This is a genomic window from Streptomyces sp. NPDC005962, assembly GCF_040629205.1.
GTDB lineage: Bacteria > Actinomycetota > Actinomycetes > Streptomycetales > Streptomycetaceae > Streptomyces.
On the sequence record NZ_JBEXVE010000044.1, the window covers coordinates 1 to 57,671 of the forward strand.

Annotated in this window: 49 protein-coding genes (1 of these 49 running past the window's edge); 28 read left to right on the forward strand and 21 right to left on the reverse strand. The window is 69.2% G+C overall.

The window, feature by feature from the left end; all coding sequences use genetic code 11:
- From ABZ370_RS41070 to ABZ370_RS41085, 4 genes are all read right to left on the reverse strand, one after another.
- A partial coding sequence (locus ABZ370_RS41070) for a polyketide synthase (RefSeq protein ID WP_358632685.1) occupies positions 1–358 on the reverse strand: 358 nt, incomplete at its 3' end.
- Positions 355–2,325: an asparagine synthase (glutamine-hydrolyzing) gene (asnB, locus tag ABZ370_RS41075; protein ID WP_358632688.1), complete on the reverse strand. Its 1,971-nt coding sequence runs from the start codon at positions 2,323–2,325 to the stop codon at positions 355–357. The genes asnB and ABZ370_RS41070, both read right to left, overlap by 4 nt.
- 8 nt (positions 2,326–2,333) lie before the next feature.
- Complete coding sequence (locus ABZ370_RS41080) at positions 2,334–2,615, reverse strand: acyl carrier protein (RefSeq protein ID WP_358632691.1); 282 nt, start codon at positions 2,613–2,615, stop codon at positions 2,334–2,336.
- Between the two features lie 3 nt (positions 2,616–2,618).
- Positions 2,619–3,497 (reverse strand): acyltransferase domain-containing protein, encoded by an 879-nt coding sequence (locus tag ABZ370_RS41085; protein WP_358632694.1) that lies wholly within the window; start codon positions 3,495–3,497, stop codon positions 2,619–2,621.
- Positions 3,498–4,036: 539 nt separating this feature from the next.
- Here ABZ370_RS41085 and ABZ370_RS41090 point away from each other — a divergent pair.
- A complete protein-coding gene (locus ABZ370_RS41090; RefSeq protein WP_358632697.1) occupies positions 4,037–7,204 on the forward strand; it encodes a BTAD domain-containing putative transcriptional regulator in 3,168 nt (1,055 codons plus the stop codon).
- Positions 7,205–7,316: 112 nt separating this feature from the next.
- Here the strand turns inward: ABZ370_RS41090 and ABZ370_RS41095 are convergent, their stop codons facing one another.
- The gene (locus ABZ370_RS41095) at positions 7,317–8,069 is read right to left on the reverse strand and encodes an NADPH-dependent F420 reductase (RefSeq protein ID WP_358632700.1); all 753 of its coding nucleotides are present in this window, start codon (positions 8,067–8,069) and stop codon (positions 7,317–7,319) included.
- Positions 8,070–8,192: 123 nt separating this feature from the next.
- A complete protein-coding gene (locus tag ABZ370_RS41100; RefSeq protein WP_358632703.1) occupies positions 8,193–8,357 on the reverse strand; it encodes a hypothetical protein in 165 nt (54 codons plus the stop codon).
- 127 nt (positions 8,358–8,484) lie between these two features.
- Between ABZ370_RS41100 and ABZ370_RS41105 the strand changes: the two genes are divergently transcribed.
- Complete coding sequence (locus ABZ370_RS41105) at positions 8,485–9,285, forward strand: CPBP family intramembrane glutamic endopeptidase (protein ID WP_358632706.1); 801 nt, start codon at positions 8,485–8,487, stop codon at positions 9,283–9,285.
- 37 nt (positions 9,286–9,322) lie between these two features.
- Here ABZ370_RS41105 and ABZ370_RS41110 read toward each other — a convergent pair whose 3' ends face one another.
- Both ABZ370_RS41110 and ABZ370_RS41115 read right to left on the reverse strand, forming a co-directional pair.
- Positions 9,323–9,967, reverse strand: coding sequence for an endonuclease (locus tag ABZ370_RS41110; protein ID WP_358632709.1), 645 nt, complete (start codon positions 9,965–9,967; stop codon positions 9,323–9,325).
- Between the two features lie 33 nt (positions 9,968–10,000).
- Positions 10,001–11,785, reverse strand: coding sequence for a helix-turn-helix domain-containing protein (locus ABZ370_RS41115; RefSeq protein WP_358632712.1), 1,785 nt, complete (start codon positions 11,783–11,785; stop codon positions 10,001–10,003).
- A gap of 324 nt (positions 11,786–12,109) precedes the next feature.
- On the opposite strand from ABZ370_RS41115, the gene ABZ370_RS41120 reads away from it, so the two are divergent.
- The 3 genes from ABZ370_RS41120 (at position 12,110) to ABZ370_RS41130 (ending at position 15,798) form a co-directional block, all read left to right on the forward strand.
- The gene (locus ABZ370_RS41120; protein WP_358632714.1) at positions 12,110–12,373 is read left to right on the forward strand and encodes a UBP-type zinc finger domain-containing protein; all 264 of its coding nucleotides are present in this window, start codon (positions 12,110–12,112) and stop codon (positions 12,371–12,373) included.
- A gap of 41 nt (positions 12,374–12,414) precedes the next feature.
- Positions 12,415–13,236, forward strand: coding sequence for an Hsp20/alpha crystallin family protein (locus tag ABZ370_RS41125; RefSeq protein WP_358632717.1), 822 nt, complete (start codon positions 12,415–12,417; stop codon positions 13,234–13,236).
- 381 nt (positions 13,237–13,617) lie between these two features.
- Positions 13,618–15,798 (forward strand): EAL domain-containing protein, encoded by a 2,181-nt coding sequence (locus ABZ370_RS41130; protein WP_358632720.1) that lies wholly within the window; start codon positions 13,618–13,620, stop codon positions 15,796–15,798.
- Positions 15,799–15,886: 88 nt separating this feature from the next.
- Here ABZ370_RS41130 and ABZ370_RS41135 read toward each other — a convergent pair whose 3' ends face one another.
- A complete protein-coding gene (locus ABZ370_RS41135) occupies positions 15,887–16,249 on the reverse strand; it encodes a DUF779 domain-containing protein (protein ID WP_358632723.1) in 363 nt (120 codons plus the stop codon).
- A gap of 193 nt (positions 16,250–16,442) precedes the next feature.
- On the opposite strand from ABZ370_RS41135, the gene ABZ370_RS41140 reads away from it, so the two are divergent.
- Both ABZ370_RS41140 and ABZ370_RS41145 read left to right on the forward strand, forming a co-directional pair.
- Positions 16,443–18,611, forward strand: a complete 2,169-nt coding sequence (locus ABZ370_RS41140) for a hypothetical protein (protein ID WP_358632726.1) — start codon at positions 16,443–16,445, stop codon at positions 18,609–18,611.
- 5 nt (positions 18,612–18,616) lie between these two features.
- A complete protein-coding gene (locus ABZ370_RS41145) occupies positions 18,617–20,239 on the forward strand; it encodes an amino acid ABC transporter substrate-binding protein (protein ID WP_358632729.1) in 1,623 nt (540 codons plus the stop codon).
- Between the two features lie 78 nt (positions 20,240–20,317).
- Here the strand turns inward: ABZ370_RS41145 and ABZ370_RS41150 are convergent, their stop codons facing one another.
- A complete protein-coding gene (locus ABZ370_RS41150) occupies positions 20,318–20,932 on the reverse strand; it encodes a DUF3887 domain-containing protein (protein ID WP_358632732.1) in 615 nt (204 codons plus the stop codon).
- 114 nt (positions 20,933–21,046) lie between these two features.
- On the reverse strand, positions 21,047–22,657 hold the full coding sequence (locus ABZ370_RS41155) for an amidohydrolase (protein ID WP_358632735.1): 1,611 nt from the start codon (positions 22,655–22,657) through the stop codon (positions 21,047–21,049).
- 413 nt (positions 22,658–23,070) lie between these two features.
- Here ABZ370_RS41155 and ABZ370_RS41160 point away from each other — a divergent pair, with 413 nt between their 5' ends.
- Positions 23,071–23,811 (forward strand): TetR/AcrR family transcriptional regulator, encoded by a 741-nt coding sequence (locus ABZ370_RS41160; protein WP_358632738.1) that lies wholly within the window; start codon positions 23,071–23,073, stop codon positions 23,809–23,811.
- A 38-nt stretch (positions 23,812–23,849) separates the two neighbouring features.
- Here the strand turns inward: ABZ370_RS41160 and ABZ370_RS41165 are convergent, their stop codons facing one another.
- Together ABZ370_RS41165 and ABZ370_RS41170 are read right to left on the reverse strand one after the other, a co-directional pair.
- Positions 23,850–24,665 (reverse strand): class I SAM-dependent methyltransferase, encoded by an 816-nt coding sequence (locus tag ABZ370_RS41165; RefSeq protein ID WP_358632883.1) that lies wholly within the window; start codon positions 24,663–24,665, stop codon positions 23,850–23,852.
- A gap of 110 nt (positions 24,666–24,775) precedes the next feature.
- Positions 24,776–25,609 (reverse strand): PIG-L family deacetylase, encoded by an 834-nt coding sequence (locus ABZ370_RS41170; RefSeq protein ID WP_358632741.1) that lies wholly within the window; start codon positions 25,607–25,609, stop codon positions 24,776–24,778.
- A gap of 307 nt (positions 25,610–25,916) precedes the next feature.
- Between ABZ370_RS41170 and ABZ370_RS41175 the strand changes: the two genes are divergently transcribed.
- A complete protein-coding gene (locus tag ABZ370_RS41175) occupies positions 25,917–27,935 on the forward strand; it encodes a hypothetical protein (protein WP_358632744.1) in 2,019 nt (672 codons plus the stop codon).
- On the opposite strand, the gene ABZ370_RS41180 is transcribed toward ABZ370_RS41175, so the two are convergent.
- Positions 27,932–29,728, reverse strand: a complete 1,797-nt coding sequence (locus ABZ370_RS41180) for a translation initiation factor 2 (RefSeq protein WP_358632747.1) — start codon at positions 29,726–29,728, stop codon at positions 27,932–27,934. The genes ABZ370_RS41175 and ABZ370_RS41180 overlap by 4 nt on opposite strands.
- Before the next feature lie 103 nt (positions 29,729–29,831).
- On the opposite strand from ABZ370_RS41180, the gene ABZ370_RS41185 reads away from it, so the two are divergent.
- From ABZ370_RS41185 to ABZ370_RS41195, 3 genes are all read left to right on the forward strand, one after another.
- Complete coding sequence (locus ABZ370_RS41185; RefSeq protein WP_358632750.1) at positions 29,832–30,287, forward strand: hypothetical protein; 456 nt, start codon at positions 29,832–29,834, stop codon at positions 30,285–30,287.
- A 31-nt stretch (positions 30,288–30,318) separates the two neighbouring features.
- A complete protein-coding gene (locus ABZ370_RS41190) occupies positions 30,319–30,564 on the forward strand; it encodes a hypothetical protein (RefSeq protein WP_358632753.1) in 246 nt (81 codons plus the stop codon).
- A gap of 105 nt (positions 30,565–30,669) precedes the next feature.
- Positions 30,670–31,125, forward strand: a complete 456-nt coding sequence (locus tag ABZ370_RS41195) for a nuclear transport factor 2 family protein (protein ID WP_358632756.1) — start codon at positions 30,670–30,672, stop codon at positions 31,123–31,125.
- Between the two features lie 29 nt (positions 31,126–31,154).
- Here ABZ370_RS41195 and ABZ370_RS41200 read toward each other — a convergent pair whose 3' ends face one another.
- Complete coding sequence (locus tag ABZ370_RS41200) at positions 31,155–31,910, reverse strand: TetR/AcrR family transcriptional regulator (protein WP_358632759.1); 756 nt, start codon at positions 31,908–31,910, stop codon at positions 31,155–31,157.
- 248 nt (positions 31,911–32,158) lie between these two features.
- Between ABZ370_RS41200 and ABZ370_RS41205 the strand changes: the two genes are divergently transcribed.
- Positions 32,159–34,399: an MMPL family transporter gene (locus ABZ370_RS41205; protein WP_358632762.1), complete on the forward strand. Its 2,241-nt coding sequence runs from the start codon at positions 32,159–32,161 to the stop codon at positions 34,397–34,399.
- A 131-nt stretch (positions 34,400–34,530) separates the two neighbouring features.
- On the opposite strand, the gene ABZ370_RS41210 is transcribed toward ABZ370_RS41205, so the two are convergent.
- Both ABZ370_RS41210 and ABZ370_RS41215 read right to left on the reverse strand, forming a co-directional pair.
- Complete coding sequence (locus tag ABZ370_RS41210; RefSeq protein ID WP_358632765.1) at positions 34,531–34,725, reverse strand: hypothetical protein; 195 nt, start codon at positions 34,723–34,725, stop codon at positions 34,531–34,533.
- A gap of 94 nt (positions 34,726–34,819) precedes the next feature.
- Entirely contained in the window at positions 34,820–35,785 is a 966-nt protein-coding gene (locus tag ABZ370_RS41215) for an NAD(P)-dependent alcohol dehydrogenase (protein WP_358632768.1), read from the reverse strand.
- 101 nt (positions 35,786–35,886) lie between these two features.
- Between ABZ370_RS41215 and ABZ370_RS41220 the strand changes: the two genes are divergently transcribed.
- Positions 35,887–36,540 carry a helix-turn-helix domain-containing protein gene (locus ABZ370_RS41220; protein ID WP_358632771.1) on the forward strand — a complete coding sequence of 218 codons (654 nt, stop codon included), beginning with the start codon at positions 35,887–35,889 and terminating at the stop codon, positions 36,538–36,540.
- Positions 36,541–36,882: 342 nt separating this feature from the next.
- On the forward strand, positions 36,883–38,424 hold the full coding sequence (locus ABZ370_RS41225; RefSeq protein ID WP_358632774.1) for an FAD-binding oxidoreductase: 1,542 nt from the start codon (positions 36,883–36,885) through the stop codon (positions 38,422–38,424).
- A 371-nt stretch (positions 38,425–38,795) separates the two neighbouring features.
- Here ABZ370_RS41225 and ABZ370_RS41230 read toward each other — a convergent pair whose 3' ends face one another.
- Positions 38,796–39,284, reverse strand: a complete 489-nt coding sequence (locus ABZ370_RS41230; RefSeq protein WP_358632777.1) for a hypothetical protein — start codon at positions 39,282–39,284, stop codon at positions 38,796–38,798.
- Positions 39,285–39,585: 301 nt separating this feature from the next.
- On the opposite strand from ABZ370_RS41230, the gene ABZ370_RS41235 reads away from it, so the two are divergent.
- The 4 genes from ABZ370_RS41235 to ABZ370_RS41250 all read left to right on the forward strand — a co-directional run bounded on the left by ABZ370_RS41235 (position 39,586) and on the right by ABZ370_RS41250 (position 44,713).
- A complete protein-coding gene (locus tag ABZ370_RS41235) occupies positions 39,586–41,142 on the forward strand; it encodes a sulfatase (protein WP_358632780.1) in 1,557 nt (518 codons plus the stop codon).
- A gap of 34 nt (positions 41,143–41,176) precedes the next feature.
- Positions 41,177–42,379, forward strand: coding sequence for an ROK family transcriptional regulator (locus tag ABZ370_RS41240; protein ID WP_358632783.1), 1,203 nt, complete (start codon positions 41,177–41,179; stop codon positions 42,377–42,379).
- Between the two features lie 94 nt (positions 42,380–42,473).
- Positions 42,474–43,199: a response regulator transcription factor gene (locus tag ABZ370_RS41245; RefSeq protein WP_358632786.1), complete on the forward strand. Its 726-nt coding sequence runs from the start codon at positions 42,474–42,476 to the stop codon at positions 43,197–43,199.
- Positions 43,196–44,713, forward strand: coding sequence for a HAMP domain-containing sensor histidine kinase (locus ABZ370_RS41250; protein ID WP_358632789.1), 1,518 nt, complete (start codon positions 43,196–43,198; stop codon positions 44,711–44,713). Before ABZ370_RS41245 ends, ABZ370_RS41250 begins: the two co-directional genes overlap by 4 nt.
- A 147-nt stretch (positions 44,714–44,860) precedes the next feature.
- On the opposite strand, the gene ABZ370_RS41255 is transcribed toward ABZ370_RS41250, so the two are convergent.
- Together ABZ370_RS41255 and ABZ370_RS41260 are read right to left on the reverse strand one after the other, a co-directional pair.
- Positions 44,861–45,226 carry a hypothetical protein gene (locus ABZ370_RS41255; protein WP_358632889.1) on the reverse strand — a complete coding sequence of 122 codons (366 nt, stop codon included), beginning with the start codon at positions 45,224–45,226 and terminating at the stop codon, positions 44,861–44,863.
- Between the two features lie 159 nt (positions 45,227–45,385).
- A complete protein-coding gene (locus ABZ370_RS41260) occupies positions 45,386–47,347 on the reverse strand; it encodes a hypothetical protein (RefSeq protein ID WP_358632792.1) in 1,962 nt (653 codons plus the stop codon).
- 215 nt (positions 47,348–47,562) lie between these two features.
- On the opposite strand from ABZ370_RS41260, the gene ABZ370_RS41265 reads away from it, so the two are divergent.
- Together ABZ370_RS41265 and ABZ370_RS41270 are read left to right on the forward strand one after the other, a co-directional pair.
- Entirely contained in the window at positions 47,563–47,871 is a 309-nt protein-coding gene (locus tag ABZ370_RS41265) for a hypothetical protein (protein WP_358632795.1), read from the forward strand.
- A gap of 221 nt (positions 47,872–48,092) precedes the next feature.
- Positions 48,093–49,436, forward strand: coding sequence for a DUF6745 domain-containing protein (locus tag ABZ370_RS41270; protein WP_358632798.1), 1,344 nt, complete (start codon positions 48,093–48,095; stop codon positions 49,434–49,436).
- A gap of 668 nt (positions 49,437–50,104) precedes the next feature.
- Here the strand turns inward: ABZ370_RS41270 and ABZ370_RS41275 are convergent.
- The gene (locus ABZ370_RS41275) at positions 50,105–51,046 is read right to left on the reverse strand and encodes a LysR family transcriptional regulator (RefSeq protein WP_358632800.1); all 942 of its coding nucleotides are present in this window, start codon (positions 51,044–51,046) and stop codon (positions 50,105–50,107) included.
- Between the two features lie 560 nt (positions 51,047–51,606).
- On the opposite strand from ABZ370_RS41275, the gene ABZ370_RS41280 reads away from it, so the two are divergent.
- The 7 genes in view from ABZ370_RS41280 to ABZ370_RS41310 are tightly spaced (at most 59 nt apart) and all read left to right on the forward strand, a layout consistent with a single transcriptional unit that may run on beyond the window.
- A complete protein-coding gene (locus tag ABZ370_RS41280; RefSeq protein ID WP_358632803.1) occupies positions 51,607–52,551 on the forward strand; it encodes an isocyanide synthase family protein in 945 nt (314 codons plus the stop codon).
- Positions 52,552–52,567: 16 nt separating this feature from the next.
- Complete coding sequence (locus tag ABZ370_RS41285) at positions 52,568–53,374, forward strand: TauD/TfdA family dioxygenase (RefSeq protein ID WP_358632806.1); 807 nt, start codon at positions 52,568–52,570, stop codon at positions 53,372–53,374.
- A gap of 52 nt (positions 53,375–53,426) precedes the next feature.
- The gene (locus ABZ370_RS41290) at positions 53,427–54,665 is read left to right on the forward strand and encodes a styrene monooxygenase/indole monooxygenase family protein (RefSeq protein WP_358632809.1); all 1,239 of its coding nucleotides are present in this window, start codon (positions 53,427–53,429) and stop codon (positions 54,663–54,665) included.
- Positions 54,662–55,804 (forward strand): LLM class flavin-dependent oxidoreductase, encoded by a 1,143-nt coding sequence (locus ABZ370_RS41295; protein WP_358632812.1) that lies wholly within the window; start codon positions 54,662–54,664, stop codon positions 55,802–55,804. The genes ABZ370_RS41290 and ABZ370_RS41295 overlap by 4 nt, the downstream gene beginning before the upstream one ends.
- Positions 55,801–57,066, forward strand: coding sequence for a styrene monooxygenase/indole monooxygenase family protein (locus ABZ370_RS41300; protein ID WP_358632815.1), 1,266 nt, complete (start codon positions 55,801–55,803; stop codon positions 57,064–57,066). Before ABZ370_RS41295 ends, ABZ370_RS41300 begins: the two co-directional genes overlap by 4 nt.
- Positions 57,067–57,077: 11 nt before the next feature.
- Positions 57,078–57,599 (forward strand): cupin domain-containing protein, encoded by a 522-nt coding sequence (locus ABZ370_RS41305; RefSeq protein ID WP_358632818.1) that lies wholly within the window; start codon positions 57,078–57,080, stop codon positions 57,597–57,599.
- A 59-nt stretch (positions 57,600–57,658) separates the two neighbouring features.
- Positions 57,659–57,671 carry the beginning of an MFS transporter gene (locus ABZ370_RS41310; protein ID WP_358632821.1) on the forward strand. It continues 1,187 nt past the right edge of the window, so 13 of the gene's 1,200 nt are visible here — the first part of the coding sequence; the start codon lies at positions 57,659–57,661; its stop codon lies off the right edge, out of view.

Here is a 57,671-nt window from a genome sequence, read left to right on the forward strand (position 1 = left end):
TGGAGGACGGGGGATACCCCGCGTCCTCCATCGCCCGCCAGGTCAGCTCAAGTGCGAATCGCTGCTGCGGGTCCATGCTCTCCGCCTCGCGCGGAGAGATCTTGAAGAACGAGGCGTCGAAGCGGTCGGCGTCCTCTATGAAGCCGCCCCAGACGCTGTTCGTCTTCTCCGCACCGCGCCTCGGATCTCCGAACCAGCGTTCTTTCGACCAGCGTTCCGGGGGCACCTCGGAGATCAGCGACCGTCCTGCGACAAGGTGCCGGCAGAGTTCCTCAAGGGTGTTGGAGCCAGGGAACCGCAGCGACAGGCCGATGATCGCGACGTCGTCCGCGGTGTGCTCCGACCCGGCCGCGTTCATCGCTTCGCTCCCATGGAGGACAGGGACTGCCGGCGGTCGGCAGTCGTTCGCAGCTTCAGCCCGGCTTCCGACGGGGCACCCATGTAGTTCTCCTCGCCCATGACGAACTGACGGTTGAGGACGGCCGTCGAAAGCAGATAAATAAACGCCTGGTCCTCTTTGGTGCTGATCTCCGCAGTCGGGGTCTTCATGATCTTGCCGACCAGCTTCCTGGCGAAATTCTTGTCGATGCAGTCGACCTTTTCCAGCTCCGCATCGGAGAGCACCAGCTCCAGATAATCCGGTCGCTGCTCCTTGAATACGGCACTTCCCGGGGCCCGATACGGCTGCTTCGGCCGCGTGATGCTTATCTCCGGCAGCTCATCACGGAACGCGTTTTTAAGTATGGCCTTCTCGACGAATCCGTCGTCGAACCTCAGATTGACGGAAGCAGCCGCACGCACGACGGCCGGGTCGAGGAACGGGCAGCGGTTCTCGACGCCGTGCGCAAGGCCCATACGCTCCCCCTGAGTCGAGAGCAGATAGCCGGGCAGGAGTGTCTTGTACTCGATCCATTGGGCTTTCTGGGTCGGGGTGAGCCCCGCGTAGCCAGATGTGTCACGAACCAGCCCGAGCATGTCCGCGAACGGTTCGGCGCGCTCTTTCAGCAGGCGTGCGGCGAATTTCCCATTCTGGTAACGGAGTTCATGCGAGAAGAGTCCTGGAAGCTGCTCGACGGAGAACTGCTGGAAGAGCCCCGCCAAGTGCGCCCAGTGCGCGGGGCCGAAATGGTCCAGCTCCGGATGGAGACTTCCCGTCTTCGTTCGCCTCTCTTCGTCGGAGAGTTCGCTCCAGGAAGCGCGCAGGAGTGTCTCACGGAAGAGCGAGTACCCGAGAAACGCCTCGTCGGCTCCCTCACCACTCAGGATCGTCTTGATCCCGGCTTCGCGCACACGGCGCGACAGGAGGTACATCGGGACGAACGCGGTGCGGAACGCGGGCACTTCGGCGTGATAGACCGCCGACAGGAAATTCTCCGCGATATCGGCGCTCGACACCGCGATGGACGAGTGCCGGGTCCCGAGATGCGCGGCGACCACTTGCTGACTACTCGATTCGTCGAAGGTTTTGTCCTCGAACTCGACCGAGAAGGTGCGTACCTCACTGCGTGAAAGATCCGTCGCGAGTTTCGTCACGATGGACGAGTCGAGGCCGCCGCTCAGATAGACGCCGACCTCCACATCGCTCCGCAACCGCATCTCGACGCTCTCTCGCAGCACCTCGCGTACGTGAGCGACCGCGTCGGCCTCCGATCCGGTGAACGGCTCCACGTCGAGACGGAGCTCGTCGTAGGTGCGAATCCTGGAACGCCCACCGCGCAGGGTGAGGAAACTGCCCATGGGGAGCTGGCGGATGTCCGCGAACGGCGTACCGTCCGGCAGCGGCGTCCATACCGCGAAGACCGACGCCAGCTCACGGGGGTCCAGCTCGAAGCGGAAGCCCGGGAACGCCTGGAACGCCTTCATCTCCGACGCGAAGAGGAAGTCCTCTCCGCGGTCGGCATAGAAGAGCGGGCGCTTCCCGAACCGGTCACGCGCGAGATGGAGTTCGCCCGAGACCGCGTCCCGGATCGCTATCGCGAAAGCGCCGTTGAAACGCGTGAGGCACTCGGGGCCCCACTGAATCCACGACTGAAGGACCACCTCGGTGTCCGAGTGCGTGCGGAACCGCCTGCCAAGCCGTTGCAGCTCCGCGCGGAGTTCGACGTGGTTGTACAGCTCACCGTTGAACGCGATCCAGTAGCGTTCTGTAGCATCCGCCATCGGCTGCTGGCCCGACGAAAGATCAATGATCGACAGCCGCACCGATCCCATCGCGACGCCGTCGTCGAGGTAGTAGCCCGCCTCGTCCGGCCCTCGGTGCCGGATGCGGGACAACATTGCCGTCATCACTTCGGGCACGGCACCGGCGTCGAGTCCGGGCGACACGAATCCAGCTATTCCGCACATGCCGAACCTCCCCGCAGAGCATCGCTCCTGCCAGATTTCTTCTCCACGAAGGAATCGATCGCAGCGAGTGAGACAAAGACATCCAGCAGGACATCTTCGTCCGATATCTGAAGTGAAAATTCTTCCCTGAGAAACGCCAGCATCTGAATATAGCCGAACGAGTCGATGACCCCCGCCTTGAAGAGATCCGTCTCGTCAGTCAATTCGCCACCGAACTCGACGAGAAACTGCTCTTCGATGAACTGCCGGATTGTCTCTGTCCTGCCCATGTCTCAGACCATGCTTTCGCTTTGAAGGGGCGTGGCGACAGAATCCCGAATTCTGTCCACCATGCGGAGCAGAGAGCGACCGCCCATTTCCTCGCATTCTAGAGAGGAATCCAGGGCGAGTAGATGGTGCACGCTGTCCACCCATCGCACCGGCTTGACAAGTTGCTCGCTCAGTATCTTTGCGATCGTGCCCCGTTCATAGGGCAGCCCGGTGACATTGGCTATCACCGGCGTCCTCGGTTCCGAGAACGTGAATCCGAGGAGAAAATCCTCGAACTCGGTACGCGCCGACTCCATGTAGCGCGAATGGAACGGCCCACTGACTCGCAGGGGCGCGAAGCGAATACCCCTTGCCTTGAGCGACTCGTGGGCGGCGTGAAGCGTGTCCGCGGTACCGGCGATGACGAGTTGTGAGTCGGTGTTGAAACCTGCCAGATCGATACCTTCCACGCCGTCCTGTTCGAAGGCGGCGAGGAGATGGGATGCCGACAGGCCCATGACCGCCGTCATTCCGCCACCGGACGCTGCGGCCATCAGCTTCCCCCGCTTCTCGACCAGCCTGAGGCCCGTCTCGAAGTCGAAGGCCCCGGCGGCGAGGAGGGCGTTGTATTCGCCAAGGCTGTGCCCGAGGTAGTAATCGGCAGGCCGGTCCTCGCGGCGCTCGCGCTCGAACGCATGCATCGCATTGACGACATAAAGGGCAACCTGTGTATGTTCGGTTTGCGAGAGCAATCCGCCCGGATCGTCACGACACCGCTCAACCAGGTCATACCCCAGAAGGTCGCAGGCCCACCGGGTCAGCCCGGGATAGCAGTCGAACAGATCCGTGCCCATTCCCCGGAACTGTGCTCCCTGACCGGGAAAGAGAATCGCGAATGGCATTGACGCCTCTCAGGTCGATATCCGGCTTCGACTACCCGGACGACACTCGGGGGGCCACCCTTCGGCGCACCCGCAGGGGCGGGGGGTCTGTCCGCACACATGGCCTCCCATTTACCGAATATTCATCTGACGTGGCCCGATGTGTCTGCCTGACCGCACCGAAGCCCGTCGGCCGCGCCACCGCCCCACCGCGCCGTAGCTCGCCGATCCGCCCGACGCACCGGTTCCGGAACATCGTGCGCCGCCACCCTTGCGACAGGCTGGTCCGAACGCTGACGACCCCTTGCCGAATCCTTTCCTGCCGCCTGCGGTGACCCCCGTGACGCGGCTGTCGACGGATTGCTGATGGCAATCCGCTATGTTAATATTACTTTCTGTGTTATATTTATCACTCTCTGTACGATCAGGCATTGCAGTCGCAAACGCGTGAACGATTGGGATTCGACATGCCCGAAGCTCAGACGTCGAGCCCACTGCTCCTTTCAGGGCACACAGGGCAAGCCGGCTTACCGGGACCGCTGCTGAGCGTCCTGGGCCCGATGTCCGCTCAGCACGACGGACGCGACCTCCCTCTCGGCCCCCCGCGCAGGCGAGCGTTGCTCTGTCTGCTGCTTGTGCGTCTGGGCAGAGTGGTCCCCACCGAGATGCTCATTCAGGAGTTATGGGGAGATAAACCGCCTCGCCAGGCAGTTGCCACGCTCCAGAGCCACATCTCCCATTTGCGCCGCGCGCTCGACCTGGAGACGGGACAGGGCAAACCCTCCGTACTGCGCTACCGGGCGCCGGGGTACGCGCTCCATCTGCGCCCCGAGAATGTCGACGTCCACCGCTTCGAGCAACTGGTGCGTAAGGGGCGGAAGTTACTGCACGAGAGGGAGCCTGGCGCCGCACATGCCCGGCTCGGCGAAGCGCTGGAACTGTGGCGCGGCTCCCCTTACACCGAGTTCGCCGCCCATCAGCCGCTCGCCGACGAGCGCACTCGGCTGGAACAATCCCGGCTCACCGCGATGGAGTTCCACGCCGAGGCCGGACTCGCCATCGGAGCGGCCGATGAGGTGATGGTCGCGCTGAGCGCGGAAGTGCGCCGGCACCCGACACGCGAACGTCTCGTCGGCCACCTGATGACAGCTCTGGCCCGACTGGGGAGACAGGGCGAGGCGCTGGAGCTGTACGAGCGAACCCGCAGCCATCTCGTCCAGGAGTTCGGTGTGGACGCGGCCGTCGAACTCCAGCGCGTCCACACCGCCATCCTTCGCCAGGAGCCCGGCGTCGGCGGACCCGCCGACGAGCCGTCCGACCGTCCCGACAGGCCCGACAGATCCGACCGGCCCGACCGGCCCGACGGGACGGTGACGACCCCGGCAGCCGAGCCGTACCCTCCCGTACCCCTCGCCCCGTTGCCCTTCATCGGCCGGGAGCAGGAGCTGCATCGCCTGATGAACGCGGTGTCGGGCGCGGGCGCCGGGCGCGGGCACATCGCCTCGGTCATCGGCCCCGCCGGCATCGGCAAGACACGTCTGCTGATGGAGCTCGGCGCCCGGATCGAGGGCAAGGGCGAGTCGCCGGAAGTGATCACCAGCCAGTGCCTGCCCTTTGAAGGAGTCTCGCCCTACTGGATGTGGACGCAGATTCTCCGCCGGCTGTCGGCCACCCGGCCGGACAGCTTCCTCTCCGCGTCGGCACCCTTCAGCGCGCAGCTCGCCCCGCTGCTGCCCGGACAGCCGGCCGGACCCGAAGCCGTCTCCGAGGCCGATTGGGCCCAGGCCAGGTTCCGTACGTATGACGCGGTCGGCGAGGTGCTGCTCACGCTGGCCGTGCAGCATCCGATAGTGCTGTTCGTCGAGGACCTGCACTGGGCCGACGCCGCCTCGCTCGACCTGCTCAGGCTGCTCTGCGCCCGCTGCCAGGGCTACCCGCTCAGCATCGTGATGACCGCACGGAACTGGGGAACCGCGTCCGATGACCCGGTGGGCCGGATACTGACCGAGATCCTCAGAAGTCCCAGGGCCGAGACGGTGAAGCTCGGCGGGCTCCCCCTCGACGCCATCGGGGCACTCGCGGAGGCACAGGCCGAATCCACGGTGGACGCGGAAACCATCCGCCTACTGCACCAGCGCAGCGGGGGCAACCCGTACTTCGTCCTGCAATTCCTCTCCCTCCTCCGGAAACCCCACGACGCCCGCACCACCGGCATCCTCCTCTCCAAAGTCCCGTCAGGCGTACGCGAGGTGATGAACCAGCAGTTGTCCGCGCTGCCGGAGACTGTTCTGCGGGCGCTACGGCTGTGCGCCGTCATCGGTGCGGAGGTCGACATCGACCTGCTGTACCAGACCACGCCCGAGAACGAGCAGATGACCGAGGCGCTGGAGACGGCGGTCGGACTCGATCTGCTGCGTGAGGACCCGCTCAACCCGGGACGGCTTCATTTCACCCACGCCCTGGTCCAGGAGACGCTCGTCGGCGAGATGTCGCACGACGAGCGCAGCAAGGTGCACGCGAAGGCCGCGCGAGAACTGAGCGCCCGGTCGCACCACTGGGCGGAGGCCCAGGAGGACGAAGGGATCGAGCGGGTCGCCCATCACGTCTGGCACGGCAGAGACGCGGTTCCGTCCCGGTGGGCGCTCCCCCTGCTGGTGCGTGCGATCGATCAGGCCGAACGGCGCAGGGCGTACGAACAGATGGAAGTCTGGCTGCGCCGCGCCGCGCATGTGGTGAGCTTCCTGACGCCTCATGACATTGCGGCCCAGAGCCTGGAGCGACGGCTGTACCTTCAGCTCGGGCGGTTGCTGGGCGTCGTCCGCGGCTACGGTGACGCCGAGGCGGAAGTGGCACTCCGCCGGGGCCGCGCTCCCCGCGCGACAGCCCAATGGTCGAAGGACCCGGCCATGCTCATATCCATGTGCATGACACATTTGACCACCGGCCGCTACCGGGAATCCCTGCAGTTCTCGGGGCTGCTCAGGATTCTGGCCGCCCGGACCCGGCACCCCACGGCCATGCTCGGCACGGCGTACGGCGAGGGGCTCGTGCTGTTCGTGAGCGGCCGACTGCCCGAAGCGCTCACGACATTGGAGCGTGGCATCGAGGCAGCGGACCTGGTCGCCCGGGAGAGTGAGAAATGGGAATGGAGGCCCCGGAACGATCCGCGTATCACGCTCCGTTGCCATGAGACGTTCCCTCGCTGGCTCCTGGGCGACCGGGCCGGCGCCACCGAGCGCCGTCTGGAACTGCTGCGTATGACCGAGAGCGGCATGGGCTCTCACGACCGGGCGTTCGCCCTGTATGTGGACGCGGTGGTGGCGGCCCTGGAAGGCGACGTGGCCACGGCGCAGGCATCCGGCGCCGAAGGAAGCCGGTTGGCGGGCAAGCACAGGCTGCCCCACTGGCAGGCGATGCTGGGAGTTCCGCAGGGATGGGCCCTGGCCCACTCCGGCCACGAGAACGAAGGCGTCCCGCTGATGCTCAAGTCTCTGGCCGAACTACGCCGGTCCAGAACGCGCTTCTGGCTCCCGCTTCATCTGGGCCTCCTCGGCCAGGCCCAGTACCACGCCGGGCAGCAGGAGGAGGCGACGGCCACCCTCCGGAAAATGGCCCGGACGATCGAACGCCGCAAGGACCGCGTCTATCTCAACAGTGCTCTGCCCGCCACCCGGCTGCTCCACAAGCTCCTGGGCCACAACGGAGCGGAGACGATGCGGCAACGGTAGGCGCCGAAGGCCGTGTCCGCCCGCGAGCGGATCAGCGGTAAAGCCCTCCACAGGGACCCGGGGCGCCCTGTGGAGGGCTTACCTCTTGGCGCGCACTGCTGCGGGTCAGAGGTCACATGACGCGGTCGGCGACAGGCGGGCGGTGCGCGTCGGCCAACAGGGTGCGCAGCTTGCCCGCGGGCAGCGGGGCGCCCGGATCGTCGGGCGGGGACGGCGTCGGGCCCGCGTTGGGCAGGTCGGCCAGGAAAGCCCTCATGGCCTCGGGGTGCGCGCAATAGGCCACCGCGTACGCGGGGGTCTCCGGCTCGAAGCGCCAGGTCTCGGCCAGGCTGCCGGCATCGACGGTGTCGAAGCCCAGCTTGTCGATGAGGGCGGCGGCTGCCACGTTCGCCTCGGGGTCGTTGCCGGCGATCGGCAGGGCGGTGCGGTCGGCGGCGCCCGCGGGACGGGCGAGCGACGCGATGTGGAAGGCCGAGATGTTGTTGAACGCCTTGACGAGCTTCGCTCCGGTCAGGTGCCCCTGGACCAGCTCTGTCGTGGTGGTCTCCTCCGCGTCGAGCACCTCGATCCGCCCATCCCGGATCGGGTAGTAGTTGATGGTGTCGAGCACGGTCTTGCCGGCCAGCTCCGCGGCCGGAAGTTCCCGGTAACGGTCCAAAGGAATGGACACCACCACCCAGTCACCCGCCCGGGCCGCCTCCTGCGGCGTCGCGGCCCGAACACGCTCGCCGAGTTCTGCGACTTTCCCGGCCAGGCTCTCGGGCCCCCGGGAATTGGCCAGGACAACATCCATACCCGCTGCCACCGCGAGGCGGGCTATCGCGGTGCCGATGTTGCCGCTGCCGATGATGCCAAGTGTTGCCATAACAGGCCTCCCCACACCATGATCCACGGTCCGCTGCGAGGCTAACAGAACCTCAAATCGCCCTGGGGGAGTCATGAGTTCGCCCCGGCGCCGGGCCGGGGCGTCGGGCGGGGCCGTGGGGCGTCACGACCAGGCGCCGAACGCCCACATGATCAGCCCCCAGCCGCCCACCATCACCACGGCGGCGACGGCCAGCCACAGGAACACGCCCCACGGCCACACCACCGGGTCGGGCGGCTCCGGCGGCTTCACGGGGCAGCACTTCGAGCAGTGCGGGTCGTCGGGCATCCCCGCAGCATGGCGCGGTGCGCACCGCGAACGACCCCCAGCGGCGCGGACTTCATCCGGACGGGCGATGAGCCGATGGCATGTCCGAGTCGGCCGGTTTCGCGGGTGCCGCGGCTATCCTCGGACCGTGGGGAGCCGGTGGAAAGGCCATGTCACGCGCCATCCGCTCTGGGGCGCCGTCGAGTTGACGCTCGCCTGGCATGTGGTGCTGGTGTTGTTCGCCGAGGTGATCCTGCCTCCGCTGGCTCCGTCCTGGTTTCCCGACCTGGGCGCCACCGTGGTCAACGCGGTCTGCTTCGCGGCCGTCTGGTGCGTGCTGTGGCGGTGGAAGTGGCTGCGTGCGTCGGGCGTCGCGACGCCCGGCCGGGGGCGGCGCTGGTGGCTGGGCCTGCCGATGCTGCTCGTCGCGTGTTCCTACGCCGTCGGGGGTGTCGACGGCAGCGCGAGCGTGATCGTCAGCTCGCTGGTGTCGCTGCTGTGGGTGGGCATCAACGAGGAGGCCTACAGCCGGGGCCTGGTGCAGCAGGCGCTCGGACCGCTCGGGGCGATGCGCGCGGCGGTCGCCGTCGGCGTGCTGTTCGGCCTCGGCCATATCCAGAACTACCTGTTCTTCGGCGCCTCGTTGGACGACACGCTGTGGCAGATGCTGTCCGCCGGGCTCTTCGGCTTCGTCTGCGCCGGGCTGCGCTACGCGATCGGTTCGGTCTGGCCTCTGGCCCTGGTCCATGCCTTTGACGATTTCTTCCAGATCCGCTCGCCGGGTTCGGCCCCGGACTGGTGGGAGGCGACCGTGTACGTCTTCTACGTGGCGTTCGGGGTGTGGCTGCTGCGGCGGTACGGCACCGCAGGCGCCACGGACGTGGACGGCGCCGCCGCCGGGAGTCCTGATGAGCGCCCCGAGGAAGCCCCCGGCGCGGGTGCGCTCTGAACCTCGTCCTCGGATGGCACACCGGGCCGACGGGACGTTACGCGGCGGCCCGCACCTCCTGGGCGGCGTCGCTGTGGAGCGCCACCCGGACCAGGGCCGCGGCGAGCCGGGGGAGGTCCTCGCCGGACACCAGCTTCTCCAGGGACGCGGCGCTCGTCGGCAGGCCGACGCGCTCGGCGCCCTCCAGCGCCTTGCGGCCGAAGTACGGGGCGCACTCCGGCCACACGCCCTGCGCCTCCCGCAGGAAGATGTCGACCCCGGCCGGTCCGATGCCGGTGATCTCCCGCAGCAGCTTCCGCGGGTCCCCGGCGTCGCGCAGCCGCCGCAGATCGCCCTGGTACTCGCGCAGCACCAGCTCGGCCGCGTCGCCGAGCTGGGTCGCGGTCCGCTCGTCATAGCGGCGGTAGCCGCCCTCGCCGAGCGCGTCGACCCGCTGCTGCCAGGTGGCGTCGGCCATCTTCCGAGGATCGCGCATCCCGGCGTCGAAGAGCGCGCGTGCGGAGGCCACCGCGATGTCCGCCTTGATCCGGGCGGACAGCAGATGGGCCAGCACCAGCAGCTGGTAGAGGGGGCCGGGGGTGTTCCGCAGGGTGATTCCGGCGTCGGCCGCGTACGTCGTGCCCTGCCGGTCCAGCAGACTGCGCACCACGCTCGTGTTCTTGTCCTTCCCGTTCCCGCTCATCTCGGAAGCCCACCTCCTCGCTGAGATACGGATTCACTCCGGTCCGCTCCGCAAGATCTTCCAGACGCGGGTGGCCACCTGGAGGTTGAGCCTGCTGTCCACGTCCGTCAGATCGCGGCCGCTGATCTCGCGGATGCGCTGCAGCCGGTAGCGCAGCGTGGAGCGGTGGATGACCAGGGCCGCGGCCGTCTCGCTGTAGTGGCCGCCGCTGTCGAAGTACGCGGTCAGGGTCTCGACCAGGTCCGTCCGGTGCAGCGCGTCGTAGTCCAGCAGCGGGCCCAGCCACTCCCGTACGAACTGCTCGACCTCCTGCTGCTCATCTCCGGTGCGCAGAATGCGGTACAGGCCCAGATCGTCGAAGAAGGTGATGCCGTACGCACTGTGCGAGCCCTGCCGGACCTCCAGCGCGCGTAGCGCCTCCTGGTACGAGCGGGGTACCTCATGCGGGGTGTCGCAGCGGCCGCCGACGCCTACCGCCCCGGCCGGTGAGCCCAGCTCCCGGCTGAGTGCCGTGTGCAGCGCGCGCTCGGCCGGGCGGCCCCGCGTCACCAGCACCGCCGTACCGGAGCGGCGGGTCGGCAGGACCCGCAGCCCCAGCCCCGAGGCCGCCCGGCGGACGGCGCGCACGAACCCGTCGTCCGCCGGTCCGTCCGCCCAGCGCACCGCGACCACATGGTGCGGCCCGTGCAGATCGTGGCCGACCGCCTCGGCGCGGGCGTAGGCGCTGGTGTCGTCCGCGCCCGTGAGCAGATCGTCCACCAGCTCGCGCCGCAGCCGCAGCTCCAGCTCCGCCAGCTCCCGCAGATGCGCCAGCTCCAGGGCGAGCGCGGACGCGGCGTGGTCCAGCGCGCGGACAGCCCGCTCGTCCGCCCGGCCCTCGGGGTCCACCAGGCACAGCGCGCCCAGCAGCTCGCCGCGCGGTGCGGCCACCGCGACCAGCCGGTCCCGCACCCGGGCCGGACGGGACCGGCGGGCGGCGTCGCGCAGCAGCTCCTCGCGCTGCGCCGGATCGGGCTTGGGGTACGGATCGGGGCGCCCGGGCCCCGCCCAGGTGCGCAGATTGCCGAACCGGTCCTCGACGGCGGCGGGCAGACCGGTGACGCGGTGCAGCGCGCGGGCGATCCCCGCCTCGCCGTCGCCGCGGGCGGCGGCCCGGGCGAGGGCGTCGTGCACCTCGCGCAGCTGGCCCAGGTCGGAGAGGGCGCGGTCCAGCCGCCGCCGGATCGCCTCCCGCTCGCCCCGGGCCCTGCGCAGCTCGGCGGCCTGGGCGCGCTCCCGGCGGTGGGCGGCGGCGATGGACAGCGCCGCGGAGGTCTGGTGCACCAGGAGGGAGAGCAAGAACCGCTCGTCCTCGCCGGGCCGGTCCCGGGAACTGACCACCAGCGCACCGCGCAGCCCGTCCGGCGCCCGGATTCCGTCCGGGGCCCGTACGCCCTCCGGCGCGCGCAGCCCGTCCGGCCCCCGGACGTCCTCCGGCTCCCACGGCCCGTCCGGCCCGTGCAGGCCATCGGGGATGCTCAGCCCGTCCGGCTCGCGCAGGGCGAAGGCCCACCCCCAGGCCCGCCGGGGGAAGCGCACCGGCCCGTCCCGGCCCGCCAGCTTCCGGACCTGCGCGTCCAGGGCCGCCGTGGCCCGGAAGCCGTCGTCCGGGCAGCGCACCAAGCCGTCGCCGAGCAGCAGGTAACCGGCCTCGGCACGCCCCGGGCCGACCGTACTGACCTGGGCCATCGCCCGGCGCAGGATCTCCGTCTCGTCCCGGCCGTCGAACATCGTCAGACAGCGCAGCATCAGCTCATCGGCGACACCTGTTGGGGTCATGCGGTCACTCCGGGGCGTCCTCGGCGCTCTGCCTCCTCGGCACGTCACTGCGCACCGGAGTACCCATTTCCCGGCGAATCACCGCAAGAGGGCGAATTGAGGGCGGTAATTTCGACCTCGGGGACGCAGGCGCATCGTCGTCCCGCCTTGTCACCCTGACGGCGTGGGCCTCGGTCCCCGCCAGTGGTCCCGCCAATGGTCCGGCCAATGACGGGCCACGCGGACTCGGCCGCGTCCGGTCACGTCCGGCCGCGTCCGGTCCGCGCGGTCCACTGGTGGTGACGCGAACGTCCGGCCGCCCGCTACGGCAAGGAGGGTGACGCCATGGCTATCGAGCCCGACCCCCATCTGTCGATGGTGCGCCCGGTCGCCCCGCACACCCCGCAAGGGTGCGAGGAGTGCCTGCGCCTGGGCTCGCCCTGGGTGCATCTGCGGCTCTGCCTGACCTGCGGACATGTCGGTTGCTGCGATTCCTCGCCGCTCAAGCACGCCCGCGCCCATGCCGCCGTGGCGAGCCATCCCATCGTCGAGCCGCTGGAGGCGGGCGAGGAATGGCGGTGGTGCTACGTCCACGAGGCCCTGGTCTGACCTGCCGACAACCATCACCACGGAGGTGAAGGACGATGAGCATGCCCGTCCGACGACACCGGGGCGCAGGCCCCCTCGAACGCCCCCGGGGCTGGAGCCGCAACCCCCTGGCGGAATTCGACGAACTGCTCAGCCAGATGGGCGGACTCCTCGAATCCACCGTCGGGGCCGCCCCGCCCGCCCTCAGCGCATGGGCGCCCGCCGCCGACGTCACCGAGGCCGACGACGCCTACCGGATCGAAGTGGATCTCCCGGGCGTCCGGCGGGCCGATGTGGATGTGGAGGTGAGCGGCCAGGAGCTGACCGTCTCCGGCGAGATCGGGGAACGCGAGCGCGAGGGCGTGCTGCGCCGCAGCACCCGCCGCACCGGGCGCTTCGAATACCGGATGCTGCTGCCCGCCGAGGTCAACACCGAGGCCGTGAAGGCCGGGATGACCGACGGTGTGCTGACCATCACCGTCCCGAAGGCCGAGGCCGTGAAGCCCCGTCATGTCGAGATCACCGAGAGCGGGGAGATCGGAAGCCGGGAGCAGGCCGAATACTCCGGCAGAACGCGCATGACGGACGAGGCCACCGAGACCCGAGGGACCCAGGAGATGCAGGGTGCTCGAGGCATGCAGGGTGCTCAAGACGCCCAAGGTGCCCAAGGGACCCAGGGAACTCAAGGCACTCAAGGCACTCAAGGCACCCAAGGGACGCAGGGAGCTCAAGACACCCAGTGGACCCGGGGAACTCAAGGATCTCAAGGCGCCCAGGGAACCCAAGGCTCCCAAGAAGCCCAAGGAACCCAGGAGTCCCAGGAATCCCAAGAGGCCGAGGAGACCCGCACATCCGGCTGGGGGTTCCGCAGCCGCAACCGCTGAACCCACCCACTGAACCCCACGAACCCCACCCGTTCAACCCGACCCTCTCCACGGCGGCGCCCCACCCGGGCGCCGCCGACCAATGCCCGGCTTCTCCCGGGTTCTCCCCCCTCCGCGGGTACATCCGGACGGCCAATGTCCATTTTTCCTTTCCCCAGCCAACGGTTGATCAGTAATCTCGCCTCAGCAGCGGGTTGCCCTGCCGCTCTTCGTCGTGCTCCACTGCCCCGAGGACGCGGACGACCCCGAGGGCGGCCCCGAAAGCCGGAAGAGGGCGAAGGAAGTGCAGGACGTGGAAGCTGCCTGGCGGCCGGAGGGCATCGACACCACAGGCGAGGACGAACCACCCCGAGGCGGCGTCCCTCCGGCGAGGCGTGCGATATGACTTCCACACCGGGCGGGCCGAGACGTCGGGGCGGCGCCGGGGACGCCGAGGCGGACAACGACAGGCTGCGGCGGTTCGCCGCGATCTGGAGCCGCGCCGTCCACCCGATGGCCGACACCACCATGACCGTTGACGAGTTCGAGGGCTATCTGCTGCCGCTCGCCCACCGGCTGAGCGAGGCCCTGCGCACCGCCCCCTTCGACACCGCCGACGCCTACGAGGTGGGCGCCGCGCTGGTGGGCGCCCAGTGCGCCGAGCCCGAGGCGCTGCCCGCGATCCTCGGCATCATCGACGCCTACCTGGTGCTCTACGCCCCGCCGGACCCGTCGATGAGCGACGAGGACGTACGGGCCCGCTGCGCCCGGCTGCAGCACGCGCTCGCCGCCGGATTCGTCCGGGAGCTGCGCCAGCGCGAACGCGACGAGCGCAAGGCAGTCTCCCGCGCCGCGCTGACCGCGCGCGTCGAGGCCGAGAAGGCGCTGCACGCGAGCGAGGCCAAGTTCCAGGCCGTGTTCGAGGGCGCCGTGATCGGCGTGGGCATCGCCGGGCTCGACGGCGAAGTCCTCGTCGTCAACGACGCGATGGCCAGGATGTTCGGCGGCTCCGACTTCTTCCGCCCCGGCCGCAACGTCAACGAGTTCGTCCACCCCGACGACGCGCCGGGCGTCCACGAGCTGTACCGCGAGCTGGTGAAGGGCGAACGCGACCACTTCCGCATCGAGAAGCCGCACTACCGCGACGACGGCAGCGTGCTGTGGACCAACCTCACCGTCACCCTGCTCCGTGACTCCGGCGGCGCGCCGCAGTATCAGCTCGCGCTCGCCGAGGACATCACCGAGCACCGGCTGCTGCGCGAGCGGCTGCGCTACGAGGCCACCCACGACGAGCTGACCGGGCTGCCCAACCGCACCCTGTTCCTGGAACGTCTCGACCAGGCGCTCGCCGCCGCGGCCGACGCCCAGCGCTTCGGCGTGTGCTACCTGGACCTCGACGGCTTCAAGGCCGTCAACGACAGCCTCGGGCACGTGGCGGGGGACCGCATGCTGCGGGCCGTCGCCGAGCGGCTCCAGGGCTGCGTCACCTCTCCGCACGAGCTGGTCGCCCGGGTCGGCGGGGACGAGTTCCTGGCGCTGGTCACCGGGCCCGCCGCGCAGGCGGACGGCACCGCGATGGCCCGCCGGATGCTCGCCGCGCTCGCCGACCCCGTCCAGGTCGAGGGCCGTGAGCTGCGGGTACGGGCCAGCATCGGCGTCGTCGACGGGCGGGCCGGTGAGATCGGCCGGGCCGAGGTGCTGCGCAGCGCCGACATCACCATGTACCGGGCCAAGGCCGCGGGCGGCAACCGCTACGAACTCGCCGACGCCGACTCCAACGCCCGGGTGATCGCCCGTCACAGCCTCAGCAACGGGCTGCCGTCGGCCCTGGAGAACGGCGAGTTCTTCATCGAGTACCAGCCGCTGGTACGGCTCACCGACGGCACCGTACGCGGCGCCGAGGCGCTGGTCCGCTGGCTCCACCCGGTGCACGGGGTGCTCGGCCCCGACCAGTTCATCCCGCTCGCCGAGGACACCGGCCTCATCGTGCCGCTCGGCCGCTGGGTGCTGGAGCAGGCCGCCCGGCAGGCCCGCGACTGGCAGGACGCCGCCGAGTGCGACGCCGAGCGGCTGCGGGTCAACGTCAACCTGTCGCCCTGCCAGCTGAGCCACCCCACGCTGGTGTCCGACACCGTGGCGGTCCTGGAGAACGCCGGACTGTGCCCGAGCGCCCTGTGCCTGGAGGTCACCGAGAACGACCTCATCGGTGCCGACGAGGACGCCCTGCGGCCGCTGCGGCAACTCGCCGACCTGGGCGTGGACATCGCCCTGGACGACTTCGGCACCGGGTACTCCAACCTCTCGTACCTGCGCCGCCTCCCGGTCAGCACCCTCAAGCTGGACCGCTCCTTCACCCGCGGCATGCAGCGCGCCCCGGCCGACCCCGTCGACGTCAAGATCGTGGAGGGCATCGTCTCGCTGGCCCACACGCTCGACCTGGCGGTCACGGTGGAGGGCGTCGAGACGGCGGTGCAGGCCGAGCATCTGCGGATGCTGGGCTGCGACACCGCCCAGGGCTGGTACTACGCCCGCCCCGGCCCCCCGGAGCGGCTGCACACCCTGGCGCTGGCCGACGCCAGCTGAGCGCCGTACGGGCGGGCCGGTCGCCCCGGCCCGCCCGTACGCCTTATCCCGGCGCGCCCTGCTCCGGCGCGTCCAAGTCCGGCGCGCCCTACTCCGACGCGTCCAGCAGCCGGGAGCGGATCAGGAAGCGAACGCCCTCCGGCGCCTCCAGCGAGAACCCGCTGCCGCGCCCCGGCACCACGTCCACCGTCAGATGCGTATGGCGCCACCGCTCGAACTGCGACGCGGACATCCAGAACCCCACCGGCTCCTCGACCCCGTTCACCTCCAGCTCCCCGAGCAGCACATCGGACGCGCCCGTACGGAACTCGCCCAGCGGAAAGCACATGGGCGCGCTGCCATCGCAGCAGCCGCCCGACTGATGGAACATCAGCGGCCCGTGCGCCGCCCGCAGCGTGCGGATCAGATCGGCCGCGGACTCGGTCAGGTCGATGCGTGAGACGTCCGGCATAAGAAACCTCCGGGCTTCAGTGTGGTTCCCGACCGACCATCTATAAAAGACCGCAACCGGAAACCGTCAACTCCCCACCGGGTATTTATCATTGTCCACAGGAATCGGTCCTGTTTTCCACTAACCTTTCCTGACACGGCATCATCGTCCGCCCCGGTCACGGGCGGGTGCGCACTCCACGGGGGAGGAGTCCGTGCGTGAAGACTTGGGTTTCGAGAAGCTGCTCGGCGAAGAAGGATTCTTCGCACATCTGCTCGGGCGGTCACCGTCGGGCGCCGGACGGGAACCGCTGTACGGGCCCGACATCCCGGTCGTGCTGCTCACCGGCGGCCCCGGCATGGGCAAGGGCCGGCTGTTGCGCGCGGTGCGGGACAATTTCGCGGCCAGGGTGCCCGTGGTCCATCTGGATTGCGGCTCACCGGTGTACGCGGACCGGGCGGAGCCGGAACCGGGCGCCCGCTCGGCCGCGACCGAGGCACTGGTAGAGACAGCCCGGCGGCTGGCCACCTGGCAGGGGACGGGCGGCTCGTTCGCCTTCCCCCGCCTCTTCGCGGGCCTCGCCGTGATCGCGACCGGCGCCACGGGAGGCACCCCCGCGGCGGTCGCGACGGAAGTCGAACGGTACGAGGAACTGCCCCAGAAGCGGCGCATCCCCGGCCTCAGGACAGGTGACTTCTGGAAGGGCGTGATCTCCGGCTCCATCCGGAACCTGCTGACGGCCCTGTCCGGGCAGGCGCTCGACCCGTACTCCGCGGCGGTGAGCAACGCGCTGCTGGACGCCCTCTTCCAGTCCCTGGCACCCCGGGGCAAGGTGGAACTGGAGCGGATCTACGGCGGATACCCCGGCGCGGCCGGGCAGCCCAAGCACGGGCTGAGCAATCTCGCCGCCGACTTCCGGGCCCGCGGCGAGGCACGGGAGCTGGCCGAGGCCTTCCTCTTCCGGGCGCTGCGCGAGGACCTCGAGGCGGCGTACGCGTCGGCGTCCGGCTGGCTGCGCCGGGTCGGCCGCCCGGGGGTGCTGCTGGACCACGCCGAATCGCCGCTGGGGGAGCGGCTGCTGCGGGCCGTGCTCACCGACCGCCGGGGCGGGCAGCGCGACCGCGTGGTGATCGTGGGCACGGCGCGCCGTGCGGACGGCGGCGCGTTCCTGCACGGGGGCCTGCCGACGGAGGAGGTGGTTCCGCCCGCGGAGTTCCGTCCCGCCGACGGCGGTCCGCCCCCGTGGTCGCGGGCCACGGATGGCGGATCGGATCGGACTCCGCTGGCCGACGGGGTGCTGCTGCTGCGGATGCCCTTCCTCACCGGGGACCAGCTGCGCCGGGAGACCGAGCGCGGACAGACGCACATCGAGCCGGAAGGCGGCGCCAACCGCCGCCGCATCGACGCCGCCGTGGCGCGGCTGAGCGGCGGACGGCCGCACACGGTGATCCGGCTGGCCGCCGCTGCCGCCGCCTTCCGGATGCCCGCGGACGCCAACGACCGGGACATCCTCGCGGCCCCGCTGCGGCTCACCGGCGACGGTGTCCCCGAGCGGCCGGTGGCGGACGTACTCCTTCAGGAACTGCTCCTGGACCAGCTGCCGGTGGGGCTGCCCACCGAGCACTGCGACGAGTGGCTGGATCTGCTCACGCATCTGTCGGTGGCGCACGACGAGGAGTGCGCCGACGTCCTGCTCCGCCACCACCAGTCGGGCCATGTGAACCTCTTGACCGCACACCATGTGGCGAAGCTCCTCACCGACACCGGGTGGCCCCGCTGCGCACGGCACTTCATCGGGGACTTCGGGCTGCGCCAGATGCTGGTGCACCGGCTGTACGGGCTGCGCCCCGGCGGCGCCGCCTGGTACGCCGACCACCACCTCCTGAGGGACCACTACGCGCGGCGGGCGGCGGACGAGGGTGCGCCCGGCGCAGGCGCGTTCACCTCGGTCGTCGCACACCGCATGAACCACCATCTGGTGTCCGGCGGCGCGGACGACGTGGCCGCCCATCTGACCGCCACCCTGCCCGGGCGCCCGGGGGAGTGGTGCGCGGAGCTGCTGGAGATCGCCCAGGCGCCGTATCCGGGCGGCGCCGACGCCCGGCGGGAGCGCGCCCAGGGCCTGGTGACGGCGGAGGGACCGGCGCTGCGCCGCACCGTCGACCAGCTGCTGCACGCGGTGTGGCTGTGCGAGGAACGGACCAGGCCGACCGGGCAGGAGACCGCCCGCACCCTGGCCAAGCTGCTGGAACTCCTCTCGATCATGGAGTTCGACGGGGCGGGACAGCTCCGCAGGACGGCCACCCACTGGAGCGACCTGGCGGCGAACGAGCAGCCGTTGCTGCGTTGCGACTGCACCGAACAACTGGGGCGAAGGAGATAACGGGGATGCCCAGGTGGAAGAAGCTCCTCTACACACTGCTGGCCGCGGGGGCGGTCACGGTGTGCGCATGGCTCGTGCTGTCGTTCATCCAGAAGCCGGACACCTGCGCCGACGGGATCGACCGGATCGACGGCGAGTGCATCGGCGTCAACGGCGAGGGCTACGACTTCGGCACGCCGGAGATCCGCGACGTCTCCCGGGCCATCGCCCGCGAGAACGAGAAGATCGACGGCCAGCCGCATGTCACCGTGGCGATGATGCTGCCGCTCCAGTCGGACAAGGCGGCGCTGCGCCGACAGATGCGCAGCGACCTCCAGGGCGCGTATCTGGGGCAGCTGCAGGCCAACGAGGGCGAGGGAGAGCCGCCGAAGATCCGGCTGGTTCTCGCCAACTCCGGACGGGCCTACGGGCAGCAGGAGAAGGTCGTGGCCACCCTGCTGCGGATGGCCGACTCGCCCGAGGACCGGCTGCGCGCGGTCACCGGCTTCAACCTCAGCCTCGATGACACCCGCAAAGCGGTCAAGCAGCTGACCAAGCACAAGGTCCCGGTCCTCGCCTCCCGGATCAGCGGGGACGAGATCGCGAACGAGGACCGTACGGACGGGACGGCGAAGCAGCCGTTCCCCGGCCTGGCCCGGCTGATCACCACCAACCACGACGCGGCCCAGGCACTGGCCAGCTTCAACGGCGAACGGGGCCGGCAGAACCAGAAGACGGTGCTGGTCTACGACAAGCGCAGCGACGGCTACAACGAGTCGCTGGCGAAGGCGTTCAGCGGAATCGAGGAGAAGGGCCCGCCCGGCCCCGCCGCGATGCCCTTCGAGTCCCCGGCCATCGACGAACCGGGCTCGACCGGCAACCAGTTCACCCAGACGGCCAACAACATCTGCGACTCCGGCGCCGACACCGTCTACTTCGCGGGCCGCACCCTGCACCTGCGGATCTTCGCGCTCAAGCTCGCCCAGGTGGACTGCGCGAACCGGCACTACACCATCGTCAGCGGCTCCGACGCGGCCTCGCTGCGGCAGGACATGACGCTGAAGGACTGGCAACAGCTGCGCGGCGAGGACGGCAAGGCCAAGGTGACGGTCCAGTACGCCGCCCCGGCCCACCCGGACGCGTGGAGCACCGCGCTGGCCGCCTGGAAGAAGGGGTGGAGGAACGCCCACCACGACCGCGAACCCGCCAAGGCGGACCTCCCCCAGTACCTCACCGAGCCCAAAGCGGCCCTGGACACCCTGAAGAAGCGGATCGAGACGACGCGCGGCGAGGGCATACGGCTCGGCTCCACCCCGGACCTGGAGGACTCCCGGACGATGCTCGTCTACGACGGTCTCATCACCATCGGACAGGCCCTGCACGACGCCCAGGAGGGCAACGCCGAGTCGGTGCCCAGCCGCGAGGACGTCGGCGGCCAGTGGTCGCTGCTCCAGTCCCGGCACCGGGTGCGCGGCACGAGCGGCCTGATCTGCCTGACCAGCAGCGGAAACGCGTACGACAAGCCGGTCGCGGTGGTCGAGCTGGACCCGGGCCGGGAAGGCCGCGGCAAGCTGAAGTTCGTCGGCCTGGGCTGGCCCACCGGCCGGGTACAGCCGAAGAACTGCGTGATCCCCAGCGGTACTCCCTGACCGAGCTCGGCTACCCAGCACGACGGGGCGTTCAGCGGTGCACGTCTCGTCCGAACCTCAGATGGGCGGCGAAGCGGGTCAGGGGACTTCGGGGGGCAGGATGTTGAGGCCTGCGACCTTCTCGTCGGCGTCGAACGCCACCCGGGCCTTCATGTCCCCCGCCTCGTAGCGCAGCGGGACGTCCACGACCGTGTGGTCGCCGATGCGCCGGACGAACGGTGCCGGCTCGCCGAAGCCCTCGAACGCGCCCACCAGGCCCGCGACCGTGGCCATGCCGCTGCCCCGCACCTCGTCGGTGAACGCCTCCCGGACCTGAGCGTTGAAGGACTGCCGCGCTTCCTCCATGCGTCCTTCGATGACGTCCGTGACGATCTTGACGGCACGCTCCGCGGCGTCGGTCATGCGTACGGTCTTGTCCATGGGTTCTCCCGTTCGGGGATCGATGGGCTTGCCGAACCGCTGGAAGGCGGCCTGGCGGGTGACTCCGAGCAGGTCCCCGATCTCCTGCCAGGTGTGGCCGGCGTCCCGGGACTGCTGCGCGCACAGTTTGAGTACCTGTTCCGCCAGATCGTCCACATCCCGCGAGTGCCGGACCAGATCGAGGTAGTCCGGCGGAGTCAGTGGGTTGCCCACCGCCTCGGCCAGGGTCGACGCCCGCTGGGCCAGCAGGGCGGTCAGAGAAGTCAGGCTCATTGATGAATCGACCACGCGTAAAGGATGCCTTTACAAGCCTGGTGGTGTCAAGGATTCCTTTACATCTGATCCGGCCCGCACGCCGGGAGCGCCAACCACAACAAAGACCGCCGATCAGCCCGGTGTGACCAGGCGACCACCGACGAAGGTGTGGGTGGGGGTGAGGTCGCGCAGGGCGTCGCCGGGGCAGTGGGCGGGGTCCTGGTCCCAGATGGTGAGGTCGGCGAGGCGACCGACGGCGAGAGTGCCGCGCACGTGGTCCTCCCCGCACAAGCGGGCGGCGTTGACGGTGTGCAGAGTGAGGGCTTCGTCGTAGGTGATGGCGTGCTCGGGGCCCTTGACGCCGATGACGGTCTGCCGAGTGGTCATCCCCCAGACGGAGCGCATGGCGCCGAAATGACCGACGGGAAAGTCGGACCCGGCGCTGACCTCGGCGCTCAGGTCGATCCAGCCGCGGGCGGGGAAGAGACGGGCGACACGCGCCGGGCCCCAGAAGCCCTCCTCCACCTCGGCGGTGTCGTGCAGCAGCGGCTGCTGGATGGTGACGGGGATGCCCAACGCGACGGCACGAGCACGCTGTTCGGGTCCGGCCAGACCGCCGTGCTCCATCACCAGCGTGCCGGCGGGCAGGCCGGGGTTGCGCTGAAGGACGCGTTCGTAGACGTCCAGGAGGGTGCGGACCGCGCGGTCGCCGTAGGCGTGGGTGCCGACCCGCCAGCCGCGCCGGACCACGGCCTCGACCGCCTCGACCAGCGCGTCGGGTTCCCAGATCAGCATCCCCGAGAAGGCGTGGTCGCAGGCGTACGGCTCCTCGGTGGCCCCGGCCTCCAGACCGCCGTCGAGGCCGAACTTGACTCCCCACACCCGCAGCCAGGGGTCGGACTCGTAGCGCCACTCCTCCATGGTGTCGAGCAGGTCCTCCACCTGGGCCGCGCCGGTCATGCCGAGCGCGGAGATCAGGGTCCGCACCCGGGTGTGCAGCGCCCCGGCCTCGCGGGCGGCGCGGAGCACCCGGTAGTCCTCGGGGGTGACGGCGCAGTCCCGCACGGTGCCGATGCCGGTGGCGGCGTAGTCGCGGGTGGCCAGGCGCAGTCCCTCGATGCGCTGGGCCCGGTCCGGGGCCGGGACCAGGTGCTCCACCAGGTGCAGGGCGTTGTCGATCAGTCTGCCGTCGAGCTTGCCGTCGGCGCCGCGGCCGATGGTGCCGCCCGGCGGTACGGGGGTGTCCTCGGTGACCCCGGCGAGGCGCAGCGCGTAGGTGTTGACGACGTCGTTGTGGCCGCCGCGCTTGACCAGGACCGGGTGCCGGTCCGTGGCCTGGTCGAGTTCGGCCGCGGTGGGCATGCGGCGCTCGGCCAGGTTGAGTTCCTGCCAGTTGGTGGTGGTGCGAATCCACTCGCCCTCGGGGGTGACCGCGGCCCGCTGCCGGATGAGATCGAGGAACTCGGGGATGTTCCGGGCCTGGTGGACGGGGACGTCCTGGGCGCCGAGCGCGGCGTAGATCAGGTGGGTGTGGGTGTCGTCGAAGGCGGGCAGTACGGTGGCGCCGGGCAGGTCGTGAACCTCGGTACCGGCGCCCACCAGGTGATCGAGGCCGTCGGGGTCGGGGGACAGGGCCGCGATACGGTCGCCCCGCACCGCCAGCGCCCGCTGCGGGGCCTGGCCGGGCACCCGCGTGTGCACCGCGGCGGCCCGGACCAGCAGGTCGGCTCCGTGCTCAGTCATCGTCTTCTCCATACCCTCGGGTCGCGCTTGGCCGACCGCTTGTCCGCCACGTCGCTGACCAGACCGTTGTACGGAGCACTAGCCGATCTGCGGGCATTCTGCTGCTGTTCGCGCAGGAAGTACGCCATGGAAACGGCCCATCTTGCGGATCGTGCGACAGCGAGGAGGCGACGGGCAGCGCGGAGCCCGGCGATCCGCCGGGATGGGTCTCAAGGCCGTCACTGGTTGTCGGGCGTGGCCCAGGCGACGAGCTGGAGGATTACCCCGTTCGGGTCGGTGCTGGTCCCTGACGCCCTCGGGCAGGGCCTCGATGCCGCGTTGCAGAAAGATCACGTTGACGGCGTCCTCGCGGACCAGGGAGGCAAAGCCTTCGGCGGCCATGGCCTCTTGGAAGCCGAAGTGCCTGGTCAGGAATGTGGCGGAGGCGGGGACTGCTGTGGCGCGAGCCCGGGCAAGATGGCCCCCGGCGCGGCCCCAAGCAGGGCCTTACGGTCGACGCGGTCGTCCAGGCCGCCGTCGGGCTCGCCGACTCCGGTGGGCTGGACGCCCTGACCATGCGCAGCGTTGCCCACCAGCTGGGCGTCACGCCGATGACGCTCTACACGTACGTCCCGGGCAAGGCAGAGCTGCTCGACCTCATGCTGGACGCCGCCTATCTGCGGATGCCGCGTACCGATCACACAGCCGCCCCGTGGCGTACGAGGGTGGAGGCCGTCGCGCGCGAGAACCGCGACCTCTATAGGCGCCACCACTGGGTGGCGACCCTGCCCACCACGCGCCCGCCGCTCGGTCCCGGGCTCATGGCCAAGTACGAACACGAACTGGGCGCGTTCGACGGCCTCGGGCTCGACGATGTCGAAATGGACGCGGCCCTCACCTTCCTGCTGGACTTCGTCCAGTCCGTCGCCCGCGCCGACCTCGATACCCAGGCCGCCGCCCGCGACAGCGCCATGTCCGACGAGCAGTGGTGGGCCGCCAACGCGCCACTTCTGGCCAGGGTCTTCGATCCTGCCCGGTTCCCCCTCGCAGCCCGGGTCGGAAGCGCAGCGGGTGAAGCTCACCAGAGCGTGTACAACCCCGAACACGCCTTCAGTTTTGGGCTGCGGTGCATCCTGGGCGGCCTCACCCACCTGATGGTGAGCCGTTCCCGATAACGACCTCACATGCCGGCACCAGGGAACCGGGAGGCGCTCTACCGGCGGACCGCCGAGATCAGTCCGCCGGGCCGCTCCTCGCGCTGCGGCGGAGTGCTGATCGGGCGGCCGTAGGCGGCAGCGCGCTCGCGCAGGGTGTGGCTGGCGGCCTCCCAGCCGTGTCCGGCCAGCCAGCCCACCGGGTCGTCGGGCATCTCCGAGACCCACATGGACGCCGCCGATCCCGGCGCGGCGTCCGCGCCGAAGCGCTCGATCACGCCGCGCGAGCCCAATGTCAGCCCCATCCGACTGCCTGCCGCCGACTGCGTACTGATCCGGGCCAGCAGTTGCTGCACCGCGTCCTCGGGCAGGTAGATCAGTAGTCCTTCGGCGATCCACGCGGTCGGCACGGCCGGGTCGTGCCCTGCGGCGGCCAGCGCGCCCGGCCAGTCCTCACGCAGATCCACCGCGACGGTGATGCGCTCGCAGCGTGCGACGGCCCGCTCCTGGCGCAGCACCGAAGCCTTGAAGTCCAGTGGCGCGGCGGTGTCGACCTCGAACAGTCGGGTGCCCTCGGGCCAGTCCATCCGGAAGGCCCGGCTGTCCATGCCGGCGCCGAGCAGCACGACCTGCCGGACCCCGGACGCGGATGCCTGCCGCAACAGGTCGTCCAGGAACTTCGTCCTGATGACGATGGAGAACGACACGGCCAGCCGACGGCGTCGCGCGGCCTCGTCATCGGGCAGCGGCGGCGAGGAGGGCCACAGGCCGCCGGCGGTGGCGAAGGCCTGTGCCAGTGGGTCGCTGAACAGTGCGTTCTCTCGCTCGGTCTCCAACGCCCGCACCCTGGCCACCCCCACCGCCGTGGCCCACACTCCCGACGGCTGCACCCGCTCCCGCTCATCAGTCACCGCGCCAGCCTAGATAATCGATTCCACCGCCGTGCGGGCGATGAGCTTTCCCGGGCCCCGGTCGGGCAGGGGGATCAGCGCAGTCCGGCGAAGAGGTCGTTCTCGGGTACGGCCGCGCCGGTGGCGTCCTTTACCCGTACGTAGGTCTCCATGCCCATCAGCTCGCCGAACCGCTCCTTGCCCATCTTGAGGAAGAAGATGTTCTCGCCCTGACTGGCGTGCGCGGCCAGCGCGTCGAACTTCTGACCGCTGAACGCGATGGTGTCCACCCACGTGGTGACCTCATCGTCGGGGAGGCCGATCTCGGCCATCGCGGCGGCCTCGGCAGGGTCCGGCTCCGGCATGTCCTCATTGAACTCGCGCATGATCTCGCCGAACCGCTTCATCGTCGAGTGGGGCATCGTGGTCCAGTACACCTTCGGGGTCAGCGTGGTCATCTCCAGCGCCGCCATCGTGATGCGGTGGGCCTGGATGTGGTCGGGGTGGCCGTAGAAGCCGTTCTCGTCGTAGGTGACGACCACATCGGGTTGGTAGTGCCGCATGAGTTCCGCGAGCCGGGCGGCGCCTTCCTCCACGGGGGTCTGCCAGAAGGATTCGGGGGCGTCGTTGCTCGGCCAGCCCGTCATCCCGGAGTCGGCATAGTCCAGCATCTCCAGATCGCTGATCTTCAAGACGTCACAGCTCGCCTTGAGTTCTTGACGGCGCATCAAGGCGACGGCCGCCGGATCGTGTCCGGGATCGCCCGGCTTGATCCCTCCCGGTCCGTCACCGCAGCCGCCGTCGGTACATGTCACGAGAACCGTGCGGATGCCTTCCGCCGCGTACCGCGCGAGGACGCCTCCGGTTCCGGTGGCCTCGTCGTCGGGGTGGGCGTGTACTGCCATGAGCGTCAAGGGCCGGTCAGTCATGAAAAGTCCTCCTGCGGAAATGCGTCTTGATCCGAGTGCGCGGCGGGCGTACCGCGATCCTGGGGCCCGGAGCCTGGTGGGGCGGACGACCTCGTGGTCCCCGTGCTCCCCGCCCGTGCGGCGCCGGTCCTCGGTCGATGCAACCGCGCCGCCGGGACGGCTGTTCCCCGCGCGGCCGCTTGGCCTTCCGTGAGGTCCGGGGCTTTCCGGCCTTCGGCTACAGCAGACGCCGGGCGGTGAAAGTCTCTAGAGTGCATGATCGTCGGGCAGTGTACGCAGGGCACTGCAGATGGTCGAGGGGGCTGTGATGAGGGTCGAACTTCCGCCGGAGCCGGTGCACTTCGTCAACCGCGACGATGAGCGGGAACGCGCCGTGCGCGCCGTGACGGAATGGCAGAGCCGTTCCCGCCCACTGGTCCTGGCGCTGAGCGGGCCGGGCGGCTTGGGAAAGACGGAGCTGGCCGTCCTGCTCGCCCGGACTCTGGGCGACCGCTATCCCTTCACGGACGGTGTGCTGTCCGTCGACCTGGACGACTTCCGGGCGGACGGCGTGCTGGACCCCGGTGATGTCCTCTCCCGGTTGCTGAACTCCCTCGACGTCGTGCCGGACCAGGTGCAGGCCCAGTACGCGGCTCGGTGCGGGCAGTACTGGAACAGGACCTCCGACGCGAAACTTGTCCTCCTGCTGGACAACGCCCGCTACGCCTCGGAGGTCGTCCCCCTGCTCCCGGCGTCGGGCGCCAGCGTGGTGATCGTCACGAGCCACGGTCCGCTCCACGATTTCGAAGCCGGCGCCGCGGTGGATCTGGTCCTGCCGCCACTGGACGAGCGGGCGGCGACGGAGCTGCTGGAGCTGATCGTCCGTGACCACCGGCTGGCCGCGGACCCGGAGACGGCGCGGGCGGTGATCCGGTTGTGCGACGGCCTTCCCGCGGCACTGCACGTGGCCGGCCGGTGGGTGCGCACGCACCGGCTGCGTCCGCTCTCCCGTCTCCTCGCCGATCTCACGGCCGAGCTGGACGAGAAGGGCGTGTCCGGCGTGGAGCGGATCTGGGACACGGTATATGCCGATCTGTCCCGCCCGGCGGCCCTCCTCTACCGGTTGCTGGCCCACCATCCCGGTGAGACGTTCACGCTCCCCTCCGCCACCGCGTTGTCGGGGCTGGGTCCGGAGGGCTGCCAGGACGCCCTGGAGGAGCTGGACCGGGCCGGATTGCTGGACCTGCGTCTGCTGTCGCTGACGGAGTCCGGCCAGATGAGGCTGCCGGGACCGCTGCGCGCACACGCCCTGCGCCGGGCCCGCCGGGAGGCGGCGGAGGGCGAGGTGGCCGAGGCGCAGACGAGGCTGCTGCGGTGGTTCGTCCGGCAGGCTCAGCTGGCCGACCGGTTCGCGGCCGGCCGGCGGCTGACCGTCGTGGATCTGCTCGATCCTGTTCCCGGCGTGCCGGACGTTCCACTGGAGGACCCGGAAGGGGTTGTGGACGACGAAGCCCGGGCTGAACACGCCGCCCGCGCGGCCCGCTGGCTGGACGAGGAACGGCATGTGCTGTTCGCGTGCTCGCGCCTGGCCCACGGCCGTGGGATGGACACCGAGGTCGTGGCCCTGTCCGAGGCCGTGTGGACGCATGCCCTGGACCATCCCCACCAGTCCGAGGTCATCGAGCTCTTCCGGCGCGCCGTCGACTCGGCGGTCCGGCACGGAGGGAACGCGGGATGGCTGGTGCGTACGCGCTGCCAGCTGGCCAGGCCGCTGTGGGAGTCGGAGGAACTGAGCGAGGCCCAGCGGCAGATCGACAGCGCGATGTCCGCCCTGGAACTGCTGGGGGACTGGGAACGGGACCGCAAGCTTGCCGCGTCGGCCGTCGAGCACCGCGGCATGCTCAAGGGCGCACGAGGCGAGTGGAATGCCGCTCTGGCCGACTTCACAGCCTCCCGCGACATGCACCGGGCGATTCCCAACCCCTACGGCGTCCTGCTCCAGACCTATCGGATGGGAGAGGCGAGCGCGAAGGCGGGCGACCTTGAGACAGCACATCGTCTGCTGTCCGAGGCGCACACCGGGTTCGTGGCGAAGAAGCGCGAGAGGCTGATCGGACGCTCGGCGCTCGCCCTCGCCGGCGTCCTCTACCGCCTCGGCCGGATGGGCGAGGCCCGTGAGCTGTACCAGCAGTCGCTCGGCCAGGCCGATAAGCGGCGCTCGGGCTTCGATATGGCACGTGTCCACGACGCGCTCGCCGAACTGGAGACAGCCGAAGGGCACCTGGTGGAGGCCGAGGAGCACCGTGTGGCGGCCCGGACCTTCCGGCAGCGCAATGGCCTGGTCTAGATCACTTGCGCGGCTTCGGTGTTCGTGGCCGGCCGGAGGGTGATGCGGAAAGTCCGCTCTCCGACGAGGCAGTTCAGCGCGGTGTGGCTGTCCGGGGCGGGCTGAGGGGAGACCAGCCGGGCGTGTACGGCTGACAGTGCGATGGCCGGGTCGATCTGTACGATGCGGCCTGCTTCGGACCGGGGTTCGACCTGGGCGGCATACGTCCGCTCATGACCGCGGACTCTGAGCAGGCAGCCGCCGGACGGCAGCAGAGCCGCCGCGGAACGGCAGCCCGGGTGAGCGGACAGGGCATGCCGGGTCCACCCGTCGGCGGTCCAGGCCAGGTCTACGGGGGCGGTGGATGCCGGGAGCGGACGACGGTACAACAGGCCCGCGGAACGGACGAGCTGTTCGCTCGCGGCGCCATGCTCCACGGCCAAGTGGTGGCCGGGCGGTCCGATGCCGGCCGGGTGCCGGGTGATCCGGACGCCGGCCGTAGTGGTCGCCACATGGACATCGAACGCTGCGGGGACACGGGCGGCGGGCACGGGTGCGGGCAGCAGCCGGGGTGTGACGCCGTAGGCGGGTGGCGCAAGGCCGAGCAGGGCGTAGACCTCGGTTCGCAGCCGGTCCACGGCATCACCGGCGGGCGCGAACGCGGCCTGAGCGGCGGCGTGCCCGGGACCCTGCCGGTACGCCCGCAGTGCGTCGGCGATGTCCTCGTCTCGTTCCAACCGCGGTATCCGGTCGAGGAGTACGCCCATCGGGCTGCCGGGGATCAGTTCGCCGCCGCCTTGGTGGACGCTCACGACGGGACGATCCTGGGCGGCGCAGTAATACAGGGCGGCCGATCCGTGGTCGGTGACCAGGGCGTCCGCGGCGATCAGGACAGATGCCCACTCCTCGTGCGAATCCGCCAGGATCATTCCCGCGTCGAGGGCCGGCGCAAGTCGTTCGGTCAGCTCGTACGTCCCGAGCAGACTGCGCTCATTGGGGTGGACCACGAGCGCCAACTGATATTCATCATGGGGCAGTTGGGCCGCAAGGCGGGCAGGCAGTCCGGGACGCTGCCGGACGAGGGACTCGGGGCCCCAAGTGGAGACCAGGACCAGCAGCTCGCGGGCCCCGGTGCCCAACGCCGCCCGGTAGCGGTCACGCAGGGGCATCGAGGCGAGGACGCGTTCCAGAGTGAGGTCGCCGATCACTTTCGCGCGCCGGGCGGCCCGCGGGTCCGCGGCGGCCAGCCTGGCGACCTGATCGGGATGGGCCAGGGCGTGCAGCGCTGCCGGAGCATGGTCGTGGGTTCGTCGCAGATACGCCGGGTCCAGTCCGGATGCCGAGTCGGCCGAACCTTCGCCGCGGATCGACTTGTTGAAACCCGCGCCGTGAGGGATGAGGACGTGCGGGCCGCGCAGCAGCCTGAGGTCGCCCTTGGGGCTCGCGGCGACGATCAGGTCGTACGAGCGACCACACGCTTCGCTCCACGGCACCGTGCGGCCTCCACGGGCGTCGATCGCGGAGAAGACGTCGGCCCCGAAGTCGGAGCCGGGGACGAGGGTGAAGAGGCGGGTGATCCTGGCGTCGCCCGAGAAGACGGGAAGTACGTCGAGCAGGCGATATAGGGCAACCGCCGATCGGGCCGCGAACAGAACCGCTCGCCCGTCGCCCGTCGCCCGTCGCCCGTCGCCCGTCGCCCGTCGCCCGTCGCCCGTCGCCCGTCGCCCGTAAGTGTCCAGCGTACTGGAAACCGGCGGGCGGATACCGCTGTTTCCGCAGGTCGAGGTAGGTTCGTTCGCGTCGTCGGGCGACATGATCCGATCCTATCGCGTACCGTTCGAATGTCGCCGAGAGTGATCCATGCCGCACATTCGGCAAGGGTGGTGTGGCGCCGTCCCTGATTGCGAGGATGGCGGCATGAGTGACTGGGGAATCGCCCTGATTGCCGCGGGCTCGGCGATCGCGGGCAGCGTTGTGACCGGCTGGTACACGCGCAGTGCCGGTATCCGGCAGGCCGCTGCGGCACGTCACGCGGGAGATCGCCAGGCGGACGCGCTGCTCGAATCGGTGCGCATGACGCTTCGCGCCGAGTCCGGCCACCGCGAGTTCGCCCTTCGCCGCCAGACCTACGCGGACTTCCTCGGAGCCGCGGAGGCGAGGATACTCACCGAGCGGAACGGACGAGGACAGGCCGACGACGACGTCCTGCTGCAACGCGCCTTGAGCGGGGTACTCCTGGAAGGCCCGCCCGACGCCGCTGCCGCGGCCCAGCACCTCGTCGACTGTTTGCGGCGCCATGAGAGGCCGGACGAACTCAAGCGTGCGAAGTTGGCCTTCGTCTCGGTGGCGCAGGAGTGCTGCCGGCCCCGGTGACCTTCCGTGGACCAGGCTCCCGGCTGCCGCTGTGCCCCTCGCCCGGTTCGCGATGCGGCGCGTTCTGCCGCTGATGGTCGTCACGCCCTTCGCGACATCCCGCGGTGTCGCGGGGAGTCATCTCGCCGATGTCGTGCTGGGGGCGACCGAGGCGCCGACCGGTTCCTACGTCGACCGGGGCCGGGTGTCCCGCTCGTCCCAGGAGTCCTACGACCCGCGGCGGGAGAAGGAACTCTGGGATGCCGCCGAACGGCTCATCGCGGCCTTCGTCAGCTGAGCCGCTGGCCGACACCGGCTCCTACCTCACCATCGACCGCCACCCACCCCTGGGTGGGTGTGACACACCCTTCCCGCACCTCTTCCGCGAGCCTAGCTTCGAGTCATGAACGATGAGCGATTGATCGCGGATCTGCACGGCAGATGGGTGTTCGGCTGGGAGCGCGACGAGGGGGACGCGCCGTTCGACTTCCGGCGCACCTTCGGCGAGTTGTACGACTTCGACTCTCCGGACCTCCGTCTCTACGACAACTTCGACCCCGAGCAGCGTGTCGCGACGACAGCCACCGGCTACGGCTCGATCTGGGAGCCCCAGTTCGATCGGATGGTTTCCGCCCACCATGCCGTGGACGACGGCCCGCACGTCCTCGTGAGCCACGATCTGGCGGCGTCGACGCTGGTGTTCGTAGCGCGGATCACCACGCCTGACGGTGTCACGGACATCCGTACCACTACCTCGTTGGTCTGGCGTCGAACGCCGGACGGGTGGCGGATTGTCCGCGAACACAACTCGACCCGGGTTCTGCCCGCAGGCGACTTGGACGGAAGGCTGCCGGTGTAGCGAGGAACTCCACTGCCTGGCAGGCGAGTTCAGGGCGTAGCCGGTGTTCCCGTGAGCTGCGTGGGGATTCGGCGATGTATGTCCTCGAGCAGGTCCCGCATCGCCATGTGAAAAATCTCGGCCTGGTGTTCGCCGATGAAGGAGGTGTGTCCGAACACCTCCAGGACGACCATGCCGTGCAGGTGGCCCCATGAGCCGAGGAGGAGGGCGCTCGCTGGAGGGGGCAGGGTTTCCGGGCCGTGGGGAAACAGGGGTTCCAGATGCGCCTGGAGAGCCGGTGAGAGCCCCCGGGTGTCGGCCGCGGCCAGTTGCGCGGTGGTGAATCCGTCGAACATCTCGCGCTGGAATATCTCGCATATCCGGTGCATCGCCTGAGTGGTCGGGCCGTTGTGGGGCGCGGCGTAATGACGCAGCGGCGCTCCGTAGAGCAGCTGGAATCGCTCGACGTGGGTGATGGCCCATCGGCGATAGCCCTCGGCGGCGGCCATGAACCGCAGCGCTGCCGGCTCGTCCGCCGCTGTGTCGGCGGCTGCCGACACCGCTTCGGCCAGGTCCCGGTAGGCCTTGGTGACGAGAACGGTGACGAGGGCGTCCCGGTTCGGAAAGTAGTGGTAGAGCCCCTGGACGGTCATGCCGAGGTTGCGGGCGACCCCTCTCAGGGAGAGGGCGTGCGGCCCGTGCTCGGCGATGTAATTCTCGGCGGCCTCCACGATCTCCTGGGTGGCGGCGGCCCGGCGTCGCTGGCGCAGGGATGGCACGGCCGTCGTACACGCGTCTGCGGGCATGCGGCGATCCTACGACGGCTGATCCGACGAGGCATCAGAAAACCGTAGCAAGCCAAAAACACCTCACAGGTGTCAGGTAAATCTCCTGCTGCTCAAACACGGGCCGTCTTACTAGCGTCGTCCTGGGCGACGAAGAGCGCGGCACCGCACCCCTCCGACGGAGTGAAGGGGCTCTGCGGTGCGTTGAGCCGGGCCCTGTCCGGCCGAGGCCCCTCGCCTGTCGCGGAATGCATTGAAGGAGATCACCTGTGTTCGAACGTATGGCCGAATTGGCGATTCGCCGGTCCCGGCCGGTACTCATTTTCGCCGTCCTGGTCCTGGCTCTCATGAGCGCGGTAGGTGCGGGCGCCTTCGACAAGCTGAAGGGGGGCGGCTTCGACGACCCCGCCTCCCCGTCCACCCGGGCAGCGAAGGTCATCGACGAGAAGTTCGGCGGAGAGACGAACCTGGTCCTGCTGGTCCGCTCCCCCCACGGCCGCGTCGACACCCCCGCCTCCCGCGAGAGCGGCCGAGTCCTGGTGGCCGACCTCAAGAAGGACAAGCGGCTCGGCAACGTCGTCTCGTACTGGGAAACGAACAGCCCCGACCTGCGCTCCGAGGACGGCCGCGAAGCCATGGTGCTCGCCCACGTGAGAGGCGACACCACGGAGCAGCGGGATAACGCCAAGGAGATCCTCGACACCTACAGCGGCACCTACAAGGACACCCTCACCGTCCGGGCCGGAGGAGGCGCCGCCGTCGGTGCCGACCTGTCGAACCAGGTGGTCGACGATCTGATCCTCGCCGAAGCGATCGCCATACCGCTGACCCTCGTACTGCTCATGATCGTCTTCGGCAGCGTCGTCGCGGCCCTGCTGCCGCTGGCCATCGCGGTCATCGCCATCATGGGCTCATTCGCCCAGCTCTTCCTGCTCGGCAGCGTCACCGATGTCGCCGACACCGCGACCAACCTCACCACCGCACTGGGCCTCGGACTGGGCATCGACTACGCCCTTCTGATGGTCAGCCGCTTCCGGGAACAGCTCGCGGCCGGGGTGGGAGTGGACGACGCCGTCCGGCGGACGGTGCATACCGCGGGCCGCACCGTCGCCTTCTCCGCCGCGACAGTCGCGGCAGCCCTCGCGGCGCTCCTCGTGTTCCCGCACTACTTCCTGCGCTCGATGGGCTTCACCGGCGTCGGTGTCGTCGCCATCGCCGCGCTGAGCACCCTGTTCGTGATGCCGGCCCTGCTGAAGGTTCTGGGGCACCGGGTCAACAGCGGGCGGCTGCCGTGGGCGAAGTCCCAGCGCTCCGACGCCCGCGAACCCCTGTGGGGACGGCTTGCCCGTACCGTCATGCGGCGGCCCGTGCTCACCGCGCTGCCCGTCCTCGCCGTGCTGCTGTTCGCGGCGAGCCCGCTGCTGAACATCACCTTCGGCACGCCGGACGAACGCGTGCTGCCGAAGGACGCGGGGAGCCGCCAGGTCTCGGAGGTACTGCGAGAGAAGTTCGGCGGCAGCGAGGACTCGGCCCTCCACATCGCCATCGGCCAGTCCGTGGACAGGGCCCCGCTGGCGTCGTACGCGGGTCAACTGTCCGCGCTCAAAGGCGTCGAGCGGGTCGAGACCAGCACGGGAATCTACACCGAGGGACAGTCCGCGGCGACCGGCCCGGCCAACTCCGCCCTCGGCCGACCCGACGCACAGCGGATCAGTGTGGTGAGCAGCCTGACACCGAAGTCGGCAGCGGCCGAGAGCCTGGTCGAGCAGGTGCGCTCGGTCACCCCGCCCCCTGGGACCCACCCTCTGGTCGGGGGGAATGACGCCGTACTTGTCGACGCCAAGGAATCCATCGCCGACAAGCTCCCCCTGGCTGTGGCCCTGATCGTCCTCACCACCTTCCTGCTGCTCTTCCTGTTCACCGGCAGCATCGTGCAGCCGCTGCGCGCACTGCTCCTCAACCTGATCAGCCTGGGAGCCACCCTCGGCGTGATGACCTGGATCTTCCAGGACGGCAACCTCTCCTCACCGCTGGGCTTCACCGCGCAGCCGATGGAGATGACGATGACCGTGCTGATGTTCTGCATCGCCTTCGGCCTCTCGATGGACTACGAGGTCTTCGTCACCAGCAGGATCAAGGAGCTCCACGACCACGGAGCCGACAACGAGACCGCCGTGGTCAACGGTCTCGGCCACACCGGGCGCATCGTCAGCGCGGCTGCCTTCCTGCTCGCGGTGAGTTTCTTCGCCTTCGGCACCGCCAAGATCAGCTTCATGCAGATGTTCGGTCTCGGCAGCGGACTGGCCGTCCTCCTCGACGCCATCGCCGTTCGCGGCGTCCTCGTCCCCGCCGCGATGCGTCTGCTCGGGAAGACGGCCTGGTACGCGCCCGGCTTCCTTCGCGCAATCCACCTGCGGTACGGCCTCAGCGAAAGCGGCCCCGAGCCGACCTCCACACCCGGACCTGTACCGGTGGCTCCGACCCACATGAAGAAGTCGACCAGGGTCTGACCAGGTGCGGGATTCCTGGGTGCCGCTCACCCAGGGAAGCGGCGGCCCGATCGCGGTAGCCGCGGGCAACCCGGGCGCGACTGAGGGATGTCAGCCGTCGCGGTCGCCTCCGGCGTGCTCTTGACGGGCTGTCAGCGGGAGACGGGGACGTCGCTGCGGGACGTGGCTTCCGCCGTGTGCCCAGTGCCGGCCGCCGCCGCCCGGTGGCGCCCGGTGAGGTGGAGGTCGAGGAGGGTGGTCCCGACGGCCGCCACGGCGAAGGCGGCGTTGACCCACGCGGCGGCGGTGAGGCCGTACCCATGGTCGAGAGACAGCCCCGACACCACGGGGGCGAGGGCGGCACCACCGCCCACAGCCGGGTCGCGGTGAGCGCGAACACGACCGAGACCACCGCGAGCGCCCCCAGCCTCCACAGGGGTCCTACGCGACCCTGACCACGTACTTGCCCTGGACGCCGCCCGCCTCCAGCGCCCGGTGGGCCGCCGCGGTCTCCTCCAGGGGGAAGACCGTGTCCACCGCGGGGCTCAGCTTTCCCTCGACCACATGGCGGGCGAGGTCGTCGAAGTGCGCCCGCGTGGGGTTGCCGCTGAAGATGCGCACCCTGCCGTGTCCGTGGACCATGCTGGCCGCGAGGTAGCCGAGCGACGCAGCGGGCCGTTTCATGTCGAAGGCGATGGTAACCATGCGCCCGCCGGGATTCAGCTGGCGCCGGTAGGCCCGCACATCGGTCCCGACAGTGTCCAATACCACGTCGAAGTCTCCCAGTTCGGCCGGCCGCACGGTCCGGTGGTCGACGGCTTTGTGCGCGCCGAGTCCGCGGACGAAGTCGAGGTTGGCCGCCCGGGCGAGAGCCGTGACCTCGGCGCCGTACGCCCGTCCGAGCTGGACGGCGGCGTTGCCGACGCCGCCCGCCGCGCCCCGGACGAGGAGTCGTTCGCCGGGGCGCAGCCCGGCTTTGTCCCGCAGCGCGGTAACGGCCGTGGTGGCCACCGGCAGCGCGGCGGCTTCCACCAGGTCAACGTCGTCGGGGAGTCTGCCGACCCGCTCGGCGGACACGGTCACGAATTCGGCGGCGCTGCCGAACCCCGAAGCGCGACCCAAGACCCCCCATACGCGGTCGCCGACCGCGAGCCGGGTGACTCCGGCACCCATCGCGGCGACCTCGCCGGTGAAGTCCAAGCCGACACGCTTGGGGAATTTCCGGCCGTCCACGAGACGGAGATGGCCGGCACGGGCTGCCAGTTCTCCGCCGTTGACGCTGAACGCGTGCACCTTCACCAGCACCTCGCCGGCGGTCGGCTCGGGGCGCGGCACGCGGCCCAGGTACAGCACATCGGGGCCGCCGTAGCGGTCGTAGAGCACAGCTCTCATCATGCGGTCGTTCATCGTTCCGCCTTTGCCGCCGGTGGTCGTATAAGGAACTGACAGCGACGGTAGGCTCCTAAGTGGACGCAATCGTCCGTTTGGACCCGAAGCGAGAGGCAGTGATGGTGGAATCCTCTCGGATCGCAACCCAGGACGGGCTGCGGGCCGACGCCCGACGCAACCGGGAGCGCGTCCTCGCCGCCGCCCGTGCGGTCTTCGCGGAGCGCGGGATCGACGCCCCGATGGCGACCGTGGCGCGTCGGGCCGGAGTCGGCGTGGCGACGCTGTACCGGCATTTCCCGACCCGGGACGCCCTGGTGCGGGGCGCGTTCGCGCAGCAGATGGACACCTGTGTGCGGGCGCTCACCGAGGCTCTGGCCGCCCCTGACCCGTGGCAGGGATTCCAGCAGCTGATCGAAACGGTCTGCGCTCTGCAACGGGAGGAACGCGGGTTCCCGGCCGCGTTCGTCGCGGCCTTCCCGGAAAGCACGTCGGAACACGCGCAGTCCCGGCAACGAGCCGAGCGGGACTTCGCAACTCTGGTACGCAGGGCTCAGGCGTCGGGCGCTCTGCGGGCCGATTTTCACCCTTCCGACCTCGCCGTGGTCCTGTTGGCACACTGCGGTCTGGTGACCACCCTGCCGGGCGACGGTGCAGCGTCCCGGCGCCTGGTGGCCTACCTGCTCCAGTCGTTCCGCGCCGACACGGCCAACGAGCCGCTGCCTCCGCCGACCGCGCTGGCACTGCGCAGTCTCCCGATTGCCGCTCCCCGGTGACCACTCGCACCTGCGGGGCTTCTTGGGCATCGTCTCGGCATGCTCCCTCGTGCCGCAATACCAGCAGTTCTGCGTCCTTCCCCGCCTTGCGGCGGAGCAGTACCGATGGGGCGGCCGACACGTATCGTCGTACCGGGCTGGGGCATTCAGCGGTAAGTCGGCATCCTTTTGAGTTGCGGGCTGGTGGGATGAACTCGTTTTGCCGCTGTGCGCACCAACAGAGTCGGTTGACTTGGCGTGGGAAGCGATCGCTTCTCCGACGCGGCTCTTGCGAAGGCAGCTACCTTGATCAACAGGCGGAGCGTACTGCGGGCCGGCACTGTGGGTGTTTTGGGGACCGAGATGGTGGGTTCGCAGTCGCTGCCCGCTGCTGCCGCGTCACCCACCGAAGAGGCGGAGCGGCTCAGCCAACGGGACTGGGAGTTGCTGGCTCAGGCGCTGTCGTCGCGTTCCACTCTCTACCGGCCGGGAGATTCCGGCTACCCGCCGCTGGCACTTCCGTTCAACCATCGGTACGCCGGGGTCCGCCCTGCTGGAATCGTGGCGTGCGCCACCACCCGAGATGTCCGGGCGGCGGTCCGCTGGGCCCGCGCGGTGGGGCTGCCCGCCGTGCCTCGTTCCGGGCTGGGCCACAACTACGCCGGATACTCTGCCACCACTGGTCTGCTGCTCAACATGGCCCGCATGAAAAGCATCGTCTCCACCCCGCAGCCGGGTGCCGGCTCCCGGACCCGGACCTACGGGCGGATGAGGGTCGTTCACGACGCGGGTAAGGTCGCCGTGGGAGCCGGGGTCACCAACGGCGACCTGCACCCGCTGCTGGAGGACCGCGGCATGTTCGTGCCGACCGGCCGCTGCCCTACGGTCGGGGTGGCCGGGCTGGTGCTCGGTGGCGGTATCGGCTTCAGTGACAAGATGTTCGGCCTGACCTGCGACCGGCTGGTGTCGACGACCGTGGTACTCGCCGACGGCAGCGTGGTGGAGGCCAGTGAGGACGCGCACTCCGACCTGTTCTGGGGTTGCCGCGGCGGGGCGGGAAACAACTTCGGTGTCAACACCTCCTTTACGTTCCAGTACGAGCGGTTCCAGGGCGACGTGGGCGTCTACCAGCTGCGCTGGAGCCTGGACTCGGTGCTGCAGGTGATCGCCACCGCGCAACAGGTCGCCGTGAACACCCTGGACGACAAGCGGTTCCATCTCCGCGTCGGCATCGGGACCCATGGGCTCACCAGGGACCAGATCCACGCTAATGCCAACGTCAATGCCATCGGTCAGTACTACGGCTCCCTGGAGGAGTTGCGCGACACCCTGGCCCCGCTGCTCGCCATCGGCACGGCTGAGGAGCGCGCTCGCAACAACGCGTCCGTCCGCGAGGTCGCTGCGGGTGTGGCGAGTGTGCTGCTGAGTGCCACCACTCCGGTGCAACAGTTCGCCGCCAAGTCGGCGGTTCTGACGTCCCGGACGCTCCTGACCGATGACCAGATCGGTGCCGCCGCCGAGCAACTGCTGGACTGGCCTGGCAGCGATAACGAGGACGGAGCCGGGTTCGCCATGTTCGCCCTCGGCGGCGAGATCAATCAAGTGCCGCCGGACGCCACGGCGTTCGTGCACCGAAACGCCGTGTTCATCCTCGCCGCCGAGACCTCCTGGGCGGACTATGATCCGCCCAGCGTCGCCGACGCGAACCTTCACTGGCTCCGTGAGTTCTACTGCGGCATTTTCGGTGACACACCGCCCCCGCACTCGTATCAGAATTTCCCGGATCCGACCCTGAAGGACTGGCGGCGGGCCTACTACGGTGCGAACTACGACCGGCTGGTCCGGGTGAATCGTCAGTACGATCCGACCAACTTCTTCAGCTATCCGCAAGCGGTCGGCACCTGACGTTCTCAAGACGCGCCCCACGATCTCGTGGGCGCGCATGACGATCACCCGCTGCTCATTTCAGGGGCTGCCATATCGGCGGTCAGGGCGTCCGCGACCAGCCGAACATCAATCCTGCTCTGCCGGAACCGACATCTTTCGGCGGGGGCCGCGGCGTCGCGGCAGACTTTTTTGGACGCCGCGTGGCGAAATCCGTCACGGTTCCGGCCATCCACGCTTGCTCGCCGGCTCTGCGGATTCTACCCCTCCGTGACATGCTCATTCGGTCGATCGCACGCCCCTGAGCGACGGGCCTTGGCCATTCACGGCCAGGGCCCGTCGTCCGCGCTGGGCAGCGTGTCCGCCGTCAGCGGCTCGCGGACACCGCGTTATCAGTGAGTGTCACCGGCCGTGCCGGGCTTGTGTTCGGTGACGGCGCTGGCCTTGCCGTCGTTGAGCCTCACGCGCGCTATGACCTTCTTGGTCTGGGTGGAGGACTTGAGCTGCTTTTTGGTGCAGGTCGTGCGCTGGTTGGGTTCGCCGCAGATGGTGCCCCAGCCGGTGATCTTGGCGTCCTTGGTGAGGTAGAAGGCCTGTGTGTCGTTCTTGGCCGTGGTCACGGTGTACTTGCCCGGTGCGAGGTACTTCACCGTGCCCATGACCTTCCCCTTGGACTTGCCGCTCGACGAGGGGTCGGCATCGGAGGAGTTGGAAGCGTGCGGCTTCGACGAGGACGAGTCGCTCTTGTCGTTGCCCCCGCCGGAGATTTCGATCGGGCCGCAGGCGGAGATCAGCAGGCCGGCTGTCAGCAGTGAAGCACCGGTCAGAAAAGTCTTCTGCATAGGGCGAATGGACACGATGAGCTCCTGGTCGTCGATCAAGCGTGTGGGCTGCGGGTAATACCGGAGGCAGCGGCGGTTGTCCCCCGGGAGCGGGGCCTGGTGGGCCCGCTCGGCAGGGGAGTGGGCGGCTCTACGTCCGACGTCGCGCCGCTGTCCATGGGGTAGATGCGGCGGGGCGATCCGCGAGTTGCGGGATGGTGCCCGGACTAATGGCGGCCGCCGTCGGATTAATTGCCGTACGCCGACCGCGGGTTCGCCGCCCGGCACGGCGGTCCGGGAGGCATCACATGAATCCCACAAAGTCATGTCCTACGGTCCCGGCTCCGGAGCCGCTCAACTCATGGAGGATTGCCACGTGCTCGGCGACCGCTACTCACGCACGGTGCTCACCGCGTTGTGCGCGACCCTGGCCACGGTGTTGCTCGCCTCTTGCTCGCAAGTGGCGGACACGGCCACAGAAGGTGCCTCATCAGCCGAAGGTGCCTCATCAGCCGACGACACCTCGGGGTCCGCGAAGAAGCCCAACATCGTGTACGTCCTCACCGATGACCTGGACTGGAACCTCGTGAAGTACATGCCGCACGTGCGGCAGATGAAGGAGAAGGGAACGACCTTCGCGAACTTCTTCGCCACGGACTCGCTGTGCTGTCCCTCGCGTTCGTCCCTGCTCACCGGTCAGTACCCGCACAACACCGGCGTCTTCACCAACAACGGGGACGACGGCGGCTACGGCGCGTTCATGAAGAACGGCAACGAAGAGAGGACCTTCGGACCGGCGCTGCAACGCGCCGGCTACCGGACCGGGTTCATGGGGAAGTACCTGAACGGATACCGGCCCGACGCCAAGAACGGCACGTCCCGGCCGTACGTCCCCTCCGGCTGGGACGAGTGGGATGTCGCCGGTGACGGTTACAAGGAGTACGACTACGACCTCAACGAGAACGGCAAGGTCGTGCCCTATGGCGACGGTCCCGAGGACTACCTGACGGACGTGCTGTCGAAGAAGGCCACCTCGTTCGTGGGCTCCTCGGCGGAGGCGAAGAAGCCCTTCATGCTGGAGGTGGCGACGTTCGCACCGCACGGCCCGTCCACTCCCGCAGCACGCGACGAGGGCACGTTCCCCGGGCTCAAGGCCCCGCAGACCGACGCCTACGACAAGGCGACCCGCGACGCGCCGAAGTGGCAGGACACGCTCACCCCGCTGACGCCGAAGGAGAAGAAGGAGATAGACCGGAAGTTCGCCAAACGGGTGCGTGCCGTCCAGGCCGTCGACCAGATGATCGGTGAGCTGAAGGTCACACTGGAGGCGAAGGGCCTCGCGGACGACACCTACATCGTGTTCGGGTCGGACAACGGTTTCCACATGGGCGAGCACCGGCTCCGGCCGGGGAAGCAGACCGCCTACGACACCGACGTCAGGGTGCCGATGATGGTCACTGGTCCCGGCGTACCGGCCGGTGAGAAGGCTTCGCAGTTCGCGGAGAACGTCGACATCAACCCGACCTTCCTCGAACTCGCCGGTCTGGAGCCCCCGTCGACCGTGGACGGGCAGAGCCTCACCGGACTGATGCGCGGCCGGCCGGAGGACGACTGGCGCAAGGCCGTCCTGGTCGAGCACCATCACTCGGCATCCAAGAAGGACGACCCCGATGCGGCGTCCGAGGACAGCGGCGACCCGCCGACGTACGCGGCGATGCGGACCGCGGACTCCCTCTACGTCGAGTACGTCGACGGGGAGCGCGAGTTCTACGACCTGGATTCCGACCCAGGCCAGATGAACAACAAGGCATCGTCCCTCTCCGCGGACCAGCGCGCCTCGCTGCACCGCACCCTGACGGAGCTTCAGCGCTGCGAGGGCTCGAAGAGCTGCCTGGCCGCGTCCCGGACCCACTCCTGAAATGGCCGACCTGATGGCAGCGACAAGAGAAGTGATGCGATCCCCCCGGCCCATGGATACGGCGTGGCAGCGAACCGGTGCGCCGCAGTCACGGCGGAAGCACGAGAATCTGATTCTGGGGCTGCTGCGCAAGCACGGTCCGCTGACCCGGGGCGAGTTGGGGGAACGGTGCGGCCTGTCCCGCACCACGCTCTACGACGTGGTGGGCGCACTCATGGACAGCGGCGCCGTGAGCGCCTCGGTGCCGAGAGTGGGCGGACGCGGGCGTGGCCGCCCGGCGGAGAAGCTGTCGTCGAACCCCTGGGCCGCCGACCTGCTCGGTATCGACTTCGCACGACAGGCGGTACGGGTGGCGGCGATGACCACGGTGCACGGGAGCATCAGCAGTGCGAGCGAGCCGCACGGCCCCGACGCGTCGTGGGAGGAGCGGCTCGACGTCGCGCGACGGCTGACCCGCGCCCTGACGGGTGGAACGCTGCGGCTGGACACGCTGAGCGGCGTCGGTGTGGGGGTGACCGGCCCGGTCGGCCCGCTGGAGGACGACTCACCCGGCGCGATCCACCCGGAGACCGTGTCGGCACTGGTGAGCGAGAGTTTCGGCATCCCGGCCCGCCTCGACAGCAACACACGGCTGGCCACCCTGGCCGAGCGGACCTGGGGCGCCGCCATCGACGAGCAGGACGTCCTGTACCTGTCCCTGTCGCACAGCGTCGGGGGCGGCCTGGTGGTGGGCGGAACGCTGCACCGTGGCGCCCACGGGCTGTCGGGACAGTTCGGCCACATCACCGTCGACCCCGGGGGCGAGCCCTGCGCATGTGGCCGCGTGGGGTGCCTGGAGACCGTGGCGTCGATCGGGGCCGTGCTCGACGCCCACGGGTCCGCTGCGGATGTTCCGCAACTGGTGGCCGCCCTGGAGGCGGGCGACCGGGCCGCGCACTCGGTGCTGGAACGGGCCGGTACGCATGTCGGCAGGGTCCTGGCCGACTTGTGCAACGCCTTCGGCCCCAGCGTCGTCGTCCTGGGCGGTGAGCTGACCGGCACCGGCCCGGCTCTGATGAATCCGCTGCGGCGCGAACTGGACGCGAACGTGGCCTGCCGGGGTTCGCGGATGCCGCTCCATGTGCGCCCGGCCAAGCTCGGCGACGTGGGCGCCGCGCTCGGCGCCCTCGCCCTCCTTCTGCACCGGCAATCCGCTGCCACCGGTCGGCCGGTGCCGCTCGCACCGGCGGTTCCGTGAGTTCGTGCGGCGTCCAGGACCGCCTAGCATGACGGTCTTGGACGCCGAATCGGGGTTCCCTCAGGGACCACCCGACGATCGAGCGGAGGCAGGCATGACCGGCAGGGCCGGGCGGGTGCTCGTGGCCGATGACGACGATGCCACCCGGCGCTCGCTGACAAGGGGGCTGCGGCTCAGCGGTTACGAAGTGGCGCTGGCCGACGGCGGCCACGCCGCGCTGGACGTGGTGCGGGCCGACCACCCCGACATCGTCGTGCTGGACATCTGCATGCCCGACATGAGCGGTATCGACGTGTGCCGCACCCTGCGCGGGGCCGGAGACGAGGTGCCGGTGCTGATGCTCTCCGCCCTCGACGAGGTCGACGACCGGATCGCCGGGCTGCAAGCGGGGGGAGACGACTATCTGGTCAAACCGTTCGCCCTGAAGGAACTGGAGCTGCGGGTGAGCGCCCTGCTGCGCCGTCGCCCGCCGACCGCCGTCGACCGGGTGCGGGTCGGCGGCCTGACTCTCGAACCGGCCACCCGCGAAGCATTCGTGGACGGGCGGCCGGTGAACCTGACGCGGCGCGAGTTCGAGCTGCTGGAGATCCTGGCCCGCACCGCGGGCGTCGTGCTGACCCGCGACCAGTTGATGGACCGGGTGTGGGGCTACGACTTCCAGGTGCGCACCGATGTGGTGGACACCTTCGTCAGCTATCTCAGGCGCAAGCTGGAAGCCGGGGGGCGCCCACGGATGCTGCACACCGTTCGCGGGGTCGGCTTCGTCCTGCGCGAGGAGCGCCCGAACCCCATGGACCGGCCGGTCGGAGGCGCGGCGTGAGGCTGTCCACACGCCTCGCGCTCGCGGTGGGCGTGAGCGTACCCCTGCTGGTCCTGGCCACCGGCTGGCTGCTGCTGAGCCTGGTCGCCGATGATCTGCGCGCGCACCAGGACGCACAACTGAGCGCCCGCGCCACGGCCGTCTCCCAGAACGCCAACAGGTACCTGCACGCCAAAGAAGACGATCAGCCGGTCATCGCCGAGAAGTCCCGGCGGCGGCTCCAGGACTCCGCACGGGACATGGGGATTCGGCTGATCACGCCGGACGGCACGATCTCGGACGGTCCGCAGCCCGACGGTGACGTCCGGCTGCCCGACCGGGCGCTGCGGCCGGCCACCGTGCACGCCGGCGACGAGACCTGGCACGTGCTGTCCCGGCGCGTCTACACCGCGGGGCGGGGAAGCACGCCGAATCTGTGGATCTTCGCACCGGACAGCACCTACCAGGCGGAGATCTCCTTGGTGCGCGAGCGGGTCGTGACGGTCACGCTGCTGGCGGCGCCCGTGGCCGGGGCCATCGCATGGGCCATCTCCGCCCGGGCGGTCCTGCCCCTGCGGCGACTTCAGCGCCGGACGAGCGGTCTGGACCCCAGGAGCAGCACTACGCGCCTGGAGCACACGCCGACCCGTATCACCGAGGTCGACGACCTGGCCCGTACGGTGCAGACGGTGTTCGCCCGCTACGACGAACAGGCGGCCCGTACCAACGAGGCACTTGCCACAGCTCGCTCGTTCACCACGGCCGCCTCCCACGAATTGCGCACTCCCCTGATGAGCATGCGGACCAACCTCGACATCCTCACCGCGCACGCCGATCTCGACCCCGTCGACCGCGCCGAGGTGCTGGAGGATCTGGGGCATGAACACACCCGGCTGCTGGGGCTGCTGACGATGCTCAAGGCACTCGGCCAGGGAGACCTGGTCGAGGCGGACTCGTTCACCCCTGTGGACCTGGCCGAGGTGATGGAGCGCTCGGTGGCCGATCTGCGCCGCGCACACCCCGATGCCGAGGTTTCCGTACGCGCCCCCTCGGGGCTGCTGGTCCACGCGTGGGAGCAGGGGCTGCGCTCGGCCGTGGGCAACCTGCTGACCAACGCCTGGACACACGGCCGCACCGGGGACGGTCACGCGCGTATCGAAGTGGCGCTGCGCCCCTCCCATGATCAGGACCGTCCGGCGGCCGTGCTCACGGTGGACGATCACGGGCCGGGCATTCCGGCCGAACGGCGCGAGGAAATCTTCGAACGCTTCCGACGCGGCCCGAACAGCCCCGGTTCCGGCCTCGGCCTGACGCTCGTCGCCCAGCAGATCGCCTTGCACCAGGGCAGCATCACCGTACGGGACCGCCCCGACGGGTACTCCGGAGCACGGTTCGAGGTATGGCTGCCGGTCACCGACATGGCGGCCGTGGGGGACACCCTGACGCTGGTGCGCCGTGACTGGCTGACGGTTACCGCCGGGCGCCGGGACCCTCGAACGACCGCTGTCCAGCAGCCCCCGATCCGTCTCCGGTGAAACGCCGGCGGCTCCGCTACGCCCCGTGCACGTCGGCTCCGAGGCCGATGACGACCTCCGGCTCGCCCGGCGGGTCCGACGGGGCCGGCGGTTCGTCACGGTCCGGACGCGGCCCGGCGGCAGGCCGTGTCCGGACCGTCCGTCGGCTCAGGTGCCCTCCGGGGCGAGCAGGGCCGCCTGGATCTGGACGCTCTTGCGGCGGGCGATGCGCCGGCCGCGTCCGGGAGGCAGGTTGCGGCCCTTGACGTTCCCGAAGAGGAAGCCCTCGGCCGATGGGCAGGACAGCAGGATGCCCGGGGTGTAGACCTCCAGGAGCCGCCGCATCAGCGGGTCGTTGAGCCCCCGGGACGCGCCCGGGATGCGGCGGTCGAGCCCTCCGTGGCCGCGGAGACGCCCGAAGCCGCCGACGGGGCTGGTGACGAGGGCGGCGTCGAGCACATCGAGGGCGCCACCGAGAACATGCCGCCCGTCCCGGACGAGATCCGCGAGGCCGCCCGGACCGCGCCCGACCACTGGTTCGGCATGGTCGACCCCACCTGGCGCGGTGAGGGCCCGCCCCCGGCTGGGCCGTCATCGGCCAGTGGCGGTCCGGTGCGGACGGCGAGACTCCGGTGGCTGTGCCGGGCATGGGTCCCATGCTCGGCAGACAGAATCCGCACTGAGCCCGGAGGATCAGCTTTGAGCGGGGAAGCGCAGCAGCGTCACCGAATGTGCCTTGAACGACCAGTCCAATGTCTTCGCATCTGTCTTGGCCTGTGATTTTTCGATCTTGACGGAGTTCGGCCGCTCTTTGCTGTTGAAGTCGTAGAAGGTCCTTCCGGCGACCACGGACACGTCGACGGTTCCGGCAGGTGTGAAATCATCCGGAGCGACGTGCGCCTTGATGTCCTCGTCCGGTGAGCGATTCACCACGAGGACGTTGAGGGCCCCGTCCCGGTCGATCGAGGCCGTCGTCACCAGCGCCTTGTAGGAGGAGCCCAGAGGGGTTTCGTCGGTCGCCACCTCGACATTGTCGTTCACTTTGCTGTCAACGATCTTGCCGCCACCATGGAAGAAGTCGCGCAGTTGCTCGCGCATAATGGCTTCCGGCATGGGCATGAAGTCCGGGGCTCCTCCGAACACGGTCCGTGCGGTACCGGGCTTGGGGCTGAGCAGGTCGTTGCTCGCGGTCCAGGCGACACCGGAGTTGCTGAAATGGGCCCACTGGGATGCCATGTAGAGAACATGGGACATCGCGTAGGAGTACTCGGTGTAGGTTTGCGCTCCGCGTTCACCGCCGAAGAAGAGCGCGCCGCATTCGGAGGCTGCGACATACGGGTCCTTCTTTCCGTACTTGCGCATCTCGTCCATGAGATCGGTGACCATCGTGGCGGCCGCCGTTTCTCCCAGCATCTGGAAGTCGTGACCGGCCCGCTTGTCGGGGAAACGGGTGACGTGCAAGTCGCGCGAAAAATTCGTGTAGGGGTGGATGGCCATGCCGTCGTAGTCATCGGCGTGGCCGTGCTCGGCCATGAGCCGGGGGAAGCTCATTTTGCCGGTCATGAGCTTCCCTTGATCAATGGACGCCCAGACGGACAGGACGCGGATTGTGGGGTCGACGTCCTTCATCGCCTTGGAGTAGTCAACGAAGCCGGCATGCGGGCCGGAGTCGTAGTCGGCGGTTATCTTCGCACCCTGCGGGGGGATCGCGCCGTGCCGGCCGTCGCCGAAACGGATCGCGCCACTCTTCGGTTCGAACGTGTAGACCTCGTCGCTCGCACCCGCCGAGGACAGGTCCGGAACCTGACGCCACTCGGTGCCGGCGACATGGACCACCTGGCTCTTGGGCACCACGGGCGGGTACCACACGGTGAAGTTCTGGCTCGGCTCGCCGTCGCTGACCGATGCCTTGGGGCTGTGATCCGTCGGCTGTCCGACGCGCTGGCCTCGCTGCCGCTGTGTGCCACCGAACGCGTACTGTTTGATGGCCGTGTTGTCGTCAGCACTCATCCAGTAACGCTGGTGCTTTCCGAAGATTTCGTTACCGATCTCCCAGCAGCGCACTCCGTAGGGTTCGGGGTGGCCGTTCTCCGCCCGCAGATCTCCCCACTTCGTGCCCTGCGGGGCGTTCATGTACGCTACCCAGTCCGCGATTTCCTGTGGTGTCGAATTCGCGAACGCCGCCATGATCTGGGGCGTACCGTCGATCTTTTTCATGAGGGACATGTACTCGTCGGGGCCGTACGTGCTGTCGACCTCGTCCCCGTCCTTCCCGTCGAGCTGACGGCTGCGGCTCGGCTGGGGCCCGATGGCCCCCTTCCAGTTGAACAGATTGGACGACGTCCCACCCGGATACCGTACGAGGGATATGCCGCTCTGTTTCATCTTCTTGACGGCTTCCGGTTCCGGGGCATCGGCCTCGGCGTCCCACAGTCCGAAGGCGTCGTCATACCATTTGGCGCCGTTGACACCCACTATGTTCCGGCTCACCTTGGCCAGCGCCCGCTGTGTGCTGACGGCGATGACCGGACCGGCGTCGGCTGCCCCTTTTTCCTCTTTCACTTCAAAGGCATCGGAGGAGCATCCGGCGACGGTGACACCGACCGTCAGGGCCGCCGCGCTGTGCAGAACGTCGCGTCGCTTGAATCCACTCATCAGTATCTCTGTACCTTCTGGGAGAACGGTGAGGCGTCACGCCGTCACTTCTGGACATCGCGACGTGGGCTGGCAGCTCTTCGCGCCATGGCAGTGCTTCGGCTACGAATCCTCCACCCTGGGAGAGGGGGGTCGTGCTCGCAAGGTGAGCCGCGCCGGATTAATTCGTCCGGTACGGGAAAAATGATGGCGCGTGGCTCAGGGGCGAGGTCACCGTGCCGATGCCGGTATCGGTGGCGGTCAGGATGCGTTCGGTGCCGGTGACGATGGATCGCAGGGTGTTGTACACGTCGGTGTGCGGCTGCGTGAGGCGTTGTCCGGTCTACTTCGCCGACTTCTGGGCCCGGCGGGACGAGTTCGCCGACTTCCCGGCCGGGCGGCGCGACTTCATCTGCGGCCCGCGCTGGGCCGTGATGCTGCGGGACGGCATCCCCGGGGCCCGGTTGACCGTCATCCCTCAGCCTCGCGTGGGACATATTGACGGCTTGCCGGCCGGTAGCCGGACCTTCTCCGGCGCACAGTGAATTCTTCCGGCGAGAGGGCGACATAATCCGTGATTCCCGCGTTGTGCTTACCTGGACGCGGTCTGCAGAATATTACGCAGAATTATTACGTCAGTTTCTGAAATCCTTGAGATCGGGCGTCCCCGGACGCAGTCGAACAGAACCATGTGCGACCTGCTCCTGGCGGGTGAGCCACCTACCGGACCCGCCAGCCGCCTTTCCGAGAAACAGGACAGACCCCGGTGAAGATCAACGAGTTGACCGACTCCCAAATCCATTCCCTGGACCGGGTCAAGGACGATTGGCTTGCCCACGGCCTCGCGACCGGTCCCGCCGACCGCGCCGAGGCCGAGGCGGGTGTGGCCGACGCCTATCGCGCGGCGGGCCTGGAGCCTCCGGTGCTGTGCATCTGGCTCGACTCGCCCATGGCCGGAGCCATCGGGGCCTGGATGCTGGCGGGCGCGGAGGGCCCCCGGCCCCGGGGCGAAGGTCACGTCCGTGCTCAGGTCGATGCTCAGATACGGGCTCAGGCCGATGCTCAGAACCGGGGTGGGAGCGTGACCGGGACCGGGGACCGGGTCTGGACCTGGGTCCGGGACCAGGCCGGGGAACTGGTCCGGGATCGGGTCCGGGATCAGATCTCGGATCATGTCGTGGAGCAGGTCCGGGTGCTGCTCCGGGAGGAGTTCGGGGGCCGGGTCGGAGCGGCTGACGAGCATCAGGTCTGGGCCCAGATCTTGGATCGCGTCCACAGCGACGGGTTCGGGGAGCGGGTCCGGGACCATGTCCGGGCCCAGGTCCGGGATCAGCTCGGAACGGAGATCCCCAGGTCGATACCTGGCCAGCACGACGTCGAATGGCTCGCGGCCTGGGATTACTTCCGTGCCCACTGGTCTGTCGCGGAGGCTGACCGGCTCGGCGGCATCATGCGCGTCGCGCGATCGGCCGGGCGGTGGTGGCCCTTCGAACACGCCGTCATCCTCACCGAGCGCCCCACCACATTGCACCGTGACGACCAAGGCCGCCTGCATCGCGAGACCGGCCCCGCCATCGCCTACCGCGACGGATTCGCCGTCTGGTCGTGGCATGGCGTGCGTCTTCCCCGAGAGCCGGGCAGAACGCGACCGACGATCAACCGCACGGGGTACGACTTCGAGAGTGACGCCCTGGTCGTGCGCACGGATTACTCGGACGACGAAGCGTGGCGGGCAGTGGTCGACCTGCTCAATCAGCCCGATGGCCAGTCGGAAGTGCGCACCCACGTGGTCGACGATCGCGCGTTCTCCGGGGCGAGCCCGGATGAGGTGGTGCTGTCCACACTTGCCGGAGAACCGGGGCTCGAAGTGGTGTTCCTGGCCGATGCCGCCACGATGAAGGGGGATCACACCCTGCTCGCGGTCTCGACCAGATGCGAGGAACTGGACGATGAAATCGACGGGGACAACGCGGAAGAGCTCGGACGCGAGTTCCGCCTGCCGCCTCCGCTGGTCAATTTGGTGCACGTGAACCTGGCCATCGGGCACTCGGACTTCTGGGGATTCGCCTATGAGGCGGCACACGACCCGGACAACATCCTGCGACTGTGATCGTCGACGACAGCGACAGAAACGCTGTCGTGCTGGCCTGGACCGCGCCGTGGCTGAGCTCTCCGCCACCCCGCGCAGCGCCCGGAACAGGTTCGGTTCCTGCTCGGTATCGGCTCAGACGGCCGGCCCGTCGGCCGGCACGACCGTGAGTTCACCGCCAGGCTCGCCGGGGCCGAGGCGTTGTCGCCGTCGCCGTCGCTGGTCTCGGCCTTGCCTCGGCTGAAACGGCGTGACCAGGTCAGCCGATTGCCGTGATCTTCTTCGACTTGACGTCGTATGAGACGGGGACGGTCTTGGCATTCTTGTAGTTCAGGATGACCTTCACTTCCCCTTGCCAACGTAATCGACGCCGCCGACAGCACCGTGGTGCGCTGTACGCGGAAGCCCCTTCGCTCGCACGATCGGGTCGGCGTTGTGCGTCTGCGCCCACGCCTTGGCCACCTTTTGGCAGTGGGCGGTCAGGCGGGTCTTGAATGGGTCCGGGTGCGCTTGTTGACCATTGAGGCATCCCGGCCTCTTGCGGAAGGGGATGCGGTGAGGGGTTCCGCGAGTTCCAGGAAGAGTCGCGGATTGGTTGCCGCCCTCCCGAAACGCTGTCACCCGAGGTCCGGGGGACACACGTGGCGGTGCTGGCGCCCGTACGCGAGGAGTGTCCCTGACGCTTCGCATCAGGCCGTCGGCCCGGTCGTGCGGTCCGGGATCTCCTCGGCGCTGAGGCTGCGGCAGATACCCTCCAGGGCCTCGATCGCGCGGCTCGATCGGCCGTGATCGGGCCGCACCACGCCGAAGGTGCAGGGTGGCAGGTCATGGACGGGCAGATAGCGGACGTCCGGCCGTGGATAGAGCTCGTTCGCGGCGGCGGGCAGGAAGGCGATCGCCCCGTCGAACGAGACCGCGGACAGCAGCGATTCGACCCGGGTGATCCGATGGTCGGTGTAGCGGACGGGAGTTCCGTCGGGCCGGGGGTCCACGGCCCAGAAGCTCTGCCCCGCCTGGCCTGCCTCCGCCGCCATGCTCACCACGGGCCGCCCGGCGAGATCCGCGAGCCGTAACGAGGGCTGCTGGGCGAGCGGGTCCGAACTGGCCAGGCACACCACCCGCGGCTCGGTGCTCAGCGGCTGGGTGGTGAAGCTGTCGGGGACCGGGAGATAGACGAACGCCGCGTCGATCTTCCCCGACATCAGGGCGGTTTCCTGCTCGACCAGGTCCACCACCTGGAAGTCCAGTTCGACATCCGGGTGCAGGGCGGTGAAGGTGGCGATCGCCCGGCGGGTGGAGGGCAGCGCGGCGGAACAGTCCGTCAGCCCGATCCGCAGCGTTTCCACATCGCCGCCGTCCGTGGAGGAGTGTGCGGCGTCGCGCAGTTCGTACGTCGCCTCGACCACGTTCTTGACCAGGGGCAGCAGCGCGCGTCCGACCGGGGTCGTCTCCACCCGCCGGCTCGTCCGGGAGAACAGCTTGACGCCCAGCCGGTGCTCAAGAGAGCGGATCTGCTGGCTGAGGGCAGGCTGGGTGAGGTAGAGCTGTGCGGCGGCCCGACCGAAATGCAACTCTCTGGCCAGTACCAGCACCGCGCGAAGTTGGTGGATCGACGGGTAATCCGCACCCATGCGCCCGGTGTCCCTCCTCGATCAATACGGTGCCGTCCAGAATCCATCACACATGCTAATCGATGGATCATTGCATGTACCCGCCGACCACAGCAAAGATGTAACAACGCTTCAGCATGGCCGCGGGATGTGAGCACGGAGCTGGCCGAAAACGGTCGGTCTCCCCTCTGGTACACCAGCCGACTCCGTCCGCACATGCGGAAGCGCTCTTCATCGCGTCGGCCGGCAGCGCCGTCACGAGATTGATTTCAGGGGGATTTGCTGTGGCAGTTGTTGGAGGCAGACGTATGGCCATGCCCGCGCGTCCATTCGCCGGTCATTCCTCAGTGCCTGTGACGTGACCCCGACCGTGCAGCGTTCGATGACAGTCGAAACGGGTAATGCCCGGACGTTCACGCTGTCCGTAGCCCGATCCGCAGCCGTGTCGGCTCCCTGAATCGAATCTCCTGGAAAAGACGCCCGGTGGGTCCTACGCGAATGAGGGGGCTCTGGTTCCACACCGGCAATCCATCTGTCATGGAGGGACGTTGAGTAAGACGTTAACGGGGGACATTCCTGCGATGCGTGCATCCCGGAGAACTCTCGAGCTCCTCTATCGGTTCCGGCGGATCGACGAGTCGCTGACCGATGAAACCGACACTCCCTGTGCGGCGTGTTTCGAGGCACATCAATGCAAGATCGAGCGGTTCGTCAAGCGGGACGAGCCGATCCACTTCGTGGTACCGGCCTTTCCCGCGAAGTCGCCGAACCAGAAGAAGGTGCTGGGCGCGCTGCCGGATCTCGGCGAGCGCATGGCCCTGGGCTTCCTGCAGTCGATGTGCGACTACGTGGGCCACTACTACGGACCCGGTGCCCGGGTCACGATCTGTTCGGACGGCCATGTCTTCGGTGATGTGGTCGGCGTCTCGGACAGTGCGGTGACCGAATACCGGGAAGCACTGACACACATCATCGGCACCGCGCACTGGTCGTCGCTCGACATGTTCGGGCTCGACGACGCGTTCGGCAGCCTGGACTATCCGAAAATGCGCAGCCTGCTCGAAGAGAACTACTGTTCGCCCCTTGCGGAGCTACGGGAGCGGGTCCGCACCGAGGACGCGACGCGTTCGCTGTTCAACGGTATTCACCGCTTCATGTTCGAGGACGCGATGGCACGGCCGGGCGGTGCCGGAGCCTCCCGGACGCAGCTGCGGAAGAACTCGAAGGAGGCGGCGTACCAGACCATCCTGCGAAGCAACGCGTGGAGCGGGGTCGTCGCCGAGAAGTTCCCCGAGGCGATACGCCTCTCGATCCATCCGCAGCCGCCGCACTCGGAGAAGTTCGGGTTCCAGCTCATGCGGACGAGGGACGGCTGGCTGACGCCGTGGCACGGCGTGGTGCTCGACGACGGCGTCAACTTGTCCCTGGTCAAGCGGTGGGAGGCGGAGGAGCTCCAGGCCTCCGTGGTCCGCCGGGACGGCCGCCTCAGCCACTTCGTGGCACCCGACCTCGCCGCCAACTCCTAGAGGGAGAACACCGGATATGAATGCGGCATCCTTGAACAGCGGTCTCGTCCACACCCCGCTTCGCCCCTTCGGGCGCGTCATCGAGGCCCCGGACGGCGCCGAGATCACCGACATTCCGGTGGACACGCTCGCCCGCTGGACCGTGGAATCCCGAGTGCTGGTCCTGCGCGGTCTGAGGCTGCTCGGCAAGAAGGAGTTCGCCGACTACTGTCGCCTCTGGGGCGAGGTACTCAAGTGGGAGCCCGGCGAAGTCATCGACCTCATAGTGGAGGACGACCCGAAGAACTACCTGTTCGCCAGCGGCGATGTGCCCTTCCACTGGGACGGGGCCTTCGTCGAGGCCAATCCGCGGTATTTCTTCTTCCAGTGCCTGGACGCCACCCCGGACTCGGGCGGCGAGACCGTCTTCTCCGACACGACCATGGCCTACCGGGACGCGGAACCGGAGCTGAGGAAGCGCTGGGAGCGCGTCAGCCTCACCTACAAGACGGAGAAGCTGGCACATTACGGCGGGGAGGTGACCGAGCGGCTGGTCTCCCAGCACCCGGCCACCGGAGTTCCCGTTCTCCGATTCGCCGAGCCGCTGGATCCGGACACCTACAAGAACCCGGTGTATGTCACCGTCGGCGGACTCCAAGATGATGACCGGCCGGATCAGTTCCTCGACTCCACGGCCGAACTGCTGCACCGGTCGGAGTACTGCTACCACCACGTCTGGCAGTCCGGTGACATCGTGATCGCCGACAATTACGCGCTCGTCCACGGGCGTAATGCCTTCACCGGACCGACCGCCCGTCACCTGCAGCGGGTCGAGGTCATCTGACACTCTCTCTGATCCGAGAGGAAAGCCTTTCCCCAACAGGTGGAGCGAAAGTATGAGTATCGGCATCGTAGGCACCGGGATTTCCGGTCTGCACCTCGCACTCCGGCTGCAACAACTGGGCATCCACGCCACGCTGTACACGGATCGGCGACCGGATGAAATCCGCAGCGGTCCGCCGCTGAACTTTGTCACCCGTTTCGACTCCACCAGGGAACGGGAAAAGGCCCTGGGTCTCACGACCTGGGCATCCAGTGCGTACGACAACTCCTGGATGCACATGTACATCGAAGGTCCCGGGGGGCTTTCCCTGCGCGGGAGGCTGCCCAAGCCGGCCAGTTCGGTCGACTTTCGCATATATCTGGCCGCGCTGCTGGAGGAGTACCAGCGGCGCGGCGGAATCCCGGTGCACCGCAAGATTGCCGACCGGGAGCAGCTGGCCGAACTGGCCGGACAGCATGATCTCCTGGTCGTCGCGGCGGGCCGGGGCGCGCTCATGGACACCTTCCCGCGCGACCCGGCCCGCTCGCCCTACCTCCAGGCACCACGGCATCTCGTCGGCGGGCTGTTCCACGGAGTCCGGGCGCCCGAGCCCTCGGGGATGACCATGCACATGGTGCCGGGCATCGGTGAGGTGCACGCGCCGACGTACCACTCGTTCGAGGGCCGGGTCACCGTCGTTCTGGTGGAGGCGGTGCCGGACGGCCCGTTCACCGCGGTGACCGGCCGCGACTACCGCGACGAGCCGGATCAGTTCGCCGAGGACATCCTGGACCTGATCACCACCCACGTCCCCAGCCTGCGGCCCCGCGTGGAGGTGGGGGAGTTCGCCCTCACCCGCCCGGTGGACATGCTGCAGGGCGCCGTCGTGCCGATGGTGCGGCGGGGCTGGGCGCGGCTCGACGACGGTACGTGCGCGCTGGCCATCGGCGACGCCTGGATCACCAACGACCCGCTGACCGCCCAGGGCGCCAACCTCGGATCGGCACTGGCCTTCCAGCTGGCGGACGCGCTCACCGCGCACACCGGTCCGTACGACGAGTGGTTCTGCCGCACGGCCTCGGAGCGGATGTGGGCCACGGCCCGGCCCGTCGTCGACTGGACGAACATGTTCATCGGCGCGCCGCCGCCCCAGATGGGCACGCTGCTGGGCGCCGCCGCGGCCGATCAGCGCGTCGCCGACCGGTTCATCGCCAATCTCGACCACCCGGCCGTGATGTGGGACTCCATCAGCTCTCCCGAACACACCGACGTATTCATCGCGGGTGCGCGATCAGGAAGGAGCGGGACGTGACCGTCAAGATCGGCCTGGTCTGGGACGCGGTCGGCGAGATCGACGCCGGACGGGGCATGCTGGAGGTGGCACGGACCGCGGGGCTGGACACCTTCCTGGTCTTCGACCACCTGATGAACGTCTTCCCCCGGCAGGTGTGGGACACCGACTTCACCTATATGGCGGCCGGAATGCCCACCCCCGACCGGTGTCTCGACTTCGCCACCGTCCTGGGCAACTTCGCGCCACAGGCGGGAGGCGTCCGCCTCGCGATCGGCGTCACCGACCCCAACCGGCGGCATCCCGCGGTGCTCGCCCAGACCGCCGCCACCCTCGCCCACCTCACCGAACAGGCGCCCGTGCTCGGTATCGGCGCCGGGGCGCTGGAGAACCTCCAGCCCTACGGAGTGGCCCACGACCGCCGGGTGAGCAGGGTCGAGGAGGCGCTGCGGATCCTGCGGATGTTCTTCGACGGCGAGGGGCCGCACGACTTCCGGGGCACCTTCTTCACCCTGGACAAGGCGCTCATGGGGCTCCAGGCCCCGGAGGGGAGAACCCCGCGGATCTGGCTCGGGGCGAACCACGACCGGATGCTGGGACTCGCCGGCCGCTACGCCGACGGCTGGCTCCCCTCCCAGCTCATGACCCCCGACGAATACGCCCGCCGGCTGGCGGTGGTCCGCACGTCGGCGGTCGCCGCGGGCCGGGACCCGGGCGCCGTCCTCGCGGCGGGCGGGGTGCCCATCGTGGTCGCCGAGACCGACGCGGCGGCCCACGACCTCCTGCGGGCCAAGCCGATCCGCTTCCTCGCGCTGCACGCGAGCGCCGAAGCCTGGCGGGCCCACGGCGCGGCCCACCCCTTCGGCGAGGACTACCGGGGCCTGTCGGAGCTGCTGCCCCATCTGCTCACCCGCGACGAGGTCGAGCGGGCCATGGCGGCCGTCCCCGACGAAGTGGTGGCCGCACAGGCCATCGTCGGCAGCAGGGAGACCGTGCTGAAGAGGATCAACGAACTCCTCGACGCCGGTATGGAGCACCCCATGCTGATTCCGGCGTCGGCCATGGCCTCCCCGGAGGCGGCGCAGTTCACGGTGGAGTCCATCGTGTGGCTGGCCGGCCGTCTGCGGTCCCAGGAGTTCGCCGGGGACGTGAGCGCATGACGAGCGTGGGGATCGTCGGCGCCGGTATCTCCGGCCTCCAGCTGGCGCTGCGCCTCCAGCAGCTGGGGGTCCACGCCACGGTCCACTCGGGGCAGGACATCGACCAGCTGAAGGCCGGACGCCCGCGCAACTTCCCGGCCCGGTTCGGTCCCACTCAGCGGCGGGAGAGGCAGCTCGGCGTCTTCGACTGGGACTTCGCCGACGCCCGGGTCGAGCACTGGGCGGTCACCATGCGGGCCGGGGAATCCCCCCTCGCCTTCACGGCCGATCTCACGCCCCCGTCCAGTGTGGTGGACTTCCGTCTCTACCTGCCCCATCTGCTGGCCGCCTTCGTCGACCGCGGCGGGGACCTGGTCATCGGCGAGCGCCCGATCGACGACATCGCGGCGCACCACGACCTGGTCGTGGTCGCGAACGGCAGCGCGTCGATGCGGCGGCTCTTCCCGGCGGACCCCGCCCGCTCACCGCACACCACACCGCAGCGCGTGCTGTGCAGCGGGCTCTACTTCGGCATCGACGAGGCCGTGCCGCACTCGCTCGACCTCCACTTCCTGCCCGGCGCCGGGGAGATCTTCCGGATTCCGTTCTACTCCCCGGCCGGGCGGGCGGACGTGCTCGCCTTCGAGGCGATCCCCGGCGGCCCGCTGGAGGCGGCCGCCCATCTCGACGCGGACGCCGACCCGGGCGCGTTCCACCGCGCGGTGCTGCACTTGGTCGCCGAGCACGCGCCCGCGCTGCGCGAGCGCGTCGACACCAAGGAGTTCACCCTCATCGCGCCCGGTGAGCTGGCCCAGGGCGGGATCACCCCGGTGGTCCGGCAGGGCTGGGCACGGCTCGACGACGGCAGGTACGCGCTGGCCATCGGCGACGCCTGGATCACCAACGACCCGCTCACCGCGCAGGGCGCCAACCTCGGATCCCACTCGGCGTTCGAACTGGCCGAGCTGATCGCCACCGGCGGGGGCCCGTTCGACGAGCGGTTCTGCCGCACCGCGTCCGACCGGCTGTGGGACCACGCACGGCATGTCGTCGACTGGAGCAACGCCTTCCTCGCCGAGCCGCCGCCACATCTCACCGAACTGTTCCAGCACGCCGCCCAGGACAAGCGCGTCGCCGACGCGTTCGTCAGCGACTTCAACGACCCGGTCGCGATGTGGGAAACGCTGTCCGGCCCGGAGGGCACCGCGTCCTTCCTCGCCCGGGTCCGCACCGAAGTCCCCTCGCACGGCAGCCCGCACGGGGTGCCCGGCCACGACTCTTGAGAAGGAGCAGGATGACACTTCCCGACATCGCACGTGATGAGAAGGGCCGGCTGATCCCGGAGTCGGAACAGACCGCCGTCTGGCTGCTCGGCGGCCTGGCGCAGGTCCGCGTTCCGGGCTCGGCCACCAGGGACACCTTCACCGTCGTCCAGCACACCGGCAAGCGCGGTTACAACACCCCGCTGCACGTCCATGACTTCGAGGACGAGGTCTTCATCGTCCTGGACGGCACGCTGCGCATGATCTGCGACGGAGAGGAGCAGATCGCGGAGGCCGGCTCGACGATGATCGTCCCGAGGACGATCCCGCACGGCTTCGTGACGACCTCGCCGGACGCCCGGTTCCTCACCATCCACTCCACCCCGCAGCCGGACCGCAGACCGCAGTTCGACCTGTTCCTCGACGCGGAGATCCCGCACGCCAAGACGCTCACCCTGCCGACCGAGGACGTGGGTGGGCCCGGCCTCGATCACATCATCGCCCTGGGCACCCAGTACGGGTACGGCTTCGCGGGACCGCCTCCCACCCCGTAGCGGCTTCCGCGGCCGATCGACCGACACATCAACCCTGAACCGACAGAAGAGACATCCCCATGCCGTTACAAC

Coding starts and splice junctions, on each gene's coding strand:
- ABZ370_RS41080 (WP_358632691.1), bottom strand. CDS start 2,615: ATGGGCAGGACAGAGACAATCCGGCAGTTCATCGAAGAGCAGTTTCTC.
- ABZ370_RS41085 (WP_358632694.1), bottom strand. CDS start 3,497: ATGCCATTCGCGATTCTCTTTCCCGGTCAGGGAGCACAGTTCCGGGGA.
- ABZ370_RS41090 (WP_358632697.1), top strand. CDS start 4,037: ATGTCCGCTCAGCACGACGGACGCGACCTCCCTCTCGGCCCCCCGCGC.
- ABZ370_RS41095 (WP_358632700.1), bottom strand. CDS start 8,069: ATGGCAACACTTGGCATCATCGGCAGCGGCAACATCGGCACCGCGATA.
- ABZ370_RS41100 (WP_358632703.1), bottom strand. CDS start 8,357: ATGCCCGACGACCCGCACTGCTCGAAGTGCTGCCCCGTGAAGCCGCCG.
- ABZ370_RS41110 (WP_358632709.1), bottom strand. CDS start 9,967: ATGAGCGGGAACGGGAAGGACAAGAACACGAGCGTGGTGCGCAGTCTG.
- ABZ370_RS41115 (WP_358632712.1), bottom strand. CDS start 11,785: ATGACCCCAACAGGTGTCGCCGATGAGCTGATGCTGCGCTGTCTGACG.
- ABZ370_RS41120 (WP_358632714.1), top strand. CDS start 12,110: ATGGCTATCGAGCCCGACCCCCATCTGTCGATGGTGCGCCCGGTCGCC.
- ABZ370_RS41125 (WP_358632717.1), top strand. CDS start 12,415: ATGCCCGTCCGACGACACCGGGGCGCAGGCCCCCTCGAACGCCCCCGG.
- ABZ370_RS41130 (WP_358632720.1), top strand. CDS start 13,618: ATGACTTCCACACCGGGCGGGCCGAGACGTCGGGGCGGCGCCGGGGAC.
- ABZ370_RS41135 (WP_358632723.1), bottom strand. CDS start 16,249: ATGCCGGACGTCTCACGCATCGACCTGACCGAGTCCGCGGCCGATCTG.
- ABZ370_RS41145 (WP_358632729.1), top strand. CDS start 18,617: ATGCCCAGGTGGAAGAAGCTCCTCTACACACTGCTGGCCGCGGGGGCG.
- ABZ370_RS41150 (WP_358632732.1), bottom strand. CDS start 20,932: ATGAGCCTGACTTCTCTGACCGCCCTGCTGGCCCAGCGGGCGTCGACC.
- ABZ370_RS41155 (WP_358632735.1), bottom strand. CDS start 22,657: ATGACTGAGCACGGAGCCGACCTGCTGGTCCGGGCCGCCGCGGTGCAC.
- ABZ370_RS41160 (WP_358632738.1), top strand. CDS start 23,071: ATGTGGCGGAGGCGGGGACTGCTGTGGCGCGAGCCCGGGCAAGATGGC.
- ABZ370_RS41170 (WP_358632741.1), bottom strand. CDS start 25,609: ATGACTGACCGGCCCTTGACGCTCATGGCAGTACACGCCCACCCCGAC.
- ABZ370_RS41175 (WP_358632744.1), top strand. CDS start 25,917: ATGAGGGTCGAACTTCCGCCGGAGCCGGTGCACTTCGTCAACCGCGAC.
- ABZ370_RS41180 (WP_358632747.1), bottom strand. CDS start 29,728: ATGTCGCCCGACGACGCGAACGAACCTACCTCGACCTGCGGAAACAGC.
- ABZ370_RS41185 (WP_358632750.1), top strand. CDS start 29,832: ATGAGTGACTGGGGAATCGCCCTGATTGCCGCGGGCTCGGCGATCGCG.
- ABZ370_RS41195 (WP_358632756.1), top strand. CDS start 30,670: ATGAACGATGAGCGATTGATCGCGGATCTGCACGGCAGATGGGTGTTC.
- ABZ370_RS41200 (WP_358632759.1), bottom strand. CDS start 31,910: ATGCCCGCAGACGCGTGTACGACGGCCGTGCCATCCCTGCGCCAGCGA.
- ABZ370_RS41215 (WP_358632768.1), bottom strand. CDS start 35,785: ATGAACGACCGCATGATGAGAGCTGTGCTCTACGACCGCTACGGCGGC.
- ABZ370_RS41220 (WP_358632771.1), top strand. CDS start 35,887: ATGGTGGAATCCTCTCGGATCGCAACCCAGGACGGGCTGCGGGCCGAC.
- ABZ370_RS41225 (WP_358632774.1), top strand. CDS start 36,883: ATGGTGGGTTCGCAGTCGCTGCCCGCTGCTGCCGCGTCACCCACCGAA.
- ABZ370_RS41235 (WP_358632780.1), top strand. CDS start 39,586: ATGGAGGATTGCCACGTGCTCGGCGACCGCTACTCACGCACGGTGCTC.
- ABZ370_RS41240 (WP_358632783.1), top strand. CDS start 41,177: ATGCGATCCCCCCGGCCCATGGATACGGCGTGGCAGCGAACCGGTGCG.
- ABZ370_RS41245 (WP_358632786.1), top strand. CDS start 42,474: ATGACCGGCAGGGCCGGGCGGGTGCTCGTGGCCGATGACGACGATGCC.
- ABZ370_RS41260 (WP_358632792.1), bottom strand. CDS start 47,347: ATGAGTGGATTCAAGCGACGCGACGTTCTGCACAGCGCGGCGGCCCTG.
- ABZ370_RS41275 (WP_358632800.1), bottom strand. CDS start 51,046: ATGGGTGCGGATTACCCGTCGATCCACCAACTTCGCGCGGTGCTGGTA.
- ABZ370_RS41280 (WP_358632803.1), top strand. CDS start 51,607: ATGCGTGCATCCCGGAGAACTCTCGAGCTCCTCTATCGGTTCCGGCGG.
- ABZ370_RS41285 (WP_358632806.1), top strand. CDS start 52,568: ATGAATGCGGCATCCTTGAACAGCGGTCTCGTCCACACCCCGCTTCGC.
- ABZ370_RS41290 (WP_358632809.1), top strand. CDS start 53,427: ATGAGTATCGGCATCGTAGGCACCGGGATTTCCGGTCTGCACCTCGCA.
- ABZ370_RS41300 (WP_358632815.1), top strand. CDS start 55,801: ATGACGAGCGTGGGGATCGTCGGCGCCGGTATCTCCGGCCTCCAGCTG.
- ABZ370_RS41305 (WP_358632818.1), top strand. CDS start 57,078: ATGACACTTCCCGACATCGCACGTGATGAGAAGGGCCGGCTGATCCCG.